At 42.8% G+C, this 57,671-nt stretch carries 55 protein-coding genes (1 of these 55 running past the window's edge); 27 read left to right on the forward strand and 28 right to left on the reverse strand.

Annotation, left to right across the window (positions count from 1 at the left end; all coding sequences use genetic code 11):
• Positions 1 to 10: 10 nt before the first annotated feature.
• Entirely contained in the window at positions 11 to 850 is an 840-nt protein-coding gene (locus DPG01_RS07710) for an SDR family NAD(P)-dependent oxidoreductase (protein ID WP_086210322.1), read from the reverse strand.
• A 201-nt stretch (positions 851 to 1,051) separates the two neighbouring features.
• On the opposite strand from DPG01_RS07710, the gene DPG01_RS07715 reads away from it, so the two are divergent.
• From DPG01_RS07715 to phoR, 3 genes are all read left to right on the forward strand, one after another.
• Complete coding sequence (locus tag DPG01_RS07715) at positions 1,052 to 1,750, forward strand: TetR/AcrR family transcriptional regulator (RefSeq protein WP_086210323.1); 699 nt, start codon at positions 1,052 to 1,054, stop codon at positions 1,748 to 1,750.
• A 214-nt stretch (positions 1,751 to 1,964) separates the two neighbouring features.
• Positions 1,965 to 2,675, forward strand: a complete 711-nt coding sequence (gene phoB, locus DPG01_RS07720) for a phosphate regulon transcriptional regulator PhoB (RefSeq protein WP_086210324.1) — start codon at positions 1,965 to 1,967, stop codon at positions 2,673 to 2,675.
• A gap of 9 nt (positions 2,676 to 2,684) precedes the next feature.
• Positions 2,685 to 4,043: a phosphate regulon sensor histidine kinase PhoR gene (gene phoR, locus DPG01_RS07725; protein WP_110974691.1), complete on the forward strand. Its 1,359-nt coding sequence runs from the start codon at positions 2,685 to 2,687 to the stop codon at positions 4,041 to 4,043.
• Positions 4,044 to 4,138: 95 nt separating this feature from the next.
• On the opposite strand, the gene asd is transcribed toward phoR, so the two are convergent.
• The 5 genes from asd to DPG01_RS07750 form a co-directional block, all read right to left on the reverse strand.
• Positions 4,139 to 4,990 (reverse strand): archaetidylserine decarboxylase, encoded by an 852-nt coding sequence (gene asd / locus DPG01_RS07730; protein ID WP_110974692.1) that lies wholly within the window; start codon positions 4,988 to 4,990, stop codon positions 4,139 to 4,141.
• Positions 4,987 to 5,835, reverse strand: a complete 849-nt coding sequence (locus DPG01_RS07735; RefSeq protein WP_110974693.1) for a sulfurtransferase — start codon at positions 5,833 to 5,835, stop codon at positions 4,987 to 4,989. Before DPG01_RS07735 ends, asd begins: the two co-directional genes overlap by 4 nt.
• Before the next feature lie 171 nt (positions 5,836 to 6,006).
• A complete protein-coding gene (pncB, locus tag DPG01_RS07740; RefSeq protein WP_086210328.1) occupies positions 6,007 to 7,209 on the reverse strand; it encodes a nicotinate phosphoribosyltransferase in 1,203 nt (400 codons plus the stop codon).
• A gap of 116 nt (positions 7,210 to 7,325) precedes the next feature.
• Positions 7,326 to 7,820, reverse strand: coding sequence for an ankyrin repeat domain-containing protein (locus tag DPG01_RS07745; protein ID WP_110974694.1), 495 nt, complete (start codon positions 7,818 to 7,820; stop codon positions 7,326 to 7,328).
• Between the two features lie 142 nt (positions 7,821 to 7,962).
• Positions 7,963 to 9,483, reverse strand: a complete 1,521-nt coding sequence (locus DPG01_RS07750) for a catalase (protein WP_110974695.1) — start codon at positions 9,481 to 9,483, stop codon at positions 7,963 to 7,965.
• 231 nt (positions 9,484 to 9,714) lie between these two features.
• On the opposite strand from DPG01_RS07750, the gene dtd reads away from it, so the two are divergent.
• Complete coding sequence (gene dtd, locus DPG01_RS07755) at positions 9,715 to 10,155, forward strand: D-aminoacyl-tRNA deacylase (RefSeq protein WP_086210331.1); 441 nt, start codon at positions 9,715 to 9,717, stop codon at positions 10,153 to 10,155.
• 47 nt (positions 10,156 to 10,202) lie between these two features.
• Here the strand turns inward: dtd and DPG01_RS07760 are convergent, their stop codons facing one another.
• The 4 genes from DPG01_RS07760 to serB all read right to left on the reverse strand — a co-directional run bounded on the left by DPG01_RS07760 (position 10,203) and on the right by serB (position 13,376).
• Positions 10,203 to 10,715: a hypothetical protein gene (locus DPG01_RS07760; RefSeq protein ID WP_086210384.1), complete on the reverse strand. Its 513-nt coding sequence runs from the start codon at positions 10,713 to 10,715 to the stop codon at positions 10,203 to 10,205.
• A gap of 64 nt (positions 10,716 to 10,779) precedes the next feature.
• A complete protein-coding gene (locus DPG01_RS07765; protein WP_004691804.1) occupies positions 10,780 to 11,259 on the reverse strand; it encodes an SCP2 sterol-binding domain-containing protein in 480 nt (159 codons plus the stop codon).
• 150 nt (positions 11,260 to 11,409) lie between these two features.
• Positions 11,410 to 11,745, reverse strand: a complete 336-nt coding sequence (gene aciT, locus DPG01_RS07770; RefSeq protein ID WP_004691806.1) for a ciprofloxacin tolerance protein AciT — start codon at positions 11,743 to 11,745, stop codon at positions 11,410 to 11,412.
• A gap of 410 nt (positions 11,746 to 12,155) precedes the next feature.
• Complete coding sequence (gene serB / locus DPG01_RS07775; protein ID WP_086210332.1) at positions 12,156 to 13,376, reverse strand: phosphoserine phosphatase SerB; 1,221 nt, start codon at positions 13,374 to 13,376, stop codon at positions 12,156 to 12,158.
• 77 nt (positions 13,377 to 13,453) lie between these two features.
• Between serB and DPG01_RS07780 the strand changes: the two genes are divergently transcribed.
• Positions 13,454 to 14,707: a hypothetical protein gene (locus tag DPG01_RS07780; RefSeq protein ID WP_086210333.1), complete on the forward strand. Its 1,254-nt coding sequence runs from the start codon at positions 13,454 to 13,456 to the stop codon at positions 14,705 to 14,707.
• Between the two features lie 57 nt (positions 14,708 to 14,764).
• Here DPG01_RS07780 and ppk1 read toward each other — a convergent pair whose 3' ends face one another.
• From ppk1 to mhpT, 4 genes are all read right to left on the reverse strand, one after another.
• Positions 14,765 to 16,828 carry a polyphosphate kinase 1 gene (gene ppk1 / locus DPG01_RS07785; RefSeq protein ID WP_110974696.1) on the reverse strand — a complete coding sequence of 688 codons (2,064 nt, stop codon included), beginning with the start codon at positions 16,826 to 16,828 and terminating at the stop codon, positions 14,765 to 14,767.
• Positions 16,829 to 16,948: 120 nt separating this feature from the next.
• Entirely contained in the window at positions 16,949 to 17,950 is a 1,002-nt protein-coding gene (locus DPG01_RS07790; protein WP_110974697.1) for a bile acid:sodium symporter family protein, read from the reverse strand.
• A gap of 61 nt (positions 17,951 to 18,011) precedes the next feature.
• A complete protein-coding gene (gene pncA, locus DPG01_RS07795; protein ID WP_110974698.1) occupies positions 18,012 to 18,656 on the reverse strand; it encodes a bifunctional nicotinamidase/pyrazinamidase in 645 nt (214 codons plus the stop codon).
• Between the two features lie 210 nt (positions 18,657 to 18,866).
• A complete protein-coding gene (mhpT, locus tag DPG01_RS07800) occupies positions 18,867 to 20,072 on the reverse strand; it encodes a 3-(3-hydroxy-phenyl)propionate transporter MhpT (RefSeq protein ID WP_110974699.1) in 1,206 nt (401 codons plus the stop codon).
• A gap of 712 nt (positions 20,073 to 20,784) precedes the next feature.
• Between mhpT and dapA the strand changes: the two genes are divergently transcribed.
• From dapA to DPG01_RS07835, 7 genes are all read left to right on the forward strand, one after another.
• A complete protein-coding gene (dapA, locus tag DPG01_RS07805) occupies positions 20,785 to 21,684 on the forward strand; it encodes a 4-hydroxy-tetrahydrodipicolinate synthase (RefSeq protein ID WP_086210338.1) in 900 nt (299 codons plus the stop codon).
• 13 nt (positions 21,685 to 21,697) lie between these two features.
• On the forward strand, positions 21,698 to 22,306 hold the full coding sequence (locus DPG01_RS07810) for a lipoprotein-34 precursor (NlpB) (RefSeq protein WP_110974700.1): 609 nt from the start codon (positions 21,698 to 21,700) through the stop codon (positions 22,304 to 22,306).
• A gap of 36 nt (positions 22,307 to 22,342) precedes the next feature.
• Entirely contained in the window at positions 22,343 to 23,062 is a 720-nt protein-coding gene (gene purC, locus DPG01_RS07815; protein ID WP_004691818.1) for a phosphoribosylaminoimidazolesuccinocarboxamide synthase, read from the forward strand.
• Between the two features lie 420 nt (positions 23,063 to 23,482).
• The gene (locus tag DPG01_RS07820; RefSeq protein ID WP_086210340.1) at positions 23,483 to 24,268 is read left to right on the forward strand and encodes an ABC transporter substrate-binding protein; all 786 of its coding nucleotides are present in this window, start codon (positions 23,483 to 23,485) and stop codon (positions 24,266 to 24,268) included.
• A gap of 84 nt (positions 24,269 to 24,352) precedes the next feature.
• Positions 24,353 to 25,042 (forward strand): ABC transporter permease, encoded by a 690-nt coding sequence (locus tag DPG01_RS07825; protein ID WP_086210341.1) that lies wholly within the window; start codon positions 24,353 to 24,355, stop codon positions 25,040 to 25,042.
• Positions 25,039 to 25,752, forward strand: a complete 714-nt coding sequence (locus tag DPG01_RS07830; protein WP_086210342.1) for an ABC transporter permease — start codon at positions 25,039 to 25,041, stop codon at positions 25,750 to 25,752. Before DPG01_RS07825 ends, DPG01_RS07830 begins: the two co-directional genes overlap by 4 nt.
• An 8-nt stretch (positions 25,753 to 25,760) precedes the next feature.
• A complete protein-coding gene (locus DPG01_RS07835; RefSeq protein ID WP_110974701.1) occupies positions 25,761 to 26,537 on the forward strand; it encodes an ABC transporter ATP-binding protein in 777 nt (258 codons plus the stop codon).
• 612 nt (positions 26,538 to 27,149) lie between these two features.
• Here the strand turns inward: DPG01_RS07835 and DPG01_RS07840 are convergent.
• The gene (locus tag DPG01_RS07840) at positions 27,150 to 27,608 is read right to left on the reverse strand and encodes an Lrp/AsnC family transcriptional regulator (RefSeq protein ID WP_110974702.1); all 459 of its coding nucleotides are present in this window, start codon (positions 27,606 to 27,608) and stop codon (positions 27,150 to 27,152) included.
• Positions 27,609 to 27,701: 93 nt separating this feature from the next.
• On the opposite strand from DPG01_RS07840, the gene DPG01_RS07845 reads away from it, so the two are divergent.
• The gene (locus tag DPG01_RS07845) at positions 27,702 to 28,319 is read left to right on the forward strand and encodes a LysE family translocator (protein WP_110974703.1); all 618 of its coding nucleotides are present in this window, start codon (positions 27,702 to 27,704) and stop codon (positions 28,317 to 28,319) included.
• Between the two features lie 83 nt (positions 28,320 to 28,402).
• Here the strand turns inward: DPG01_RS07845 and DPG01_RS07850 are convergent, their stop codons facing one another.
• A complete protein-coding gene (locus DPG01_RS07850; RefSeq protein ID WP_110974704.1) occupies positions 28,403 to 29,677 on the reverse strand; it encodes a replication-associated recombination protein A in 1,275 nt (424 codons plus the stop codon).
• Between the two features lie 98 nt (positions 29,678 to 29,775).
• Complete coding sequence (locus DPG01_RS07855; protein WP_110974705.1) at positions 29,776 to 30,228, reverse strand: YcgN family cysteine cluster protein; 453 nt, start codon at positions 30,226 to 30,228, stop codon at positions 29,776 to 29,778.
• 201 nt (positions 30,229 to 30,429) lie between these two features.
• Between DPG01_RS07855 and DPG01_RS07860 the strand changes: the two genes are divergently transcribed.
• From DPG01_RS07860 to ahr, 8 genes are all read left to right on the forward strand, one after another.
• Positions 30,430 to 30,588 (forward strand): DUF1328 domain-containing protein, encoded by a 159-nt coding sequence (locus DPG01_RS07860; protein ID WP_004647174.1) that lies wholly within the window; start codon positions 30,430 to 30,432, stop codon positions 30,586 to 30,588.
• 170 nt (positions 30,589 to 30,758) lie between these two features.
• Positions 30,759 to 31,499, forward strand: coding sequence for a dienelactone hydrolase family protein (locus DPG01_RS07865; RefSeq protein WP_110974706.1), 741 nt, complete (start codon positions 30,759 to 30,761; stop codon positions 31,497 to 31,499).
• A 73-nt stretch (positions 31,500 to 31,572) separates the two neighbouring features.
• Positions 31,573 to 31,935: an HIT family protein gene (locus tag DPG01_RS07870; protein WP_086210349.1), complete on the forward strand. Its 363-nt coding sequence runs from the start codon at positions 31,573 to 31,575 to the stop codon at positions 31,933 to 31,935.
• A gap of 106 nt (positions 31,936 to 32,041) precedes the next feature.
• Positions 32,042 to 33,076 (forward strand): A/G-specific adenine glycosylase, encoded by a 1,035-nt coding sequence (mutY, locus tag DPG01_RS07875; protein WP_110974707.1) that lies wholly within the window; start codon positions 32,042 to 32,044, stop codon positions 33,074 to 33,076.
• A gap of 99 nt (positions 33,077 to 33,175) precedes the next feature.
• Complete coding sequence (locus DPG01_RS07880) at positions 33,176 to 33,718, forward strand: M23 family metallopeptidase (protein WP_171327374.1); 543 nt, start codon at positions 33,176 to 33,178, stop codon at positions 33,716 to 33,718.
• Between the two features lie 15 nt (positions 33,719 to 33,733).
• Positions 33,734 to 33,979, forward strand: coding sequence for a hypothetical protein (locus DPG01_RS07885; protein WP_110974709.1), 246 nt, complete (start codon positions 33,734 to 33,736; stop codon positions 33,977 to 33,979).
• Positions 33,980 to 34,000: 21 nt separating this feature from the next.
• A complete protein-coding gene (locus DPG01_RS07890; protein WP_086210352.1) occupies positions 34,001 to 34,555 on the forward strand; it encodes a DNA-3-methyladenine glycosylase I in 555 nt (184 codons plus the stop codon).
• Positions 34,556 to 34,588: 33 nt separating this feature from the next.
• Positions 34,589 to 35,611: an NADPH-dependent aldehyde reductase Ahr gene (gene ahr / locus DPG01_RS07895; RefSeq protein WP_086210353.1), complete on the forward strand. Its 1,023-nt coding sequence runs from the start codon at positions 34,589 to 34,591 to the stop codon at positions 35,609 to 35,611.
• A 28-nt stretch (positions 35,612 to 35,639) separates the two neighbouring features.
• Here the strand turns inward: ahr and DPG01_RS07900 are convergent, their stop codons facing one another.
• Positions 35,640 to 37,091, reverse strand: coding sequence for a PLP-dependent aminotransferase family protein (locus DPG01_RS07900; RefSeq protein ID WP_110974710.1), 1,452 nt, complete (start codon positions 37,089 to 37,091; stop codon positions 35,640 to 35,642).
• A 99-nt stretch (positions 37,092 to 37,190) separates the two neighbouring features.
• On the opposite strand from DPG01_RS07900, the gene DPG01_RS07905 reads away from it, so the two are divergent.
• Positions 37,191 to 37,595, forward strand: a complete 405-nt coding sequence (locus DPG01_RS07905; protein ID WP_110974711.1) for a hypothetical protein — start codon at positions 37,191 to 37,193, stop codon at positions 37,593 to 37,595.
• A gap of 51 nt (positions 37,596 to 37,646) precedes the next feature.
• Here the strand turns inward: DPG01_RS07905 and DPG01_RS07910 are convergent, their stop codons facing one another.
• Complete coding sequence (locus DPG01_RS07910; protein WP_110974712.1) at positions 37,647 to 38,294, reverse strand: START domain-containing protein; 648 nt, start codon at positions 38,292 to 38,294, stop codon at positions 37,647 to 37,649.
• 57 nt (positions 38,295 to 38,351) lie between these two features.
• On the reverse strand, positions 38,352 to 39,173 hold the full coding sequence (dapB, locus tag DPG01_RS07915) for a 4-hydroxy-tetrahydrodipicolinate reductase (RefSeq protein ID WP_086210357.1): 822 nt from the start codon (positions 39,171 to 39,173) through the stop codon (positions 38,352 to 38,354).
• Positions 39,174 to 39,370: 197 nt separating this feature from the next.
• Between dapB and DPG01_RS07920 the strand changes: the two genes are divergently transcribed.
• Entirely contained in the window at positions 39,371 to 39,607 is a 237-nt protein-coding gene (locus DPG01_RS07920; protein ID WP_110974713.1) for a hypothetical protein, read from the forward strand.
• A gap of 63 nt (positions 39,608 to 39,670) precedes the next feature.
• Here DPG01_RS07920 and dnaJ read toward each other — a convergent pair whose 3' ends face one another.
• From dnaJ to DPG01_RS07940, 4 genes are all read right to left on the reverse strand, one after another.
• Positions 39,671 to 40,789 carry a molecular chaperone DnaJ gene (gene dnaJ, locus DPG01_RS07925; RefSeq protein ID WP_110974714.1) on the reverse strand — a complete coding sequence of 373 codons (1,119 nt, stop codon included), beginning with the start codon at positions 40,787 to 40,789 and terminating at the stop codon, positions 39,671 to 39,673.
• A gap of 105 nt (positions 40,790 to 40,894) precedes the next feature.
• Entirely contained in the window at positions 40,895 to 41,272 is a 378-nt protein-coding gene (locus DPG01_RS07930) for a hypothetical protein (RefSeq protein WP_086210360.1), read from the reverse strand.
• 130 nt (positions 41,273 to 41,402) lie between these two features.
• Positions 41,403 to 44,540 (reverse strand): efflux RND transporter permease subunit, encoded by a 3,138-nt coding sequence (locus DPG01_RS07935; protein WP_086210361.1) that lies wholly within the window; start codon positions 44,538 to 44,540, stop codon positions 41,403 to 41,405.
• A gap of 2 nt (positions 44,541 to 44,542) precedes the next feature.
• Positions 44,543 to 45,643: an efflux RND transporter periplasmic adaptor subunit gene (locus DPG01_RS07940; protein WP_086210386.1), complete on the reverse strand. Its 1,101-nt coding sequence runs from the start codon at positions 45,641 to 45,643 to the stop codon at positions 44,543 to 44,545.
• 151 nt (positions 45,644 to 45,794) lie between these two features.
• On the opposite strand from DPG01_RS07940, the gene DPG01_RS07945 reads away from it, so the two are divergent.
• The 4 genes from DPG01_RS07945 (at position 45,795) to DPG01_RS07960 (ending at position 51,979) form a co-directional block, all read left to right on the forward strand.
• Positions 45,795 to 46,436 carry a TetR/AcrR family transcriptional regulator gene (locus tag DPG01_RS07945; RefSeq protein WP_086210362.1) on the forward strand — a complete coding sequence of 214 codons (642 nt, stop codon included), beginning with the start codon at positions 45,795 to 45,797 and terminating at the stop codon, positions 46,434 to 46,436.
• Positions 46,437 to 46,627: 191 nt separating this feature from the next.
• Positions 46,628 to 49,312: a phosphoenolpyruvate carboxylase gene (gene ppc, locus DPG01_RS07950; protein WP_110974715.1), complete on the forward strand. Its 2,685-nt coding sequence runs from the start codon at positions 46,628 to 46,630 to the stop codon at positions 49,310 to 49,312.
• Between the two features lie 299 nt (positions 49,313 to 49,611).
• Positions 49,612 to 50,913: a solute carrier family 23 protein gene (locus tag DPG01_RS07955; RefSeq protein ID WP_110974716.1), complete on the forward strand. Its 1,302-nt coding sequence runs from the start codon at positions 49,612 to 49,614 to the stop codon at positions 50,911 to 50,913.
• Positions 50,914 to 51,073: 160 nt separating this feature from the next.
• Positions 51,074 to 51,979, forward strand: a complete 906-nt coding sequence (locus DPG01_RS07960) for a LysR family transcriptional regulator (protein WP_110974717.1) — start codon at positions 51,074 to 51,076, stop codon at positions 51,977 to 51,979.
• On the opposite strand, the gene DPG01_RS07965 is transcribed toward DPG01_RS07960, so the two are convergent.
• From DPG01_RS07965 to ilvD, 4 genes are all read right to left on the reverse strand, one after another.
• Entirely contained in the window at positions 51,976 to 52,713 is a 738-nt protein-coding gene (locus tag DPG01_RS07965; protein ID WP_086210366.1) for a sulfite exporter TauE/SafE family protein, read from the reverse strand. The genes DPG01_RS07960 and DPG01_RS07965 overlap by 4 nt on opposite strands.
• A 160-nt stretch (positions 52,714 to 52,873) precedes the next feature.
• A complete protein-coding gene (locus DPG01_RS07970; RefSeq protein ID WP_110974718.1) occupies positions 52,874 to 54,976 on the reverse strand; it encodes a TonB-dependent siderophore receptor in 2,103 nt (700 codons plus the stop codon).
• 323 nt (positions 54,977 to 55,299) lie between these two features.
• Entirely contained in the window at positions 55,300 to 56,598 is a 1,299-nt protein-coding gene (locus DPG01_RS07975) for a hypothetical protein (RefSeq protein ID WP_110974719.1), read from the reverse strand.
• Positions 56,599 to 56,669: 71 nt separating this feature from the next.
• Positions 56,670 to 57,671 carry the 3' portion of a dihydroxy-acid dehydratase gene (gene ilvD, locus DPG01_RS07980; RefSeq protein WP_110974720.1) on the reverse strand. It continues 684 nt past the right edge of the window, so 1,002 of the gene's 1,686 nt are visible here — the last part of the coding sequence; the start codon falls outside the window, past its right edge; the stop codon is at positions 56,670 to 56,672.

Below are 57,671 nucleotides of genomic sequence, written 5' to 3' on the forward strand. Positions count from 1 at the left end.
TATCACGATATTAAGACTTTCTTTGGCTTAATTTGGTCGCAAAAGCGGTCACTTTTTGGTAGCCCGTCGGTAAAATACGCTGGATCAAATCTAGCGTTTTCGCATCATTGCCAATCAATAAACGGCGTTTATCTTTTTGTACGGCCTCTAAAATCTGACGTGCCGCTTCTTCTGGTGGGCAGCGTAGTAGTTTATTGAAAGTCTGTGCAGACTTGTCTGGGTTCATTCCGATGCTACGCAAGCTGTCATTCACTTTGGCAGCATTGGCAATATTGGTTCGAATCCCGCCTGGATGCACACACAAAGCACTCACACCAGAGTTTTCCATGTCCAGCTCTTGGCGTAGCGACTCGGTAAAACCACGTACTGCAAATTTAGTTGCATTGTAGGCAGACTGGGTCGGTTGAGCAGTCAAACCAAACAAGCTTGAAATATTGATGATATGTCCATCGCCTGTTTTCTTAATAAACGGCAGAAATTCTTTGGTACCGTAGACCACCCCCCAGAAGTTGATCCCTACAATCCATTCTAGCTCTTCATAGGATGCCCCTTCTACCGTTGAACCCAGAGCCACCCCTGCATTATTAAAAATCATATTCACTGAACCATGATTCTGTACCGTTTCTTCAGCCCATGCTTTCATCGCCAAACGGTCAGAGACATCTAATTTTTTCGTGGTAACCCGTACATTGCTACCTTGCAGTAATTCAACTGTTTTCGCCAGACCCTGTTCATTGACATCACTCAACGACACATGACAGCCCGCCTTGGCCAATAAAAGTGCCAATTGTTGTCCAATACCCGACCCTGCACCTGTAATTGCTGCGACTTTATTCTTAAAATTCTTCATGAGATTTTGCTTATCCTTTATCTTTGTACATCGACTGTAGATGCTTTTTTTATAATTGACAATATAAATTGTCATAAATTTGATAGCTAAAAGTGTCAAGTCAATGAAAACCCAATAAAGATCTTTGCTTACGCATAGGTACAGACCTTGTTTATTGTTAAACTACAGCAAATCTTGGCTTTAATAGGGCGATGAAACCTGATGACTGCATCTGAACAAATACAACAAAACAGCGATCACAATAAAACCAAAGAACGCCAATTCAAAGGCTTATCACTTTCTGAGCGTAAACAGCTACGTCGTGAAAAACTGATTGAAGCAGGGATCGAAGCCTATGGTACTCACGGTTTTTTTGCTGTAACAGTGAAAGATATTTGTAATGAAGCCAAACTCACCGAACGTTATTTTTATGAATCGTTTAAAAAAAGTGAGCAACTGTTTCAAACCATTTTTTTAAAACTAATTGATGAGTTACAGCACAACGTCATGCAAGCCATCATGCAAGCCTCATCTGATCCACATAAAATGATTGATGCTGGACTACGTGCTTTGCTCACCACACTAAAAGACAATCCCCGCATGGCACGGATTATTTATATTGACGCGATGTTGGTCCAAGAATTACATAATCAAGCCACCATTCATGAAACCATGACCCGTTTTGACCGAATGATTCAAGCCTTTGTAATGCTGATGATGCCGCAAATTAACCGTTCTGAACGTGAAATTTCACTGGTTGCGACAGGCTTGAATGGTTATGTGACTCAAATTGCAATCCGCTGGGTGGTCAGTGGCTTTAAACAATCCTTTGAAGAGGTTCTATCTTCAAGCCGTATTGTGTTTATTTCACTCTTAGAAACCTTTTCAGACCCCAATACACGTGCAAAACTAGATATCTAAGACGCTCAATTTGGATTCCATCTGCACTTTTAAATAAATTTTAGATTAAACTTCCATTAATTTTTTAATCAAATATGACGATTTTTTGTCACATTTTTTTGCAAATTTAATCAATCGTCTGTTTTTTGCAATGATACTGTCATAATTAATCTTTGTAATAAGCCTGTCATAAAATTAAAACGGCCTGCCGTTACCTACAATAGGATATTGCGTTGTGAAAGATGACTACATTTTAATCGTCGATGATGAACTTCCCATTCGAGAAATGATTCACACCTCGTTGGATATGGCAGGCTTTCAATGCTTACAAGCAGAAGATGCAAAACAAGCCCACCAAATGATTGTGGATCAGCGTCCTGCATTGATCTTACTCGACTGGATGATGCCTGGCGGGGTCAGCGGTGTAGATCTATGCCGCCGCCTGAAACGTGATGAAAATCTCTCTGAAATTCCAGTGATTATGCTCACGGCGCGTGGTGAAGAAGACCATAAAGTACAAGGTCTGGATGCTGGCGCAGATGACTACATGACCAAACCGTTTTCGACCCGTGAATTAGTTTCACGAATTAAAGCAGTTCTACGTCGTGCCAATGCCCTCAGTGGTGAAAAATCAATTGATGCCAATGGCTTAATCTTAGACCCTGTCAGCCAACGAGTGAGTTTCGGTGACCATATTCTAGATATGGGACCAACAGAATACCGTTTATTGGCGTTCTTTATGACCCATCCTGAGCGTGCTTATACCCGTGCTCAACTTCTTGACCAAGTTTGGGGTGGAAACGTGTATATTGAAGACCGTACCATTGACGTACATATTCGTCGTTTACGTAAAGTGCTTGAGCCTTATGCTGCTGATCGCTTTGTACAAACAGTGCGTGGTACAGGTTATAGATTCTCTACACGTGCGGATATCGCTCTAGGTTAATTTTCTTTTATGTATGAACCCTACCCAGTCCCAGAACTTGCACGCGAACATAAAAAAACGCGATACAGCAGTTTATGGGGCTTTGCCAAACAGGACTTACGTCTGCTTGCCTTTTTCTTGCTGATTGCGAGCTTGATTGGCTTTGGTGTTGGTTATTTTTGGACGTGTATCGCGGTTGCCTTTGCCGTTTTTTTTATTCTGCAAATGCGCTCTTTGTATTTGGTCAATGACTGGATTTCTAACCGTCCCTATGAAGTTCCACCCAACTTGGGGGGCATTTGGGGAGCACTATTGTTCAATGTCTACCGTGCCCAACGCCAAGAACGAATCGTACAGGCGGAAATGGTCGGACTGATTGATCGAGCACAGTCATCCTTGGTCGCTTTACAAGAAGCAGTGGTACTGGTCGATGACATGCAACAAATTGAATGGTGGAACCCTGCCGCAGAGCGTTTATTGGGCATTGAACAAAATGATCGTGGCCGCAATATTTTGACTTTATTACGCCAACCGAATTTTGTGGATTATTACAATAATATTGATGCTGCACCAGACGGCTTAAAAATGAAGTCATCCAGCTTTGATGAACATTATGTTCAGGTCAAAATGACTCGATTTGGGGGTGAAAGTCGCTTACTGGTCGCCTATGACGTGACCCGCATGCACAATCTTGAACAAATGCGTAAAGACTTTGTCGATAACATTTCGCATGAACTACGCACACCGCTGACGGTACTTAGTGGTTACATTGAGACTTTTACAGACCAAGAAGACCTCAACCCACGTTGGAAGCGGGCTTTTGACCAAATGCAAGCCCAAGCCAAACGTATGAATGCCTTGGTGAATGATTTACTGTTATTGTCACGCTTAGAAAACGACAAGCAGATCGCAAAAAATCAAATCATTGATATGCCTAGTTTGATGAACCAACTCTATGATGATGCACATGCCTATAATATTGATTATGGTCATACGCTGAATCTTGACATTGACAGTCACTGCGACTTGATCGGTTCTGATATGGAGTTGGCCAGTGCGTTTAGTAACCTGATTACCAATGCCATCAAATACACACCAAAAGGTGGAACCGTGACCATGGGCTGGCACGACAATGGTGAACAAGCTTATTTCACGGTGGAAGATACAGGTATCGGTATTGATCCCAAACATATACCACGTTTAACCGAACGTTTTTATCGGGTCGACAGTGCACGTAGTCGACAAACGGGTGGCACAGGTTTAGGACTCGCAATTGTGAAACACGTGTTGATGCAGCACCAAGCACATTTAGAGATTGAATCTAAAGAAAACCAAGGCTCTATTTTTAAAGTGATTTTCCCCAAAGAACGCACCTATACTCCTGAATAAGCCTTTCTTCAAAAGTATGAAAAAAGCACCGATATCGGTGCTTTTTTGTCACTCATCTTCCGTTTAACAAAGACAGAGACCGAGAGCTGAAACGATTAAAGCGTGTGTCCCATCGCTTCACCCATCACCACAGTCGAGTTGGCTTTAAAGACTGCATCCCACGTCATTTTGTCTTTTTCAAACAGTACCACAGCGGTTGAACCCAAATAGAAGCGACCCAGTTCAGCACCTTTATCCAAGAACAGCTGATGCTGATTTAACTCTAAACGGCCCGTAGGTTTCACCTTGCCAGTTGCAACGGTTTCAATCCCCGCCACAATCATGGCACCGACTAAAACCACGGCCATACGACCGATTTCTGTATCAAATAAACAGACCATACGTTCATTGCGGGCAAACAAGCCTGGAATATTTTCAGCAGTCGTTTGATTGACCGAGAACAATTCACCCGGTACATACAACGTTTCCGTCAATGTGCCTGCAAATGGCATATGCACACGATGATAATCTTTAGGTGATAAATATACTGTTGCAAACTGACCATTTTTAAACGGTTCAGCCAACTGCGGATCCGCAATCAAATTATCAACAGTAAACTTCTGCCCTTTGGCTTGGAAAATATCACCTTCTACAATTGGACCCAGTTGCGAAATAGCCCCGTCGGCAGGCGACACAATGCTGGTCACATCAGTATCAATATCACGCACACCCTCTTTTAATGCACGGGTAAAAAACTCATTAAAAGATTTGAACTTCAGTGCATTGCTTTGCTCCGCAATCGACATATCAATGCCGTACTGCGCTTTAAAAGCCGTGATGACTGCATTTTTCACAATCGGGTTTTCACTGGCTGCAACTTTACCCACGACACGTGATAATTGATGTTGCGGTACAACACGTTGTGCCTGAATGAAAATTTGTTTTTTTAAGCGTGATGTGAGGCTCAAGACGGCATCTCTCCGGTAATGATAGGACTGTCGAGGCGGTTGCCCCATTCACTCCACGCACCGTCATACGCCTGAATATTCCAACCCAATAAACGACCTAAAATATAAGCCAGTCCTGAACGGTGATGTGACTGACAATACACCACCACAGGTTCATTTAAGTTAAAACCCAATTGCTCTAAGCGTTGCTGCGTGCGTTCTAAAGGGTGCAATCTTAAATGATTTTCACGGTTAAGTGCAGTACTCCATTCAAAATGTAATGCATTTGGAATGTGACCACCGCGTCGCGCTGCAAGGCGGAGACCCGTATATTCATCTTCTGTTCGGCAGTCCCAGAGTTGGACCTGACTACTTTGAACTTTGTCCAATAACTCAGTATATTCAATTCGATACTGCTGTATTTTGGCTTGATCGACCTGTACCAAAGTACTAACAGATTCAAACTGCTCCACCTCAGACGTCGTTGGCAATCCTGCCGCAAGCCATGCATGAATTCCACCATTCAGCAGGCTGGTATTTTCAAAACCTAAGCAGTGTAAATTCCAAATCAAACGCCCAGCCCAAGCACCACCTTCATCATCGTAAACCACCACATGATGCTCGGGTGAAATATTCAGATAAGAAATCAGTTCTCGTAGCCCCTCAGCATCGGGTAGTAAACCCGTAGCCTGTTCGTCTTGGCGTACTAAAAATTTTGGCTTTAAATGCAAAGCATGTGGAATATGCAACTGGTCATAGACCGAGGCGCGACTTAAATCTACGATGCGTAGTTTTTCATTGCCTAAATGCGGAACCAACTGTTCTGCTTCTATCAGTAAGCCAAAATTAAAGGCAGAATGTGTCATATTATTTCGTATATTTTCAGGTCATGCTTTGATCTTAGCACAACTCATTTTTACAATTATTCTGATTTTTTGCATTCCTTTAGCAGAATTATAGATATCTCTATTTGTCTCATTTAAAAAGCGTAATGCCAAAATGAATTCTGGCATTACAAACACTGGAGTTATATAAACTTATACCTCAGTAATCTCAAAAATTTGACGTAAATAGGCCAAAAAAGTATCGTTATCAGTCATGGTCTTACCTGGACTATCAGAAATTTTCGCAACCGACTGACCATTACATTCAACTAGTTTAAGCACAATATTTAATGGCGTTTGCCCCATGTCATTGGTCAAATTGGTGCCTATCCCGAAACTCACTTGAAAACGGTCTTTGAAATAGTTGTGTAAATCCCACGCTTTCTCTAAATTCAGTCCATCACTAAAGGTCAGCATTTTGGTTTTACTGTCAATTTTCAGCTTTTTATAGTGAGCATAGGCCTTATCGCCCCATTCATACGGGTCGCCACTATCATGACGCAAGCCATCGAACAGTTTGGCAAAGTACAGATCAAAATCACGCAGGAATGCATCCATCCCCACCACATCCGTCAAAGCAATGCCTAAATCACCGCGGTACTCTTGTACCCACGTTTCCAGTGCTGATTTTTGGAAATTACGTAAACGTACATCCAACGCTTGGAAGGCTTGTAGGAATTCATGCGCCATGGTGCCAATCGGGGTAAGACCTAATTGCTTCGCAATTAAGACGTTACTGGTACCACGGAAAATATGTGGTGCAGCTTGATTAAAGACTTCAATCACATGTTTTTGCCACGCCAGACTATAGCGTCGACGTGTACCAAAATCAGAAACTAAAAATGGGGGATCATTTGGGGTTTGCGATGTTTCATAGTGTTTTAATAAGGCCACTTTAGCTTGTAGTCGACGTTCGCCCTCAGCCATGACCTCATCTGTCCGAATACGACGGAAATACAACTCATTGACGATGGCAAGCACAAAGATTTCAAACATCATGGCTTGAACCATCGGCCCTTCAATCCGAATATCTAAACGACCTTGGTGATCAATACTGGCCACAATAAAACGACGTTTGAGTTGAAACAACTCTAAATAATCGACAAAGTCACTTTTGATAAAGCGCAAACCGCGTAGATATTGCAGTTCATCGTCTTGAAAACGCAGTTGGCAAAGCAAATCTAATTGGTGATTTAAATCATCCAGAATGTCGACCAAAGGATAAACCGTGTCATCCAAATTACGGCAACGAAACTGGTACACACTATGTGCTTGAGGGAACTTATGCAGTACCACCTGTAGCATCGTAAATTTGTACAGATCAGTATCTAATAAGGATTGGATGATGGCAGACATATCATTTTCGGTTTTTAGCAACTTATTGCATTAAAGCACATTTTTTTAAACTGCATAGCCATGTTTTAGTAATTCACTAGCGCTATTCGACCAAGGTTCAAAGTGAAATGTGCTTTTTACTCTTGTTGAGACTCTGTTTCTATCCATTTTTCCAGCTGTTGTTCTTGACCAATCACTTTTGCAAATTCTCGTACTGTTTTTTGACCTGTCTGTTTGGCCTGTACATCACAATCAACTTGGCGTAGCTGATTGGCAATCGACCATTCCAACTTAAATATTGCCCCCATAAGAGCCGTATTACCTTTGTGATCGCGTAAACATCGGTCAGCACCATGTGTTAATAACAGCGTTACGACATCTTGATGACCATAATAACTGGCGATCATGAGCCCAGTAAAACCTGCGTGGTTTTTCTGATTGACTGGAAAACCATACTTTAAAAATTCACTCATCACATCTTGATTGCCAGTTCGAGCTGCAGCAAAAAATAGATCTATTAAAGCTTGTTGCGATTGCGCTAAGGATGCTGTCGAAGTCGTTTGTTCTGCATAGACAACCGAAGTACTTAGACTGAGCACTGCAACCATTAAACCGTTAAATAGAAATTTCATGACATATCTTCCACTGTTTAGCGGTTAAAAATACAATGCCTGTAAAACTCGCCCTAGGGTTGCAGGAAAGGTTCTGAGTTTTACAGGACTTTTGGGAGGTGACGTCCTCGCCCTAGTCACCAATTTTGTTCAGACGTGTCCATTAGTCTTGTAGCAATGCTGCTTTAGCTTCTACTTGCTTAAGATTTCCTTTGGTTGCCACAGTTAAACGTCTGCCATAATCTGCATCCGCTTTATAAAAATATGACAACATCAGATTTTTGGTTTCTGGATCTTTGACTTGACCTAAGTCGGCCGCAAGGTTCCGAATCAAATCATTTTTTTCCTGTGTTGAATAAGAGCGGTATAACTCACCAGCTTGTTTAAAAGGCTGTTCTTTTTGAATCGCCTGTTGCAACACTTTTTCACCCAGAGGTGTATTCACAGCCTTGGCATGTAATACCGCGGACTTAGGCTCGGCACGACTGGGTTCATAGTTCACATCAGAATCACGATGCGACATATTCATCGCGCCTTCCTGATTGTTATTTTGGACAGCGACAAGCGGACGGTTGACAGGAATTTGTTGATGGTTTGCTCCCAAACGATACATTTGCGTATCTGAATAAGAGAAAATGCGACCTTGCAACAAACGGTCTTCTGATGGTTCGATACCTGGGATTAAATTTCCTGGTGCAAAAGCTGATTGTTCCGTTTCATTAAAGAAGTTCTTTGGCATGCGATTCAGCGTCAATGTTCCAACTTTGAATTCTGGAACTAAATGAGTTGGCCAAATTTTAGTTGCATCCAATGGATTAAAATCAAAATTATTTAAGTCTTTAGGATCAATCACTTGAATATACAAGTCCCATTTCGGGAAATGACCTGCATTGATATTGTTATACAAATCATTGGTTAAATGGTTGAAGTCCTTCGCCTGCATTGCAGCCGTTTCTTCCAGATTCATACCTTTTACCCCCTGCTTCGTACGGAAATTAAATTTCACGTACTTATATTCACCTTTAGCGTTATAAAGCTTAAAGGCATGTACCCCAAAACCATCCAGATTACGGTAGCTCACAGGTGTACCCAAATTTGAGTAAACATAGGTCAACATGTTGACTGACCAAGGTTGGCTTTGTAGAAAGTCGAATACGCGATTGGCATCTTGTACATTTGACACAGGACTTGGCTTCATGGCATGAATGAAGTCTGGAAATTTGATGGCATCACGAATAAAAAACACAGGAAGATTATTTCCCACTAAATCCCAATTGCCCTCTTGTGTGTAAAATTTCAAGCCAAAACCATGTGGATCACGTAAAGTTTCTGGTGAACCTTTCGGATGAATGACGGTAGAAAAGCGTAAAAATACAGGGGTTTTAGTGCCTCCCTTAAACATGGAAGCCACGGTTAAATCGGATAAATCTTTGCTTGCAACAAACTCACCATAGGCCCCTGTACCACGCGCATGTACGACTCGCTCAGGAATACGCTCTCGGCCAAAGCGTTGCAGTTTTTGAACGAGTTGAACATCTTGCAGTAAAGTCGGTCCGTATTCGCCCGCAGTTATTGAGTTCTGATTGTCTCCGACTGGTGCACCATTATCTTTGGTTAATGTCGCTGCTTGTGTAACACCCGTCGCAGTTGCCAACATTGCAACTAACAAAGAAAACTTAAACATCGTTTCTATCTCACTAAAATTCCTACCTTTCCTGCGTCAGCCAAGATACAAAAATTACACAAATTGTTAAAACGGATAATTTTCATAAATTTAATCGGTTTATGGAATAGTGTGATCTTTATTCGCTATTCTTCAGTCATTTATGTGCAAAATATGCTTGATGATCTGCTCAGGCAATATAGGTTTGCTACAATTCCACTTTGCATAATCAAGCGATAGATCAAATCAATCATGCGAGCCTTATTACAACGTGTTCTCGAAGCCAAAGTGGTCGTCAATGGTGAAACCACTGGCGAAATTCAACACGGTATCTTGGTTTTCTTAGGTATAGGAAAAGATGATACCTTCGAAAAAGGGAAGAAACTGGTCGATAAGATCTTAAAATATCGTTTCTTCGATGACGAACAAGGTAAAATGGGTTGGAACGTGAGTCAGGCAGGTGGTGGAATCTTACTGGTCTCTCAGTTTACCTTGATGGCGCAGACGCAAAAGGGCTTGCGTCCTGACTTTGGACCCGCTATGCCACCAAATGATGCCCAAGCCTTATATGAACAATTGGTTGACTATGCCAAGGCCCAGTTTGAAACTGTACAGACAGGTATTTTCGCCGCCGATATGAAAGTACATTTGGTCAATGATGGCCCTGTGACTTTTAATTTAGAAGTCGAATAAAAAAGCAACGTATCAAAAAGCCCTCAGTTGAGGGCTTTTTGATAGGATTAAATTTGCTTGATGAATTGTGCTCGCGCCAACATATCCTTAGGTACTTCATCAATGAGCATAACGGTAAGATTTTGATTGTTTTGCATCTTGTTACTTTCAGTATTAGAAATCTCTAAAAGTGTATTCACATCATTAGGGCTTAAGCTATACATAGCACCAGTAGCAGGATCAACAATCAAAAAGCCGACTAATCCACCAAAAACGATATTAGCTATATACCAACCATTCATTTTTGCAGTGACATGTACGGTTTTCTGTTGATAGCCTTCTTTTGAAAATGTAACGTCATAACTTGCGGGTTTAAAATACCCATTACCACGTTTAAGAGTGACCGTTGCAGGGGTTGAGCCTGTATGAATTTTCTCACCCAGTTTATTTGTGATCACAATATTTGCTGTGTCAGGAACTGACTTAAATGTCAGTGTCTGCGTTGAGCCAGACATAATACTCGCACAACCTGTTAGTGCTAAAGATGCTGTCATTAATGTTGCAGTTAAAAAAGTTTTCATAAAAAAATTACCCCCATAATTTGGGGGCAATCATATTGATAAATATATTATTTTTCAATAAAACTTACTTACCCGTTTTTTCTTTTAAAAACGCACGAGCGGCTTTAATTTTTGCTTTCACAGGCTTTGGTAGCTTTGGCGGAACCAATTTTGCAACTTGGTTAAACCAAACCAAGAGACCAAAATCACCTTCCATTTTAATGCTGCCGTTTTGCATGCCAGTCATAAATGCGGTTGGATCACCTTTGATTAAAGTTTTCACACCCTGCTCACTGTCCGCAAACTGTAAAATAAAATCGGCTTTTTCAGCATCACCTGAAACCGTATCAATCTGTCCATTATTGACAATAATTTGGCGGGCCATACCCAAATCCGTACCAATCTGAATACGGAACTGACGCTCATGAACCAATTCAATAAATTTTGGGCTAGTGCGTGCCAGTTGTTTCATACGCAGTGCCAGACCTGTAACCATTAAATCCAGCGGATCCGTGCTGACATCAACCAATGGAAGTTTAACCACAGGAATTGAAGATAGTTTCATGACATGTAAGCCTATTGTAATTGTTGATAAATTGACTGTTTCCAATCCTACCACAAGTTGCCATTTTTACTGCTAGGCTTTGTATAACAATCATGTAAGAACGTAAAAAAGATGCCCTAGGCATCTTTTTGTACGGTATGTACTTATGACTTAGCGGCTAGAACATTGCTGTTGGTCATCTTCATATACAGGTGTATGTTCAATACAACGGCGCTGCGCCAATGCACGTTCTGCACGACGGTCTTCACGTAGAAGTAACATCGTCACAATAAGCATCGCTGAAGTTAAAGCAGTTAAGTAGCTATAAGTGATTGGCATTTCAAAGACTGCTTGCACACCTAGGCGAATGACTTCCAGTATTCCCCAAAACACCATACCCGCCACCATAAAACTCAACCAGCGACGATAAGGCGAAAAGAAAACAGCAATCAACGCAGCGGCGACTAAACTCAAGCCAACGATGGTAGCTAAATTCGCTGTTACCATAAAAACCTCCGTCTAAGATCAGTTCAAGCGATCTATACACTGCGCTGAACCCATCCCCTATACCGTTTAAAATTAATGGATTGTGTAGCTTTCAAACTCTATGCATGCATTATGAGCAGTTTTGAAAAGAAAAAAAGGCTTGTATTTTTAGAATGCGACATACCTTGTCGCCATATTATATTGTCATTACATTTTTTTAGATTTGAACTTTTCCAAAACAAAGACACGCTCGGTCTTGGCGTGTCATTACAAAATAAAACCCTTAATTTCAGCAGTTAAAAATATTTTTTTCGATTCTGTTGATCGTTGTTTTTATCAACATTTTTCACTGACCACTCATCGCTTTTTGCTTAAATTTGCAACAAAAAAACGCAGCTCAAGGGCTGCGTTTTTTATCCTCACAAATGCTTTTAGGCACGATTCAAATCTTTATCATGCACGCCCAATAAATACAGAACACCATCTAAACCAACACTTGAAATGGCTTGATTCGCGTTTTGTCTTACCAATGGTTTCGCTCGGAATGCGACCCCTAAACCCGCAATCGACAGCATCGGTAAATCGTTTGCACCATCGCCTACAGCAATGGCTTGTTCAAGCGAAATCCCCATCTTTTCAGCTAATTCACGCAGCAATAATGCTTTACGTGCACCATCGACAATGTGGCCTTTCACTTCACCTGTCACTACGCCATTTTCAACATCTAGGATATTGGCATGCACTTCATCAATGCCCAATTTCGCTTGTAAATACTCAGCAAAGTACTGGAACCCACCCGACAAAATCGCGGTACGGTAACCTAATGCTTTTAAAGTTGAGATTAAACGTTCCGCACCCTCTGTAACGGTCAAGCGCTCCGCAATCTTAGGTAGAACAGAAGCATCCATTCCTTTGAGCAGTGCGACACGTGCACGGAAACTTTGTTGGAAGTCCAACTCACCCTGCATGGCACGTTCTGTAATTTCAGCTACTTGTGCGCCGACACCTGCTTCAATAGCTAACTCATCAATCACTTCTTGCTCGATTAAGGTCGAGTCCATATCAAAACAGACCAAACGACGGTTACGGCGGTAGGCATTGTCTTCTTGAACCGCGACATCGACATTCAACTCATGTGATAAGCGTAAGCAAGCCGCACGCATCGCTGCAGCATCCAGCATTTGTCCGCTTAAACCAAATTGGACACAAGCGCGCTTTGGCCCATCCAATTCGCCATTTAAGACTGGACGACCTGACAAACGGGTCACAGTTTCAATGTTGAAACCTTGGTTGGACACAATATTTGTAACTGCTTGTAAGTGTGCAGCCTCAAGCTCTGGCGCCAAAGCCGTGACTATATAGCGCGTCCGTCCACCTTCGCTCACCCACTGGTCGTATTCAGTTGTAGTGATTGGTTTAAAACGTACAGTTAAACCAATATCATGTGCTAAAATTAGAATTTCTTTCATCGCCAAAGCCGTTGCGGTTTGGTCATCTGAAGAAACAACTATACCCAAGGTCAATTGGTTATGAATAACTGCTTGTCCAACATCTAAAATTTGTAGTGAATGAGTGGACAATACCTGCATTAATCGAGTGAACTGATTAGGCTGGTCTGGTCCTAAAAATGAAATAAGAATGATTTCTCGCATGAATTGACTCGGGTCTGAGCTACGACTATTGTTAGAATCATAATCGAAATTGAATATATTTTCTTTGGAAGTTTACGTTGAATGCGCCTAGACAAGGGCTATTTGCTAGCCTATTAATTGTAAGTTTTGCTTTACATACCTTTTTATTGGTATTGGCAACGACTCATCAACTGAATGAAAACCGTGCCAGCCAAGGTCAACTGATGACCTCTCAATTGGTGACAGACAGTCTTACAGAACTGGAACCTGCCAACACGGTTTCTCTCGCGCTTTTGGTGGATCGCTATGCGACCAACCCAAGCGTAGCTTCCATTCGTATATTGGATGCCAATAATCAAGTGCTGGCAACTGGTGGTCAGGTACGAACACGAGATGGTGAAGTGTTTGTTCGTGATGCGCTACAAAACGAAAAGAAAGTGGGTAGTATCGAGATCACACTCATCAAACCAAGTATGGGTGAAATTCTACGGACGCAATGGTTAGCAATTTTATTGTCTTTGGCGATTCATGGTTTACTGTGGTTGGCTTATCGTGCGATTGCTCGCCCAAGCCGTACTGAATACTTAGCACGGATCAATAATGAATCTCGCTTAAAACACGAAATTCAAGTGTTAACGCAAACACTAGAACAAGAAAAACATCATGCTGCGGTCGCGATTGCTCAAGCACAGCAACAACTCAAAACGAGTGCTAAGCCGAAAGAGCAAAAACCTGTGATCGTGGACAACCATTCGGTCGCACTCAATATTCAATTCTATGACCCAAAACAATTGATGGACTCAGTCAATACCACGGTCTCAATTCCGTATTTTAACTTGTGCCAAATTTTTCTGAATAAAAGTACAGAGCTTTGCTTAAAGCACTTTAAATTAAACAGCTCAGACGTCAGCACACATCAGTCATTTAATGAGCATGGTGCAACCCTCACCATGTCGACCGACACGCCGAATGCCGTGCCATGTCTCATGATGATTAGCAGTGTGTTCCAGCTATTGTCTGACGTTTTATATAAACGTTACCGCGAAGAAAAGCGCTTTGTTTTGCAAACACGTTGTGGTATTTCAACTGCAGTTGATGCAATGCAACTGTCTGCCACTCAAGCATCTGAACGTTTAGTGCAACAACTATCTGCCAAAGAAAGTGCGGTGCATTTAAGCAATGAATTATTGAAAGACATTTCCGAAAGCTATCAATTGATCAATTTACCGAATCCAACCAATGTCTTGACCCGTCATGCCTTTATGGTCAATGGTATGGGTTCAGAGTCTGCCGAATTGGCACAAACTTTAAGAACTGAAATTCTAAAAGCAAAACAATCTAAAGCCTCTTAATTAAGCCCGAGCAGAAAAAAAGCCTGACACATGTCAGGCTTTTTTTCTCTGTCGAACTCAAATTTTCAGTTGCTTTTGGGCAACCAAATGTTGCTGTGCACTATAGCGCTGCTCTGGATCAGTACAGGCTACTTTAAGCCAATGACCATCGGCTTGTAGCTCCCAAGCATTTAAACAATCATTCAGGTAGCTTATTAGCCCATCTTTATAAATTTGTTTTTTCAAAGTACGATCTAATATTGGAAAGCAGGTTTCCACACGTGAAAATAAGTTGCGTCCCATCCAGTCTGCACTGGCACAGTACAGCTTTTTCTCACCGCCATGTTCAAAAAAGTAAACTCGCGTATGCTCAAGAAAACGACCCACGATCGAACGTACACGGATATTCTCAGACATACCCTGGACCTGTGGAATCAAACAGCAGATCGAACGAATAATCAGATCAACCCGCACCCCAGCTTGTGACGCACGATACAACGCAGCAATCAGTTGCGGTTCAGTTAAAGCATTAACCTTAATGATAATACGTGCGGCCTGACCAGCTTGTGCAAACTCAATTTCTTGCTCAATCAGCTTTAACAGTTCACTGTGTAAAGTAAAAGGTGCATGTAATAATGCCTTCAACTTGGCCATCTTACCCATCCCCGTCAGTTCTTGAAACATGCGGTGAACGTCTTCACAAATATCAGGCTGTGTAGTCATCAGCCCATAGTCGGTATACATACGGGCATTACCCGCATGATAATTGCCTGTGCCTAGATGAGCATAGCGAATCAACTGAGCATTTTCACGGCGTACAATCAAAATCATTTTGGCATGCGTTTTATAGCCCACAATGCCATACACCACCACCGCGCCCGCCTCCTGCAAAATATTGGCCACAGTAATATTCGATTCTTCATCAAAACGCGCACGTAACTCAATCACTGCCGTGACTTCCTTGCCATTTCGTGCTGCCTCTGCCAAGACCTGTACAATTTCAGAGTCGGGCCCACTGCGGTAAAGGGTTTGTTTAATCGCTAGTACATTTGGATCTTTCGCAGCTTCTTTTAATAAGCCAATTACAGGCTGAAAAGAATCAAACGGATGATGCAACAATACATCCTGTGCTTTTAAAGTATCAAAGGTACTTTTTTGTTTACGCAAAACTTTCGGAATAACGGGAATAAAAACGGGATGTTTCAATTCAGGTCGATCACAACTGGTACTAAGACGTGAAAGATTGATCGGCCCATCAATGCGATAAAGCTCCTGCTCAGTTAAATCAAACTCCTTGAGCAGATAATCAATCACCGCTTCGGGACAGTCATCTTCAATTTCTAAACGCACCGCGCGCCCAAAGCGACGTGAAGACAATTCATCTTTTAGCGCAACCGCCAAATCGTCAACATCTTCCGACAAAATCAAATCGGCATTACGCGTCACACGAAAGGCATAACAGCCTGTAGCTTTCATACCTGGGAACAAATCGCTGATGTGTTGCTGAATCATCGCAGTTAAGAAAATCTGCGTGTCTACACTGCCTGAAACTGCTTTGGGCATCGAAATCAGGCGAGGCAAAGAACGTGGCGCAGGAACAATTGCCATCTCAATGCTTCGCCCAAAAGCATCCTTACCTTGTAAACTCACAATGAAATTCAGACTTTTATTCACGAGACGAGGAAAAGGATGGGAAGGATCTAGACTGATCGGGGTTAAAACAGGTTGGATTTCTTTGGCAAAATATTCTGCAATCCACGTTTTATGTTTTTCTAAGATGTCTTGGAACTGAAGGAATTGAATACCGTGAGCCTGTAACTCGGGTAGAATCGAATGATTGAGCGTTTCGAATTGTTTTTGAACCGCAGTATGAATAGATTGAGACAGGTCTTGTAGTACTACTTCTGTGGGGAGCGCATCAGGGGTTCTGGCAATGGCATTCATATCGCGTTGTTTCATCAAACCCGCAATACGAATCTCAAAAAACTCATCCAAATTACGTGAAAAAATAATTAAAAAATTTAAGCGTTCTAGCACAGGCAAACTCAAATCTAATGCTTGTGCTAAAACCCGCTGATGAAACTCAAATAACGATAGCTCTCGGTTGAAATACGTCACCGATGAATGCTGAAAATTATCCATACCCTCTCAATGCTGTTTAAAACAGTCTGTTATGAAGTGTTTGGCAGGGATGTTAGGCAGTCTTTATGACAGTTTAGTTACAATCACAGCCCAAATAGAAAGTTCATCCTGACTTTATGCTTAAAGCTTGAACAGCGTACAGTATTTAAACCAAAATATGTTCTTTTTCACTTTTTTTTTATTGAGCATTGAGTCTGCTTTTGTTGCCCAATAGCTGGCTAAAATAGGTCCTGAAATGTTGTGCCATAAACTAAAGATGGCGCTGGGGAGCGCTGTAATTGGAGAAGCAGCAAAATGCACAGCCGCCAAAGCCACGCCGAGACCTGAATTTTGCATACCCACCTCAATCGAAACCGCTTTACAGTCGGCATGTGGCAAGTGAAATAACTGTGCAGCCCCATACCCCAGTAAATAGCCAATAGCATTATGCAAGATGACTACAGCTAAAATCAGTAAGCCCGATTCTAAAATTTGTGCTTTTGAGCCACCAATAATCGCTGCCACAATCAACACAATTGCGACCACTGAAATTAAAGGCATGACTGAAATATAGCTTTCAACTTTATGTTTCAGTACAGCACGTACCACTAGCCCCAAAACAATAGGAAACAACACCACCTGTAAAATTGAACTCAGCATCGACCATGCATTTATATCAATCCACTGACTGGCCAGCAGATAGAAAATCGCGGGAGTCAGTACAGGTGCTAATAAAGTCGATACTGTGGTACATGCAACAGACAATGCTGTATTGCCTTTCGCCATGTAAGTAATGACATTAGATGCCGTCCCTCCTGGGCAACAACCCACTAAAATGACTCCTATGGCAATTTCAGCGGGTAAGCGGAACAACACACATAACATATAAGCCACACTTGGCATCACCACAAACTGGGCAGCCACCCCAATCGCAACTGCTTTCGGACTCTGCATCACACTTTTAAAGTCGTTCAACGTCATGGTCATGCCCATACCAAACATGATCAAGCCCAACATCCACATGATATAAGCTTTCATCCAGACAAAGGTTTCAGGACTCAAGAGTGCTATCCCTGCAAATAATACGACCCACAAAGCAAAGGTTTTTTGAATCCAAGTGGTAAATCTTAAAAAAGTGCCCATGACCTTTCCCTACAGCATGTCTTATGATTTCTATGTTGATAATTACAGAGTCCCGATTGGATCAATGCATCCTTTGTGCATATTGTTGTGCAATGTCTTTGCAATAGAGACGTTTTACGCCTTGCGCCAGCATGTCTTGCCATGCATGCTGTAAAGATCCCTGTAAGTCGATACCTTTGGTGGCATCTGCAATGACATAAGTTTGAAAACCGAGTTGCGCAGCATCTATTGCGGTCCACGCAACGCAAAAGTCTGTTGCAATCCCAGCAATAAATACCGTATCAATCCCACGCTCTCTTAAATAGCCTGCGAGTCCGGTTTGAGTCTTGTGATCCGCTTCTAAAAAAGCAGAATAACTATCAATGTGTGCATGACATCCTTTCCGGATGATCAACTGCGCTTTGGCAAGGTCAAGATCAGGGTGTAATTCAGCATCCTGCGTGCCTTGTACACAGTGGCGTGGCCACAGCACTTGTGTGCCATAGTCCAATTCAATGGTTTGAAAAGCTTGCTTTTCAGGATGATTCTCTGCGAAAGAAATATGATTTTCTGGATGCCAATCTTGGGTGAGTACAATATTGTCAAAATAAGCGCCCAACTGATTAATTTTAGGAATGATTTGATCTGCTCCTGCCACCGCTAGATTTCCGCCGGGGGTAAAACCATTTTGTACATCCACCACAATCAGTGCCATATTCTTCTGCATTCTTCTCTGTCCTTTTTGTTCTGTGCTCGAAGGCCAAGCTTAGCTTCATTTATAAAACAGTATTCATCCTCGCGGGTCAAAATTAAATGACTGTAGCCTTGAGTGCAATGGATATTGAAGCAAATCAGCAAGTACGCTACGCAGCATTGTCATTTTGATGAAAAAAAACCTGCTTCTAGCAGGCTATTTTCCAACTCATGCTTATGGATGTCATACGCCCTTCATACGACGGGTCAGTAACAACATCATCACCGCTGAAATCACAATACATGGAATCGCTGCTGAAATGACTCCTGCTGCACCGAAACCTGCGTTTAGTAATGCTCCAGCAATTGCAGGCCCTAGCATTGCGCCAATCCGCCCTACGGCAGAAGCGACGCCAATACCTGTGCCACGTACTTCAGTTGGGTAGACAATTCCACCAAAAGCATACAATACGCCCTGACAGCCAATCACAAAAGCACCAACCAATGCTGCGGCCAAATACATTTGATTCAGTGAAGAAGCCGCATTTAATGCCAATAATCCCGCCAAGATGCCGCCATACATCAGTACGATGACATAAGCTTTCTTCCAGCGGTCTGTCAGCATCCCTAAAATCACGGTCCCCACTGTCGCACTTAGCATAAAGTAGAACTGCGCCGTTGCACCTTCCTTACGTGAAAAGCCTAACTCAGTAAACAGTGATGGCAACCAACTGAGCATGATGTACACCACCATCAGGGTGAAAAAGTAGCTCACCCAAATAAATAAGGTTCTAAATAAATTATCCGCGTTCAACAGCTCTTTAAACGCGGCTTGAGGTGCAGCCTCAGTGGCAGATTCTGGGTTTTGGGTCTTTAAAAATTCCTTCGACTCAGGCAACAACCACATCATCACAGGAATGACAATAATCGGTAATAAACCACCCAAATAGAAAATATTCTTCCAGTTGGCACCAAACTCAGTACTTGCAACCAATGAAAGAATGGCAGCACCCACAGGCATACCGCAGTACATCAATCCAACAGCACGACCGCGGTTTTGTAGTGAAACTGCCTCAGAGGCTAAGGTAATTAAAATCGGCATCGCCGCACCAAGACCAGCACCTGCCAAGAACCGCACCAGCAATAAACTATTAAAGCTGTTGACCCACACCGTACAGAGTGTAAAGACCGCAAAAATAGCCACTGAACCAATCAACACTTTTTTACGGCCAATTCGGTCAGCAAAACGCCCGCCCACCAGTGCACCGGGCAATAGACCCAGAATCCCTGCACTAAAAAACACCCCCAACTGTGAACTATCCAAACCGAAATATTCACGAATGCCTGCGGCTGCAATACCTGCTGCTTGAATATCCAGCCCTTCGATGACTGCAATTAAGAAGCAAATCGCAACCGTGACAATTGCATGTTGCCTATCTGATTTTTGCATTGGAAAATCCTTGTTCAATCAGCGTTCCAAAAACGCCATCATCTATGAGCAAGGTCGGAGAAATAACTATCAAAAGGTGGAATGAAATCATACAAATGGCTAAAATTAGTGGATTAGTCCTGTATTAACATCCGTTCAGATATAGTCTTAAAAACAATAAAAATAAGGAAAAAATTTAGACTAAAATGCTGAAAATAGGCATATCACCGATTTAATAAAAGCAAGTTTCCCCCTTTTAGTGATAGCTGAAATGAATGATTAGACTGCCTTTTAGCAATGATTCTTTTGTAGCAAACAGATTTGCAGAAATCACATTTACATCTTGTATGAGTTTTAAAAGGTCTTAAATTCTGACTTTTATACACGGAATATCAGGTTTGATAGACTTTTAAGCCTCTTTTTCATCTAAAAAACCACTTTTCGATGGCCCCAAACGACTCACGTCTGCCTTGCGAAATACTATTTTCAGGTTCTGGATGAAAAGCATGTTCTTTGTGCAGCATTTAAACAGGCTTTATTTTTGTAGCAAAAGATAAAGTTTTTATACACTTTGACTAAATCATATTGTTCTTCATGTTGTGTTCGTTCATAATTTGCATAAGCATTATTCAATGCATCAGCGCTTTGAAAATGCTATAAATTAAAATACGTACCCATCCAATCTTATGTTTTTCTGGCCTAACTGGATGGACAAATAGGATATTTTTTTAAAATGACTCAGCAAGCACAGACCATCCAAGGCTCAATTGTCGCAATCGTCACCCCTATGTTTGAAGATGGCAGCGTAGATTGGAAGGGTCTAGAGAAGCTCGTTGAGTGGCACATCGCACAAGGCACAAATAGCATTGTTGCTGTCGGTACAACGGGTGAAGCGTCTACTCTAAGCATGAAAGAACATACACAAGTGATCAAAGAAATCATTCGTGTAGCAAACAAACGCATCCCGATTATTGCGGGTACTGGTGCGAACTCAACTCGCGAAGCCATTGAGTTGACCAAGGAAGCCAAAGCACTGGGTGCAGATGCTGCCCTTCTTGTTACCCCGTATTATAATAAACCGACTCAAGAAGGCTTATACCAACATTATAAAGCCATTGCAGAAGCGGTTGACCTGCCTCAGATCCTTTATAACGTTCCAGGCCGTACTGGCGTTGATATGACAAATGAAACCGTTATTCGTTTGGCAGATATCCCACAAATTGTAGGCATTAAAGATGCCACAGGCGATGTTGCTCGTGGTCAAGCTCTGCTTGAGGGTCTTGCTGGCAAAGATATGACTGTGTATTCAGGCGACGATGCAACAGCCTACCAACTGATCTTGTCAGGTGCTCAAGGTAATATTTCTGTGACTGCAAACGTTGCACCAAAACAAATGAGTGATGTTTGTGCAGCAGCACTTGCAGGTGAAGCTGAAAAGGCAGAAAGCTTAAATACTCAAGTTGCAAATCTACACGAAATTCTATTTTGCGAATCGAACCCAATTCCTGTGAAATGGGCACTTCATGAAATGGAGTTAATCGAAACGGGTATTCGTTTACCATTAACACCACTTGCAGAACAATATCGCACACCGCTCCGTGAAGCACTCACAAAAGCGGGTGTCATTCAATAAAGAGCACATTAATATGCAATTACGTTTAGGTCTTACCCTCGCACTTTCAGTCGTCAGTTTAGCGGGTTGTAGTTCTCTTGCAGTCAATAACGGTAGTTTGGACTATAAAGAAACAGCAAGCTTGGAACCTCTTAAATACCCTGAAGGCTCAATGGTTCGACCTGCAACGCCGTTGTATCCAGCTCCAACGGTTGAGGCACTTGCTTTAGAACACGCACCAGTACTTGAAAACAAGCGTGGTAACCGTTTCGCAATGCCTCGCCCAGAATCAACTCAAATTACCAACCAAACAGAATCAACTGAAACCGTAGCTGTAGCCGTAGGTCGCCCTCAATTGATTATTGACGGAAATAAGAATCCGCTGCTCAAAGTTGAAGGAAATTCTGCTACAATTTGGCAATACACACTTGCCACCCTCAGCAGTCTCAACCATCAAATCGTTGGCCAAGGCAAAAATGGTTATGAAGCAACCATTAAGGTCGATCAACAGACCTATGTGTTAAGACTAACCGCTGTCGGTACAAGCAATAACCTTGCAGTGTTCAATGCCGATAACAGTTTTGCAGCGCCTGAAAAAGCCACAGAATTGTTAACTCAGATTTACCAAAATTGGCCAGCCTAGTCGTACTAGGCATTTTTTTTTGAAAAAGGTTCCCTCATGTTAAAACAAACCTTGCTCTATACTGGTAAAGCGAAATCTGTCTATGAAACAGACAGTGCAGACCACCTGATTTTAGTCTTTCGTGACGATGCTTCGGCATTCAATGGTGAAAAGATCGAACAACTAGATCGAAAAGGTAAGGTGAACAACCGTTTTAACGCCTTTATCATGGATAAATTGGCTGCGGCTGGCATTGAGACTCACTTTGAAAAACTTCTTTCACCAACAGAAGTTTTAGTGAAAAAACTCAGCATGATCCCTGTTGAATGTGTGATTCGTAACTATGCAGCAGGTTCTTTATGCCGTCGCTTAGGTGTAGAAGAAGGCAAGGAATTAACTCCGCCGACTTTTGAATTATTCTTCAAAGATGATGCTCTTGGCGACCCAATGGTGAATGAGTCTCAAGCGATTGCTTTAGGTTGGGCAACTGCTGAGCAACTTGAGCAAATGAAAGTCCTCACTTACCAAGTGAACGAAGTGCTTAAAAACTTATTTGACCAAGGTGGCATGCTACTTGTGGACTTCAAACTTGAGTTTGGTGTATTCCACGACCGTATTGTTCTTGGTGATGAGTTCTCTCCAGACGGCTGCCGTCTATGGGACAAAGAAACCAAGAAAAAACTCGACAAAGACCGTTTCCGTCAAGGTTTAGGTGGTGTGGTTGAAGCGTACGAAGAAGTTGCTGCACGTTTAGGTATCGACCTTTCTGATATCTAATCTATTACAGATTCAAAAAAACCGAGCTTAAACGCTCGGTTTTTTGTTTAAACTTCATCTAGAGTCTGCTCGTTTTCAAACCACGTTTCGCTCAGAATACACTTTGTGGAACATCGAAATTTGCTAAAAAATCAACAACGCTGTACGTCATAGCGCACAAGACTTCAGGTATATTTCAGCTATGTATCAGATATGTTTTTGCATATGATAAAAACTTATGAACAGGACGTTCTTTAGATAAAAATTTTCCAACCGAAACAGTACGCTTATTTCCTCCTATCTCATGGCGAAAGATCAACTCATCACCAACGATCGGAAAATTGGTATAAATATTGCTTTTATTCAAAAGTAATCAGTAGGATAAGTTCTATCTTCGTCTTATTTTTTAGATTTGATTTTTTACGGATGGCTATATTTACAATGAAAAACTGGCAAAAGAAATTACTCCTTTCGACCACATTCGTACTCACTGCGTTGAGCGGCTCTGTTCAAGCCAAAGAATGGAAAACTATTCGTTTTGGTACAGAATCCGCATACGCTCCTTTTGAATATAAAACCCCTGACAATAAGCTGGTCGGTTTTGACATCGACTTGGGAAATGCTATTTGCGCCAAATTAAAAGCCAAATGTGTTTGGGTAGAAAACTCCTTTGATGGAATGATTCCTGCCCTCAAAGCCAAGAAATTTGATGGAATTTTATCATCCATGACCGTGACGGCTGATCGTTCAAAACAAATCGCGTTTAGTAATAAAATTTATAATACTCCAACCCGCATGGTCGCGAAAAAAGGCTCTCCTTTACTTCCGACACCCGCTTCTTTGAAAGGAAAACGTGTAGGTGTGCAACAAGGGACCATCCAAGAAAGTTATGCAAAAGCTTATTGGGCACCTAAAGGTGTGAATGTGGTTCCTTATCCAAACCAAGATGTGCTTTATCAAGACATGGTTTCTGGGCGTCTAGATGCAACATTACAAGATGCAATTATGGTTGATGGTGGTTTCCTGAAATCAGCAAAAGGTAAAGGCTTTGCTTTTGCAGGCAATAATGTGGTCGATGCCAAAACACTCGGTGTAGGGGCTGCCATCGGCTTACGTAAAGAAGACGTCGATCTGAAAAAGAATATTGATAAGGCTTTAGCTGAAATTATTGCCGACGGCACCTATAAAAAACTCGAGAAAAAATACTTCTCCTTCAGCATTTATTAACCTATAAAGTGTCGGTTCAATACCGACACTTTTTATATATAGCTGATTTACAAAATATTATATTTTTACTCGGAGAAACTGAGTATGTTTTTGTCTGGCTATGGTCCCGTATTACTCAGTGGCACTTGGATGACCATTCAGCTTGCATTGTTATCCCTTGTACTTTCGATCATGATTGGATTGTTTGGTGCAAGTGCCAAACTCTCCCATATTAAAATCATACGCTATGTTGCGACTGTTTATACCACACTCATTCGTAGTGTTCCCGATCTGGTGATCATGTTGTTGTTATTCTATAGCCTGCAACTTGGACTGAACTCCATTACCGAATCTTTGCAGATGGAGCAAATTGATATCAATCCCTTCGTGGCGGGGGTGATTACTTTGGCATTTATTTATGGGGCCTATTTTACTGAAACCTTTCGTGGTGCATTTCAAGCCGTCCCCAAAGGTCAACTTGAAGCCGCATATGCCTACGGCATGACCCCATTTCAAGTTTTCAGGCGTGTCCTCTTTCCACAAATGATGCGTTTTGCCTTACCAGGCATTGGTAACAACTGGCAAGTCCTCATCAAAGCCACCGCTTTGGTGTCCTTAATTGGTTTGACCGACATTGTCAAAATTACCCAAGATGCAGGTCGAAGCAGCATGCAAGTGTTCTATTTTAGTATCGTTGCGGCAGTCATTTATTTGGCCATCACCACCCTTTCAAATTTAATACTCATGTGGCTGGAACGTCGTTATTCTGCTGGTGTGAAAAAGGGACAATTATGATTGAGATTATTCAACAATATTGGCAGTCCTACCTGTGGACCGATGGTTTTCAAATGACTGGCGTTGCCATGACCGCATGGTTGTTGGTGCTTTCTATTGCAATTGGCTTTGTTTTAGCTGTACCTCTATCGGTTGCCCGCGTATCAGAAAATCCTTTTTTACGTCTTCCTGTTTGGTTTTACACCTATGTATTTCGTGGTACACCCCTCTATGTACAACTGCTGATTATTTACACGGGAATTTATAGCCTTGAATTTGTCCATGCCCATGAACGGCTCGATGAATTCTTTAGAGAAGGGCTTAATTGCACCATTTTAGCGTTTGCACTCAATACAGCGGCTTATACCACTGAGATTTTTGCTGGCGCAATACGTTCAATTCCCTACGGTGAAATTGAGGCAGCAAAAGCCTTTGGAATGTCGCCGTGGAAACGCTATACCCGCATTATTATTCCGTCTATGCTACGCCGAGCACTGCCTTTTTATGGCAATGAAGTCATTTTGATGCTGCATGCAACCACCATTGCCTTCACTGCAACCGTGCCTGATATTCTCAAAATTGCACGAGATGTCAATGCTGCCACTTATGCCACTTTTGACGCCTTTGGCATTGCCGCTGTGCTATATGCCTGTCTGGCATTTATCCTCATTTGGATCTTTCGTAAATTGGAACAACGCTGGCTGGCGTTTTTAAAACCATCGAATCATTAGGAGAAAAAATGGAAAATTCAGCAAAACTGGTGATTCGAGATCTTTGTAAAAGCTTTGGCGATCATGAAGTCTTAAAAGGGGTTTCACTTGAGGCACATGCAGGCGATGTGATTAGTATTATTGGTTCCTCGGGTTCAGGTAAAAGCACCTTTCTTCGCTGCATCAATTTTCTAGAGCAGCCAAGCCAAGGTAGCATTGAACTCAATGGTGAGCAGTTAGAGACGAGCTTGGATAAAAATGGCAATCTCAAAGCCACAAATCCCAAACAGCTACAAAAAATGCGCACCCAACTGATGATGGTGTTTCAACATTTCAACTTATGGTCACATATGACGGTATTAGAAAACATCGTTGAAGGGCCCATTCATGTTTTAGGTTTAAAACGGAGTGAAGCGGAAGAACGGGCTCGTAAATATTTAAGAAAAGTTGGGCTCGCAGAAAGTGTAGAAACAAAATATCCCTCTTTTCTATCTGGTGGACAGCAACAGCGTGTCGCGATTGCTCGTGCCTTGGCAATGGAGCCTGAGGTGATGTTGTTTGATGAACCAACCAGTGCTTTGGACCCTGAGCTGGTAGGTGAGGTGTTGAAAGTGATGCAAAGTTTGGCTGAAGAAGGCCGAACCATGATTGTGGTCACTCATGAAATGGGCTTCGCACGCCATGTGTCCAATCATGTCATTTTCTTAGATCAAGGCAAAATTGAAGAACAAGGTGATCCAAAAGAAGTTTTGATTCACCCCAAAAGTGACCGCCTCAAACAGTTTTTAGAAGGTAACTTTAAATAATTGAATAACCCTCAAAACCCTGATTCAAGAAAAACCCGTTTTAAACAGAATGCCAGTCAGTTCCGAAACTGACCGGCATTTTCTTTTTAAACTCTAGATCTTATTTAATACTGGTTAATGTCATCCACCACCCGAAAAAAAATAAAAACATTGCTTTTATCTGTGGTGCAAGACGAAGTCGTCAGCATTAAAAATGGACTGCTTTTACAGCAAAAGTTGTTTTACATATATAAATTGAACAAGTTCTGTGGTCGGGCACATCGCATCGCAAGATTTTTTCTTACAAACCTCGCTTCATCAGAAACAAAACAAAGACCGAAAATTTAACTTAAAAACGCTAAGGCTCAGCAAAAAGGAGCTAAAAATTTAAGGAAATGAATACGGAGCGTATTTACTGGCTGACATTTTCTTTTTAATCGGGCCATTTTATTACAACTCTAAACCAACACTTTCAACTTGGCGCATATATAGGGCCGATAGCTAACGTTTTATCGCGGTACACTCAAACTGACAAGAATACTTCAACATCAACGCACGACTGAAAGGGTTTAACTCGCGAATAGCGATTCATGTTAAAAACCTCGCTAGAACATTCGGTGTCCTATTGACACGTTATATATTTGCATACTGATTTTTAGTGGTTTCCATCACTAAAAAACTGGTGATGGAGGTAATACAAGGAATCGTCCCCAAAACATCCGTATGGAACTTTTTATACGCTTTAATATCTGCCACTTCTACTCTAAGTAAATACTCAACCGAGCCCGTAATGGTATGACACTCGGTCACTTCATCCGCAGCAGAAATCACATCCTCAAACTGAACCAAACTTTCTTTTGAGTGACAAGACAACCCGATAGTCACATAAACCGTTAAACCAATCCCCAAAAGCGAACGGTCAATCACCGCTTTATATCCGCGAATAATGCCTATTTTTTCTAGTTCTTGCACGCGTCGTAAACAGGCCGAGGCTGACAAACCCACGCGTTCTGCCAGTTTAATATTGGTTAAATGTGCATCGCGTTCAAGCTCACACAATATCTTTCGGTCTAAGCGGTCTAATTCAATCATTTATTGCATAAAATTCATTTTTAAAGATCAATATACAATCAAATTGTGCTAGATCAACAATAAAATAATATTTATTTTGACCTTTCAGCCATTATGAATATGTCTCTCTTTGCACCTTATCTGCTGTTTTGTATTGTTATGACAAGCACACCTGGCCCTAATAATGCACTGGTCATACTGTCTGGTGCACGATTTGGAATATATAAAACTGTACCGCTCATTCTTGGCATTGCCTTTGGGGTTGCCGTACAACTCTTCACCATTGGCATCGGATTGAACCAAATTTTCCTTACTCTGCCTCAGCTTCAATTTATTTTAGGTTTTATTGGTTTTATGTATATTCTTTGGCTTGCATGGAAAATTGCATCTAGTGGGCCACTCAACATCGAATTAGAGCAGAAACCCTCCATGGGCTTCCTGCAAGGTGCGTTATTTCAGTGGGTCAATCCCAAAGCATGGATCATCTCTATCAGCACAGTCTCGACTTATTTTGCTTTAAATCCTCCTGTCAGCGAGATCATTTATGCCGCCCTGATTTTAATGTTGGTTTCGATTCCCTGCGTTGGCATTTGGGCGGTGAGTGGACTTTTCTTACGTCAGCACCTCATCAAACCTCAGTTTGCTTTTATCTTTAATATCACGATGGCAATTGCCTTGCTGGTCTCTGTTTTACCTACTGCATTACGATTGATGAGTAGTTTAACGCCATGAGCATATAAAAATCCCTACACATGGCTACAACGCATACATAAACCACTCCAACAAAAAAGCCCGATCTTTCAATCGGGCTATATTTACTGTTGTTGCTGCTGTTGTTGCCAACGTCGCTGTTGTAAGCGCTCTCCTTCAACCTCACGCTTATTGCGTGCTGACTCATATAGCTTGGTGCCTTTCAGTTCAGGTGGTAAATACTCTTGCATCACAAAATGCTCTGGATAGTTGTGTGGATACAAGTAGTCGACACCATAGCCCTGCTCTTGCATCAACTTAGTTGGTGCATTTCTTAAATGCAACGGCACAGGTAAATTTGCCGTTTTTTCAGCCAAATCTAAGGCTTTATTGATTGCAAGATATGTACTATTACTTTTTGCACTGGTCGCCAAATACACCGCACACTGCCCTAAAATAATTCGGCACTCTGGCATACCCACAGCTTGAACAGAGCGGAAGCATTCGCCCGCCAGAAGTAAAGCATTCGGATTTGAGTTGCCAATATCCTCAGAGGCAGCAATCAACATACGACGTGCAATAAAAACGGGATCTTCTCCGCCTTTGAGCATGCGTGCCATCCAATATAAAGTAGCATCAGGGTCACTGCCACGAATCGACTTGATAAAAGCCGACACCAGATCATAGTGCTGCTCACCCGATTTGTCATAACGGGCAATATTTTGCTGTGCAACTTTGACCACCATTGCATTGGTCACGATATTTTCAACGTCTGGCTCGAAAGTTCCTGCAATCAACTCAATAAGATTCAAAGCTTTACGTGCATCACCTGCGGCAAATTGCACCAAAGCTTCAAATTCTTCGATCTGAATGTAGCGCTCTTTTAAAAATTTGTCGTTCTTAATCGCTTGTAATAATAAAGTTTGAATCGCATCAGCATCGAGTGCATTTAAGGTATAGACCTGACAACGTGACAGTAGCGCGCTGTTCACTTCAAAAGATGGATTTTCTGTGGTGGCGCCAATGAGGGTAATTTTGCCTTTCTCCACAGCATTCAGTAGCGCGTCTTGCTGTGATTTGTTAAAACGATGAATTTCGTCAATAAACACCACGGGTGGCATTAAGTCCCCGCCATCGGCAATGATCTCACGGAGTTCTTTGACCCCCGTATTGAGTGCAGATAGACTGACAAACGGTCGGTCGATCGCTTGTGCCAACAGTAAAGCAATCGTGGTTTTCCCCACCCCAGGTGGTCCCCAAAAAATAATAGATGGCAAATGTCCTTGATCAATCATTTGACGGAGCGGTGCCTGCTCACCCAATAAGTGATCCTGCCCAATAATTTCAGACAAATCACGCGGGCGTAAACGTTCAGGCAGTGGAATATTGCTATCGGACATAGGACTAAGACTTAAATGCGTTCATCGAATGCTTATGTTATGGCAAATTCAGGTAAATGACACAAGCTTTTCATGCAATTTCACGCCGCTTTTCTCCGCTAGCGAACCCAACGCACAATATAGTCTTCGATCTCTTCTTGATTGATCTCATCTTCAGAAATACAGCGTCCCGCCGCAGACTTTTTGGCTTTTAGAATGCTCTCACGTGAACCCGTGTTCAGATAGTGCCATCTGGGTAAATTTTTACCTTCATGTAAACGACGATAGGCACAGCTCGGTGGTAACCAATGAATCGTGTCTAAAAGTTCGGGGGTGAGCTGGATACAATCGGGTACATGCTGCTTGCGGTTGGGGTAATCACGACAACTGGCCGTTTGGCAATCCAACAGCTTACAAGACACTTTGGTATAGGCGACTTCCTGACTTTCCTCATCTTCAAGTTTCACCAAACAACACAGACCACAACCATCACACAGCGCCTCCCACTCTGCTGGATGTAACTCAGCAAGGGTATAATGCTTCCAAAACTCTGGGCGTAATTCGTGTGCCATGGGGGCTGCCAATAAACTCAATGACCTATTATAACCGATCATCAGCTTAGTTTTTAGCGTCAAATCATTTTCAAGATTTACATCATATTCATAAACTTAAAATAAAAACAGAACATTTTTTAAACAAAAGCAACACAGTGAGTTTGAAGGATCTTTTTATACTCAATAAGTAATCAATAAAAACATCCATGGAGAAGAGCTATGTTTCGTTGGGCGATTATTTTTGCAGTGATTGCACTGATTGCAAGTTTACTTGGCTTTGGTGGTGTCGCAGGTTTATCGAAAGACTTTGCAATTATTTTATTAGTGATTGCAGTCATACTTGCTATTGTCGGCTTCTTGTCCCGTGGCAAAGTATAGGGAGCTTAAATGCTTCACTGACAAAAAAGAAGGAATGATTTCCTTCTTTTTTTCGTTATGGCATTTAAAAAATAATTTCTCACATTTCTTCTATAAATCAGGCTGTTTTTCAAATCCTTGTAAAAGTTTTTATGCTTTAATCAGAACATATTATCTAACAGGATTTGAGCATGACGATCAGTATTCAAACTCGGGAAATTCAATATAACACAGCAGATGGACAACGCTTAGTCGGTTATTTTGCAGCACCCAATGGCCAAACACCCCATGCAGGAATCATTGTTGCACCCGAATGGTGGGGTCGAAATGAATATACTGAACAACGTGCTCGCGAACTAGCTGAACATGGTTATGCTGCTCTGGCGATTGATATGTACGGCGACAAAAAAGTCACCACTGATGCCAAGCAAGCCTATGAATGGATGATGCAAACTTTTGCCGATGCAGACACCATCGTCAACCGTGCTCAAGCAGGTTTAGATACGCTTGCAGCCCAGCCTGAAGTGAATGCCGATCAACTGGCGGCCATTGGTTTTTGTTATGGCGGTAAAGTGGTTTTAGACTTGGCACGTTCTGGTGCTCCACTCAAAGCTGTCGCAACCTTCCATGCAACTTTGGCACCGAAAGCCCCTGCGGTCGAAGGTCAAATTCAAGGTGAAATTTTAGTTTTACATGGTGAGTTAGACAGCATGGTCACCTTGGATGATGTTGCAAGCTTCCGTGAAGAAATGCATGCAGCGAAAGTAAATCATGAAGTCATTATTTTTGAAGATGCGAAGCATGGCTTTAGTAATCCGTTAGCCGATGAACGTGCCAAAGCCAATGGTGTAGACTTGGGCTATAACCCTGAAGCAGAAAGACAGGGTCTTGAAGCAATGTATGACTTGCTAGAACGCAATCTCAGTGCTTAACTAGAGACGAGCAAGCAAATATCACTTGCTCATATCCAGTAGGATAGATAATTAGATTTTAGAGGAGATAACAATGACTGAGACCCAATGCCAATATTGTAATTTTGATGAATTTGATGTGCTTGATAAAAACGAGTTTGGGGTGATTTTACCCGAACCCAATGCGCTCTCTAAAGGTCATTGCGTCATTATCCCTCTACGCCATATCAGTTCATTCTTTGATATCACTGACAAAGAGCGTAAGAGCTTAATGTCTTTGTTAGAACTGGCACGTAATGAACTCCAATTGCGCCATCAACCTTCAGGTTTCCATATTGGGTTTAATGATGGTGAAATATTTGGAAATGTGTCTGAACACCTACATATTCATATTATTCCACGCTATAAAGACCAAGAGCTCAAACTCGATGCACGCTGGGGCATGACACACGACTAAATGCTCATTCGATCAATGGCGCTTCGGCGCCATTTTTTATGGGCAAAATACATGCGTATAAAAGACATTCCGTTATACTAAGTCGAATTTTTTGTTTGTGCTTCAGATGTCTCCTTTCTCTTTTTCAGATGCGTTACTGACTTGGTTCGATGTTCATGGTCGACATGACCTACCATGGCAAGTGGCCGATGACCCCTACAAAGTTTGGGTGTCTGAAATTATGCTACAACAGACCCAAGTCAAAACCGTACTGCAATATTTCGAGCGTTTTATCGAACGCTTCCCAACGGTTGAAACTTTAGGGACAGCATCATGGGATGAGGTCGCACCTTACTGGGCAGGTCTCGGCTACTACGCACGCGCGCGTAATCTGCATAAAGCGGCTAGTATTGTGGCACGCCATGGTGCTTTTCCTCAAACCTTGGAAGGATGGATTGAGCTGCCCGGTATTGGACCCTCTACCGCAGGGGCACTGATGTCTTTGGGTTTACGTCAGTACGGCGTCATTATGGATGGTAATGTAAAGCGCGTTCTCGCACGTTTCTTTGCTATTGATGACGACCTGAGTAAACCCGCGCATGAGCGTAGCATGTGGCAACTGGCTGACGAACTTTGCCCAAATGAACGTAACCATGACTACACCCAAGCCATCATGGATTTGGGGGCAACCGTCTGTACACCGAAAAAACCGTTGTGCCTCTACTGTCCCATGCAGCAACACTGTAAGGCCCATGCACAAGGGCTAGAAACGGAATTACCCTTTAAAAAACCCAAAAAAGCTGTCCCAATAAAGTCGGCTCAAGTATTGGTGCTGCGTCATCACAATCAATGGCTGTGGCAACAACGCCCCAATAGTGGACTGTGGGGCGGTTTATGGTGTTTACCTATTTTTGAAAACTGTGATGCACTCACGCAACTGTGCCAAAGTTTAGGGCTTAAAGGAGCTACACAACGCGCCGAAATTTCACATAGTTTTACTCACTTCACTTGGCAACTGGAAGCACTTTGTTTTGAGGTCGATGCCGATCAACTCGAACATTTAAGTATTGAACTGGCAGGCATGTGGTTCGATGTACAAAATGTCACAGAAATGGGCATCCCAACCGCCATGAAAAAATTGATCTCAGCAATTCAACTGTGACATAGTGATGTCATCAATTTGATTGATGATAAAACTTAAAATTAGCTCACTTTAAAATGAGATCACAGAGATAAGAAAGGATTGTTCGTGCGTTATTGTTTGCCTCGCATTTCTGCCATTAGCAGTCTAAGTATTCTTCTCCTTTTACTTGCTGCTTGTCGTACCACCCCCCCTGTGCCCAGCGGTAGCCAATTACCCGCAGCTCAAGTTCAGCAGCTTAAAAATATGCGTTTAGCCCAACAATTCCCGGTACCAGTTCAGGGCATCAAACGTCATGCGCTCAAAGACACTTGGGGTGCCTCACGCAGCAGTGGGCGAACGCATGAAGGCATCGACATTTTGGCACCAAAGGGAACCAAAGTTTTTTCCGCCACAGAAGGCCTAGTCGCGGACTTACGTAATAACAATTTGGGTGGTAAAGTGGTTTGGATTATGGGACCCGCTGGCACATGGCATTATTATGCTCACCTTGATGATCATAAACGTGGTTTAAAGGTCGGAGACTATGTTAAAAAAGGCGATGTGATTGGCTATGTTGGCAACACAGGCAATGCACGATACACCGCCCCACATTTACATTATGGACTGTATTTACAAGGCAAAGGTCGTGGTGCAGTAAATCCCTATCCTTATTTACGTTAACTTTAGGAATTTTTCATGTCAGAAGCGTTGATCAACCGTCTGGTCGAATTTGCTGAATCAGGCAATCAACAAAAAATTATCTTGGCAGGACAAAGCCACCAAGGCTGGATCATGGAAATTACTGAAGATGCACTCTTAATCAGCACTGGATTTGCAGAAAAGACCGGAAAAGATGTTTGGATTAACTTCTCCGAGCTCAAACACGCCCAATTATTTTATTGGGATAATCAACTCGATCAATGGGCAACGTTTACCCTATAAATAAAAAAGGAGCATTTCCAGATGACCACTCAACGCTGCGGATGGTGCTCCTCAGACCCGCTCTACATCGACTACCATGATCATGAGTGGGGTAAACCACTACATGATGAAAAGCAGCTCTTTGCGATGCTCTGCCTCGAAGGTCAACAAGCGGGGCTGTCATGGATTACCGTCCTGAAAAAACGTGAACACTATCATCGCCATTTTTTCCAGCATTCCATCGAGCAAATTGCAAGTTTTAGCGAAGCAGACTTAGCCACTAAAGTCCAAGACGCAGGGCTAATCCGGCATATCGGAAAACTCACTGCGATTCGTGACAATGCGATTGCATGGGTTGCACTGAAACAACAAGGCATCAACCCTGTGGAATGGCTCTGGAACTTTGTCGAGCAACATGCCATCCACAATGATGTTCCTGACTACCGCACAGCACCTGCACAAACACCTCAAAGCCAAAGCATGTCAAAAGCACTGAAAAAACAGGGCTTCAAGTTTGTTGGCCCGACCACCTGTTATGCCTTTATGCAAGCGGTCGGCATGGTCAATGATCATGAAAATGGCTGTCATTTTAAATAAAACCATCTCAAACGATAAATAAGGACACCGAATATGACTGACAACACCATTCGTGCCTATGCGGCGATGCAAGCAGGCGAGGCCTTACAACCCTATCAATTCGATGCAGGCGAACTGCAAGCACATCAAGTTGAAGTGCAGGTGGAATATTGTGGACTGTGTCATTCTGATGTTTCGGTCATCAATAATGACTGGAATTCATCGGTCTACCCTGTGGTTGCAGGCCATGAAATTATTGGTACTATCATTCGCTTAGGCTCAGAGGCCAAAGGCTTAAAACTGGGGCAACGCGTAGGTATCGGTTGGACCGCTGAAAGTTGTCAACACTGTGACCCATGCGTGTCGGGGCAGCAGGTGCTCTGTACAGGCGGTTCAACAGCAACCATCGTAGGGCATGCAGGTGGTTTTGCCAACAAAGTTCGGGCAGGTTGGCAGTGGATTATTCCCTTACCTGAAGATCTGGACCCTGAGTCAGCAGGGCCTTTGCTGTGTGGCGGGATTACTGTTTTTGATCCAATTTTAAAGCACCAAATTCAAGCTATTCACCATGTTGGTGTGATTGGCATTGGTGGGCTTGGCCATATGGCGATTAAGCTTCTGAAAGGATGGGGCTGTGAAATTACGGCATTTACGTCCAATTTAGACAAAGCTGAAGAGCTCAAGGCTATGGGGGCAGACCATGTCGTAAATAGCCGAGATGTGGATGCACTTAAAGCACAAAGAGGCAAATTCGATCTGTTGCTCAGTACGGTGAATGTCACGCTCAATTGGCAAGCATATTTAGCCACACTTGCTCCGAATGGTACGGTACATATGTTGGGACTGCCCTTAGAACCGATGCAAATTTCTGCGGGTAGTCTAATTGGTGGAGCCAAATCTATCACAGGTTCACCGACAGGATCTCCTGCGGCATTACGCCAACTCCTCAAGTTCGCTGCACGTAAAAATATTGCGCCACAAATTGAACTGTATCCCATGTCGCAGTTAAATGAAGCGCTGGAACGTTTACATTCAGGACAAGCACGTTATCGTATTGTCCTCAAAGCCGACTTTTAAACGATGAGCGCCTCAAAAGAGGCGCTTTTTAGACCGCTTGTTTAACCCCTACCGAACGATTAATTTCCGCTTTGACCCAATCGGCCAACAAGCTAACGGCCTCCCGAATATCTACCGAAAGTTCATGTCCAGCATTGAGACGGATACAGTTTTTATAACGCTGCCCTTCTCCAAAAACCTCTCCGGGCACAATATTGATACCATGTTGTTGCGCAAAATAGTACATGTCTAAACCATCAATACTTTCGGGAAGTTGTAGCCATAGCGCATATCCTCCCAAGGGCTGATTGATCCGTAACTCTACCCCGTCAAAGGCATGCATGATCATGTGTCGATATTGTTCAACTTGCTGTTTCAAAATCGGTTTAAGCTGCTGTAAATGTTCGCGATAGGCACGGCTATAAATCAGGTCAGCCAGTGCCAACTGCAAAGGTGTATTCACGGTGATATTTTGCATCAGCAAAGTAGCCTTCAAATGCGCTAAGCGCTGCGGAATACAGAACCAACCTACCCGATACGCAGTTGAAAGTGACTTGGAAACCGAACCACAGAAAATCACATAACCCTGCTGATCCCAATATTTAATCGGCAACGGACGACTCGAGCTGAAGCTACACTCACCATAAATATCATCTTCAATTACATAGCATTGATAACGTGCCGCCAGTTGTGCAATTTTTTCTTTTTCTGCATTGCTTAGGCAAAACCCCAAGGGATTTTGATAATTGGCCGTAAGTAAGCATGCTTTTGCGCCTGAACTTTGCATGACTTGCTCTAAACGTTCCAAATCAAAACCTTGAGTATCGGCTGGAATTTCAATGATTTTTCGCTTTAAGCCAGCCAACATTTGCAGCTGACCATTAAAATTCGGTGTTGGGACAATCACGCTGTCCCCTTCTTGGCTTAAGTTTTGAATGATTACCGACAATGCAGGCATACAGCCATTGCTGATGTAAATATCATCCTGCGAAATGTAAAAACCATCTTCAGCCCAATGCTCCGACAAAGCTTGTCTTAGGCGAATATGACCTTGCTTATCACTATATAAAAAGTCTTCAGGTTGGCTATGCTTTAGTGCACGTTGGATTGAACGGCGGAGTGCCTCTACAGGCACATGTTTAGGCGAAAGCTGAATAGCACCCAAATGAATGAGACGACTGTTAATAGAAGACTGTTGAATTTCAAGTTGCAGTTCTAAATTTGAGATCTCACGCTCTTGGGACTGAAAGTCTGGATGCTGTGGCACAGGAATAGAGGGACTGGATTTTTTCTGATAGCTGACAAAATAGCCTGATTTATTTTTTACATGAATATAGCCCTGCGATTCGAGCAGTTCATAACAACTTTTGGCAGTATTTAGACTGACCTTTTGTAAAGTTGCAAACTGTCGCAAAGACAGCAATTTCTGTCCTGCGGGTAATTCCGCATTTTGAATTTTCTCAAGTAACTGCGTCGCCAAGCTCTGATACTGAAAAGCCATGCATCTGTACCTATTTTTTTAAATTTTATGTATCTGTATCCATTATGCGCACAGAATTATGCTCCTGTCATCCGTCAACGAACGTCAATAGGTGCCTTTATGAAAAAAATAATGATCTCTTTATTTTGTGTATTGAATTTATCTGCATGCCAACCGCAAAAGGTTTCACAGCAAGTACAGCAACAGCACTTTATTTGTAAAGCGCTCATTGAAGGGTTTCTCAAAACACAGAACTTAAATGACTACCAATTTTTAAATTTACAGCCGAGCTTGACGGAAACAGCAACACGGCGAACCTATGAATATCGGTTGAACGATGAACGACAAATGCAGATAAATTTACCCAACAAGAAACATTTAGAATTTCAATGTGATCAAAGCAGTGCCAAACATTTCACAATCTCACTTGCTGGTGAAGGGCATGTCATGCTGAGTTTAATGCACCTAGATTTACCTCAGGCGTCGACTTTACAGCAACTGACTGCTTACCAACAGCCTGAATAAAACCACCATCAAAATCAATTGCCTGTACCGCAGTGCAGGCTTTCAGCAGTTCTAACGTAAAGCCACAGGTAACTGCACAGGCAGATCACGTTGTTCCTGCAATTGCTTTTTCATTTTCTGTAGCATTTGATAAGGCTGCTGTTGGACGAACATGTTCACTATACTCAGTGGAATCGAGCCTTCAGGATTGGCATAACCCGAAGTGGAAACTCTCACTTTGTTTGGTCCGAGTTTTTGGAAAGTCCAATCGCCTTCATAGTAGTTTAAGCGTACATAGTCTGGATTTTTCAGAATATTTTTATCAATGGCTTTGTTTTTAATACTTATCACCCCCTGACTGTCCTTGATCATTTTGCCTTGCACCACCAAGTCGCGATCTTTTAAAGGAAAAGGAAAGTCGAGCACCATATACAACTGGAATTCACCTTTTTTATCATCGCGGGACAAAACTTTGACACTGCCCATATAAGGTACCCATTTCACTGCGTGGTCTACATCCAAAATCAGTGAAACGGCTTTTTCAATCGGCACATCAAACGTGGTTTCAGCCTTATATAAAAAAACGGGGTTTTGTGCATTTTGATAAGTCCAAACTTTAATATTATTTTTATGAATACTCAGTTTGGCTTGATCCATAGGCTTGGCTTGTGCTGTGCTCATTAAGGCAACAACACAAGCCATATACATGACTTTTTTCATTCTATTCTTCGTCTTATTTTCGTTTTTATCTTGTTTTTATTACGAATGAAACTGGTTTTATACTTGGATATCGTTAAAACCTAACACATCTTTCATATCATATTTACCTGCTTCACGCCCGATGACCCAAGCCGCAGCACGTACTGCACCTGAAGCAAAGTTCATTCGGTTGGTCGCTTTATGGGTAATTTCAACACGCTCGCCATCGGCAATAAACATCGCGGTATGTTCACCGACAATATCGCCACCACGAATAGTTTGGAAGCCAATGCTTTGACGCTCACGAGGCCCTGTATGACCTTCACGGCAGTATACTGCATCCGTTTTCAAGTCACGCCCTAAAGCTCCAGCAATCGCTTCACCCATCATCAGCGCTGTGCCTGATGGCGCATCGACTTTATGACGGTGATGTGCTTCAATCACTTCAATATCCACGGTGTCACCAAAGACTTTAGAAGCCAATTCCAACAGTTTAATCGAAACGTTGACACCCACAGAATAATTGGCTGCATACACCACAGGTGTTTGAGTCGCAGAGTCATCCAAATAGGCTTTTTGTTCGTCATTCATGCCAGTAGTACCAATCACAATGGCTACACCCGCTTCACGACAAATTTTTAAATGCTGAACCGTCGCTACTGGTGCAGTGAAATCAATCACCACATCACACTCTTTCACTACCGCTTCTAGGCTACCCACCACCTTCACCCCAAGGCTACCAATTCCTGCAAGCTCACCTGCATCTGCACCAATCAATGAACTTTCAGGACGTTCAACGGCTGCAGCCAATTGATAGCCTGCTTCGTTTACCGCTTGAATAAGGATGCGACCCATACGACCGCCTGCACCCAAGACACCAATGCGTGGAGCTGCTGACATAATATATTCCTAATGTAGCTTCAAAATTGTTCTTACTATAGCAAAACTCATTGCCCAGACTAAGTTTTGTTAGCCATTTTCATCGAAAAAATCGCTTTATTTTCAAACATCATTTCTCGTCATTTTCACAAATTTGCAATCAATATTACGCAGACTAGGTTCGCGTTAAAAAACAACTTTAAAATGAGGAAAATAGAATGAAAGCAAAGGTACTTTTTCTAGCGATCGCGTTTGGGGGCTGTCTGGCAAATGTTCAGGCTGAACCTGCTGTTCAAGCAGGCGACACTTTGGAAAGTTTGTCACAAGTCAAAATTAGCACCAGTACACACCCAAAGGTCAATACTGAACAACAAGCACCATCTGTTGCACCTGTTGAAGAGACCGTCTCTGTAGATCAGATTGATCAACCTGAACTTCCAACAGAAGTGCAGTAACATAAAAAAAGCGGGAAAATTTTCCCGCTCTTTTCAATCTTATTTAACCGATATGACGTTTTATTAGTCAAACAGACGGTCAAAGAAAGACTTTTTCTTCGGTGATGATTTGTGATCATCTCCATCCAGAGTTTCTTGCAACTCTTTTAACAACTCTCGTTGACGTGCTGTTAAGTTGACTGGCGTTTCGATCACGATACGGCAGAGTAAGTCACCTTGCATACTGGTACGTACAGGTTTAACCCCTTTACCACGTAAACGGAACATTTTACCCGTTTGTGTACCTTCAGGAATTTTCAAACTCACGCGACCTTCGAGTGTCGGGATTTCAATTTCTTTACCCAAAGCAGCATCGGCAATGCTTACAGGCACATCCATATACAGGTCTGCACCATCTCGTTGGAAGATTTCGTGTTCACGCACGACCACTTCTACGTACAAGTCACCTGACTGACCGTCACGAATCGCTTCACCTTTACCCGTTAAACGAACGCGGTCGCCATTGTCGACACCCGCAGGAATCGTCACTTCAAGGGTTTGTTGACGGTCTTTAACACCTGAACCATGACAAGTATTACATGGGTTTTTAATGATCTTGCCCTGACCACGACAAGTGCTACAAGTCTGCTGTACAGAGAAGAAACCTTGTTGCATGCGAACCTGACCTGCACCATGACAGGTTTTACAGGTTTCAACATCATTCGGGTTTTTAGAACCTTTGCCATCACACGTTTCACACGGTGCTGGTGCAGTAAAAGTAATGGTTTTCTTCACTCCTTTTACTGCTTCTTCCAAGGTCAGTTCCATTACATAACGTAAGTCAGAACCACGGCGCGCACGCTGTTGACCACGACCACTGCCACCACCAAATGCGCCACCGAAAATGTCACCGAATTGACTGAAAATGTCTTCTGCGCTGAAACCACCACCGAAGCCACCGCCGCCGCCCATACCACCTTCAAAGGCTTGATGCCCCATACGGTCATACATGCTGCGCTTTTCGCTATCCGACAAAATTTCATAAGCTTCAGCAGCTTCTTTGAACTTCTCTTCAGCTTCGGCATTATCAGGGTTACGATCTGGATGATATTTCATCGCCAACTTACGGTAGGCTTTTTTAATTTCATCATCACTAGCGGTTTTAGCAACACCTAAAACCTCATAATAATCACGTTTAGCCATGTCTGGCGATGCTCCTCACGGAATTTATTTAATACTGGGCTGTGGTCTGAAATTGGGGGTCAAACCAAGTTTTACAAGGGGATGTTTGAAAAAAAATCAGTATGTTTAGAAAACAGCCTTATTTTTCAAAAATTTAGAGAAGCCTTTAAACCATGCATTTAAAAGAAAAAGAAATGCAATACAGCTAAAAACGACACCTGCAACAGTACATGCGGTGACCCACAATGCGCTGTCCCAAGTGAAAAACATGAGCGGAATAAACCACAATGCTGCAAACAAAGCCAAGATGCTATAAATCACAATATTACGCATCACCCAAAGGGCTTGGGCTTGTAACCAGACCTCAGCGTGATCAATCTGCGTGACTTTCCGTGCATACCAATATGAAAATGCGCCACTAATCACAGTAAACAAAGCTAAAAACATGAAGACATAAGAAATCGCTATAGAGCGGCGATACTTGGTAATATTGTCTTGCATCATGCGTTTAACCCCATTTGCTACATCGTTCGTTTTGTAATGTGTAGCAAAAACTGCTTTATAAAAATGCCATAAATTTCAGGTGCTACTATATTGAAATTTTCAATGTTTCGCACCTGATATTGGCATAAATTTACAGCTTATGGCTAATTTTTTTTACTTTAAACCACTGCGCATACAAGGCAGGTAAAAAGAACAGGGTTAATAGCGTCGCTACAATCAATCCACCCATAATCGCAACAGCCATGGGACCAAAGAAAATACTTCTGGACAGTGGAATCATGGCAAGGACAGCCGCCAATGCCGTCAGCACAATCGGACGACAGCGTCGCACGGTTGCATCAATGATCGCATCCCATGTTTCATGCCCTGCTTGAATGTCTTGCTCAATCTGATCAATCAAGATCAACGAGTTACGCATAATCATCCCCGACAGGGCAATAGTGCCTAACATTGCAACAAAACCAAAGGGTTTATTGAACAGCAGCAAGAATAGCACCACACCAATTAAGCCTAAAGGTGCGGTAAGCAGTACAATTGTCGCACGCGACATACTGCGCAGTTGAATCATCAGCAAGGTCATGACCACGGCTAAGAACAAAGGCATGCCCGCTGCAACCGATTTACCACCACGTGCAGACTCTTCCACGGTACCACCCACTTCAACCAAATAACCATTTGGCAATTCTGCACGCAGCTGATCCATCTGTTCAGCCATTTCATCCACTACAGTGGCAGGCTGTAATTTGGTTCGAATATCTGCACGCACCGTAATGGTCGGTAAGCGGTTACGGTGCCAGATCAATCCATCTTCAAAACCATAATTAATTTTCGCAATTTGCGCGAGTGGCACTGTGCCACCACTTGAGGTTGGAATAGCCAGACTGGAAAGGGACTCTACTTCAGCCCGTTCCGCTTGGTCTCCGCGTAAGCGAATCTCAATCAGTTCTCGCTTTTCACGGTATTGGTTAATCGTGGCACCCGAAATAGAACTGTTCAAGAAATTGGCTAAATCTAAACTAGACACCCCCATTTGGCGGGCACGGTCTTGATCAATCTCTAAGCTAATCACCTTACTTGGCTCACCCCAGTCAAGGTGTACATTCGTTGTGTTCGGGTTTGTGCCAATGAGCGCAGCTACTTTGTCCGCCCATGCACGAACCTGTGTCAAATCTTCACCTGATACTCGATACTGGATTGGATAACCAACAGGTGGCCCATTTTCAAGCAGAGAAACGCGAGTACGAACATCTGGCAGTAACTGACGGATTTGTGTGTCTAAAGACTTGCGAATTTCATTTCGATCATCCAATGAAGAGGCCAAAACCACAAACTGTGCAAAACTTGCCTGTGGCAGTTGCTGATCGAGCGGTAAATAAAAGCGCGGTGAACCTGTGCCCACATAAGCCACATAGTTATCAATCCCCTTTTGCTTCGATAGGAACTGTTCGACCTTTTTCACTGCATTTTCAGTTGCGGTTAAAGATGCACCTTCCTCGAGTTTTAAATCGACCAAAATTTCTGCGCGATTCGAAGGCGGGAAGAATTGTTGTGGTACCAATTTAAACATGAGCACCGAGAGCACAAAGATCCCAACCGTTGTCGCAATGACCGTTTTTCGATAAGTCACACACAGATTGACCCAACGACGAAAACCTTGATAGAACTTGGTTTGATAGGGATCATGCTGCTCACCAGGATGATGCACCGTTGACTGTGGCTCAGGCTGCTTGCGCAATCGTGCCCACAACCGGCTATACCACGGTGCTTTTTGGATGAGATCCTTATTGAAATCAGGCAATAATTTGTCGCCCAAATAAGGTACAAACAATACAGCCGCAAACCACGACACAATTAAAGCAATGGTCACCACTTGGAAAATAGAACGCGTGTATTCACCTGTACTTGAGGCTGCTGTTGCAATTGGCAAAAAGCCCGCAGCGGTAATCAATGTTCCCGTCAGCATTGGGAAGGCCGTGGTTCGCCACGCATGCCCCGCGGCTTGTAGCCGACTATAGCCCTGCTCCATTTTAATGGCCATCATTTCGACTGCAATAATGGCATCATCAACCAACAGTCCCAGTGCTAAAATCAAAGCCCCCAACGAAATTTTATGCAAGCCGACATCAAAAATATTCATGCCTGCAAAGGTCATCGCCAAGACCAGTGGAATGGAGAATGCCACCACCAGCCCAGTACGGAAACCCAGTGAAAAGAAACTCACTAGCAGGACAATAATGACCGCTTCTGCAAGCACTTTCATAAATTCGTTGACACTGCGCTTCACCGCAACGGGCTGATCTGAAACTTTTTTCAACTCCATACCAAGGGGTAAGGTTTTTTGCAGATTAGAAAACTCAGTCTCTAGGTTTTTACCCAAAGCCAAGATGTCGCCACCTTTGCGCATCGAGACCGCAATTCCGATACCATTTTCGCCCATAAAACGCATACGGGGTTGAGCTGGCTCACTAAAGCCTCGATAGACATCAGCAACGTCACTAAGCTGGATGGTTTTTCCATTGACCAAGAGTGGCATACGTTGCAGTTCTGCAACGCTTTTAATCTGCCCTGTGACTCTCAGTTGAATGCGGTCAGACTTCGTTTCAAAGAAACCTGCACTGGCCATGGTATTTTGCTGTTGCAACGCTTGTTGAATAGCTGTGACGGGAATACCTAACTGCGCAGCTTTGGTGTTGGAAATTTCAATCCAAATTTTTTGGTCTTGTAAACCAACAAGGTTCACCTTAGCCACATCTTTGACACGTTGTAGTTGTAACTGCAAACGATCGGCGTATTCTTTCATCACCGCGTAGTCAAAGTCTTTACCAGTCAATACATAGATATTACCGAAAGTATCACCAAACTCATCGTTAAAGAAAGGACCCTGAACACCATCTGGGAGTTCATGCTTAATATCATTGACTTTTTTACGAACATCATACCAAACATCAGGTATTTCACTCGAGCGCATGGCATCACGTGCTACAAAAGTGACCATGGACTCGCCAGGTCGTGAATACGCCATAATACGTTCGTATTTACCCGTGGTCATCAGTTCTTTTTCAATACGATCTGTGACTTGTTCCGATACCTCACGCGCAGTTGCACCAGGCCAGTATGTCTGCACTACCATGACTTTAAAGGTAAAAGGCGGGTCTTCACTTTGAGCAAGTTTGGAATAAGACACCACCCCAATGATCCCGAGTAACAACATAAAATAGAGGATCAAACCTTTATTTTTAAGTGCCCATTCGGACAGGTTGTAGTTCATGCTTAACTCCCTGCCGCAATCTGGACCGCTTTGTTATCACGGCTAATCGGTTTAATTTTCTGTTTTTCACGTAGTAAATGGACTCCGCCCACCACCACATAGTCTTTTGGCTGTAACCCTGAGCGAATAGTGACCGTATCGCGACCATACTCGCCAACAACCACAGGCACCTTACGAATACTGTTATCGCTGTTTACCACCCAGACATAGGCATTTTTCCCACTCGCTGAAACACTGGCTAACGGCACACTCAGCACATTACTCTCGGTGGAGCTAAAGAATACACGTGCACTTTGCCCCAACTGAATCGCATTTTGCCCTTCACGCAGCGCCACTTTGACACTAAAGGTTCGGGACTGATCGGCGGCAGGGGAAATTTCACGTACATAGGCTGCAAAACGCTGATCGGGCTGAGACCATAGCGTAACGACGGCATCCTGTCCCACTGTAATTTTAGGAATAGCTTGTTCAGGGACACCGATCACGACTTCGCGATCACCAGAAATCGCCAGTTGAAAAGCGGGCTGTCCTGCTGAAATCACTTGCCCAATTTCAATATTTCGCTCGGTAATCACGCCATTTTTATTGGCAATCAGTTGGTTATAGCTGGTTTGGTTTTGTGTAACATTAAAATTGGCTTGGGCTTGTTTTAAGCTCGACAGTGCTGCTTTATATTGATTTTCAACGCTGTCGTACTGTGAACGACTGACCGCATTACTGGGTAATAATTGCTTAAAACGGTTAAGTTCATCCTGTGCATTTTTCTCAGCCGCTTGTGCACTCTCGAGTTGGGCTTTGGCAGAATTTAACTGTAACTGAGCATCTTGCACATCTAAGCGTGCTAAGACTTGTCCAACTTTGACTTGATCCCCCACATCGACCAATCGCTCTGTAACTTGCCCCCCAACACGAAACGACAATGCTGTTTGTTGGCGGGCTTGTACTTCACCCGCATAACTTTTTTGTTCTAAATGTGTGGTATTCGGTTGGCTCACCATAACTAGAGGGATGGGTTCTGATTCAGCCGTGTCTTTGCTGCATCCCCACAAGGTGATACTACATACCACCATCATACTTGCCACAAGGGTCTGAATTCTGCTCATTGAAGTCTGCTCTTCTTCCAAAATCACCTGCTCATCAGGCACAATATCCAGATGCAACATGGTTGTTTTTTAATTAATATACTGCATAGTACACTAATTAAAGATACACTAAGATGTAAATGACTTTTTGAACTTTTTTTTAGGATCACTTGTGCAAGCTTCAGCAGGACGTCCAAAGGATTTAGAAAAACGGCAACGGATTTTGAATGTTGCACGTCAGTTGTTTTTACAACATGGTTATCATGGCTCCAGTATGGATCAGATTGCCAAAGAAGCCCATGTCACTAAACTGACGGTATATAATCATTTTCAGGATAAAGCCAACCTGTTTAGTTGTGCGATTGAAGAAACCTGTGAAAAGCTGATGCTGGGTCGTTCATTTCAATTGCAATGTGCAGAAGACTTCCAACCTATGCTCAAACAAATCTGTACGCTGTCGATGTATATTATTAACCTGCCCGAAGCAATTAAACTGGAACATTTGTTATTACAACTAGCGGCAGAGCAAAATCCTCTTTTACATAACTTCTATAAAGCATCCCATCTTAAAATGCAGACTATTTGGGAGCAATTTTTTCATCAGGCCCAAACACTAGGCGTACTTCAGTTTGAACAAGTCAATGATGCCATCACCTTATTAATGTCTTTGCTCTTTGGTTATCGTCATCAAGAAATGCTATTGGGGATGAACGAGGTTCCTAGTGCAGAACAATGTGAACAAATCATTCAAGAAGCGATCAGCATTTTTTTATTCAGATACCCGATACAAAAACACGAAAAGCAAATAGAGTGACTTTGAATTTTTTAATAACAAATTCAGTGATTTGTTACTTATTCATGTGATTGACTCAATAGAGAGCAGCAATATAAGTCTTTCATTTGTTTCTAAATTCAGCAATTAATCCCCTACTTTTGTCTGCCCCTACTTGGATTGTCACCGAATCGGGGTATAGTCAAATTAAGAACAACGAGGGAATAATAATCATGATTCAACAAATTGATGCTCCACTACGTGAAGATGTCCGATTACTCGGCAACTTGTTGGGTGAAACCCTCAAGGAGCATGCTGGACAAGATTTGTTTAATCAGGTCGAGCAAATTCGTGCCTTATCCAAAGGTGCTCGCGACGGACAAGTTGAAGCTGAAAAACAGCTCGAACAACTTTTTTTAAGTCTTGAAGATGATGAAATTCTCCCACTGACTCGTGCTTTTACTCACTTTTTGAATTTTGCCAACATTGCTGAACAATATCACGTTGTACGTAGCCGTCGTCAAAGCGAATTTGATGTAAACACCCCGTCTCCCAATCCGCTCGACCACCTCTTTGAAAAATTCAAGAATAATGACATTCCCACTGATACGCTATTTCAGCAAATCTGTGATTTGAATATTGAATTGGTGCTGACTGCTCATCCAACAGAAGTCAGTCGCCGAACCCTGATCCAAAAATATGATGGTATCAATAACGCTCTCTTTAAAATGGATCAGCAGAAACTCACCCCACGTGAGCGCCAAACAGTTCTTGAAGACTTAAAACAATTGATCTGTTCGGCATGGCAGACCGATGAAATCCGTCAACATCGCCCAACCCCTGTGGATGAGGCAAAATGGGGCTTCACCACCATTGAGCAAACCTTATGGAATGCAGTACCGAAGTTCATGCGTGAACTGGACGACATGGTGATTGAGCACTGTGGGCAACGTCTGCCCCTCCATGTTGCACCTGTTCGTTTCGCTTCATGGATGGGCGGTGACCGTGACGGTAACCCAAATGTAACCCACAATATTACTCAAGAAGTCCTGTGGCTATCCCGTTGGAAAGCGGCTGATCTGTACTTACGTGACATTGAAGATTTACGTTGGGAACTCTCGATTCAAAGCTGTAGCGATGAACTGCGTCAAGCCTTGGGTCAAGACCATCCTGAACCCTACCGTGAATATTTACGCGATACTCGCGAACGGCTAAAAGCTACGCGCCATTGGTTAGCAGAAAAACTGCGCGGTGCCGATGCCGATGACAGCCGTGTCATTAAAGCTAAAGATGAACTGCTACAGCCTTTACTACTGTGTTATCGCTCTTTAATTGCCAGCAATCTACCTGAAATTGCCAATGGGAAACTGCTCGATTTTATCCATCGGGTGAACTGTTTCGGGATTGAACTACTGAAATTGGACATTCGCCAAGAGTCAGGACGGCATCGCCAAGCGATTTCCGCGATTACTGAATATCTAGGTCTGGGTAATTTTGAAACGTGGACTGAACAAGCGCGCCAAAACTTTTTATTGCAGGAACTACAAAGCAAACGTCCGCTGTTGCCGAAACATTTAAATGAGCCTGCACAAAGCTTAATTGAACAACCCGAAGTACAAGAAGTGTTTGCCACCATGCGCACTTTGGCAGCGCAGCCTCAAGAAAGTTTAGGTGCCTACATTATTTCGATGGCGGAGTACCCAAGTGATGTACTGGCGGTACTACTTTTGCAAAAAGAAGCCGGGATCCAACATCCGCTGCGTGTGGTGCCTTTGTTTGAAACATTAAAAGACTTAGATGGTGCCGCAAGCACGATGAATACCCTATTCAATATGCATTGGTATAAACAGCATATTCAGGGCAAGCATGAAGTGATGATTGGCTATTCGGACTCGGCAAAAGATGCAGGCTTTATGTCGGCCAATTGGGCACAGTACCGTGCGCAAGAAGAATTAACCGCGGTTGCAAAAAAGCATGGCGTACAACTGACCCTCTTTCACGGTCGTGGCGGTTCCATCAGTCGTGGCGGTGCACCAACACAACAAGCCCTGTTTTCACAGCCACCCGGCTCAATTTCAGGTGCCATCCGAGTCACTGAACAAGGCGAAATGATTCGCTTCAAGTTTGGCCTAGAAGGTATTGCGCTACAAAACTTAGAGATTTATACCGCTGCTACTTTAGAAGCCACTTTACTTCCACCACCTGTTCCTAAACCTGAGTGGCGCGAGTTGATGCACAGCATGACTGATTTGTCGGTGCAGGTGTATCGCCAAACCGTGCGAGAAAACCCGCACTTCGTCAAGTATTTACGCACAGTCACCCCAGAGCTAGAGCTACAAATGTTGCCGCTTGGCTCACGTCCGGCAAAACGTAAAGTCAGTGGTGGCATTGAGTCTTTACGTGCCATTCCGTGGGTGTTTGCGTGGACACAGATTCGTTTGATGCTACCAGCTTGGCTCGGTACAGGCGCTGCAATTAACCAAGTGATTGATCAAGGGCATAAAGCGACCTTGGATGAAATGCTGGCGACATGGCCTTATTTCCAGACCCTGATTGATATGTTGGAAATGGTGCTCTCAAAATCGGATGGTCATGTGGCGCTGTATTATGAATCACACCTGACCAACGATGAAGATTTGAAAGTGCTTGGGGAACATCTGCGTCAACGTTTAAAATATGCAGTGCAAACCCTGTTAGCACTTAAAGGTGAATCAAAACTACTGAGCAGTAACGAAGTTTTAGACCAGTCCATGCGTGTACGTAAGCCGTATTTATTGCCGCTACATTTGCTTCAGGCAGAGTTAATGAAACGTCGTCGCCGTTACTTAGAAAGTAGCCAAGAAACCAATACACCTGTAGACCATGCTCTGATGGTCAGTATTGCAGGCATTGCGGCTGGATTACGAAATACTGGTTAAAATTTTAAGCCTGTTTAATTTACAGCACATCACTATGGTGTGCTTTTTTATTGACCGCATGGTCAAACCTGTTAAAAAAATTTATCAATCTAATCATAATTATTTATGAATAAATAATTGGCAAAAATTACCAATTAAGCCTTGATTTATCGTTATTTTTAAAAATTAAAACTTTTACCATGCGGTAAAAAGTTCTGAAAAGTCATAAGATTAGTTTGAACAATTTTTTGTATCACTGATTAAATCTTCTAAAAAACAAGAGTATGATGTGCACAATTTATCTTTAGAGTGCTCAAAAAATGTCCAATTGGTTCCCCAAATGGCGCCCGTACGAAGGCAACATAGATGCACGCCCTGTTGGTACAAGTGAATATCTTCCAGCTTCACAAAGTGCAATTTTAGGTGTTCAGCATGCCTTTGCTATGTTTGGTGCAACAGTTCTTGCACCATTCTTAATGGGTTTCGATCCTAATCTTGCCATCTTAATGTCAGGGATTTGTACCATCTTGTTCTTTATTATGACGGGTGGTCGTGTTCCAAGTTATTTGGGTTCAAGTTTTGCCTTTATTGGCGTGGTGATCGCTGCAACGGGCTATACTGCATCGGGCACAGGCGCACTCAATCCAAATTTAGCCATGGCGGGTGGCGGGATCATCGCTTGTGGTCTACTTTATACATTGTTTGGCTTTATGGTTATGGCAACAGGTACCAAGTGGATTGAAAAACTGATGCCACCTGTAGTGACAGGTGCTGTAGTCATGATCATCGGTCTAAACCTTGCCCCTGTTACAGTCAAAGGCGTTGCTGGCAATACCTTTAATATGTGGATGGCACTGGTTACCGTGTTATGTATGGGCTCAATTGCAGTCTTTACTCGTGGCTTATTGCAACGCCTATTGTTATTAATTGGTCTGTTAATGTCTTATTTAGTCTACTTCATGGTGACCAATGTCATGGGCTATGGCACAGCGATTAATTTTGCCCCGATTCAACAAGCCGCTTGGTTTGGTTTGCCGACTTTCCATGCACCTGAATTTAATGCCAATGCCATGATGATCATTGCACCGATTGCTTTGATATTGGTGGCGGAAAACTTAGGTCACATTAAAGCTGTAAGTGCGATGACAGGTGAAAATCTTGATCCACAGATTGGTAAAGCATTTGTTGCTGATGGTATTGCAACGACTTTAGCAGGTGGTGTAGGTGCTCCTGGCATGACCACCTATGGTGAAAACATCGGGGTCATGGCAGTCACACGAGTTTATTCGACCATCATTTTTGCCATCGCAGGCGTATTTGCCATTTTCTTGGGTCTGTCCCCAAAGTTTGGTGCGATTATCCATACCATTCCGACTGCAATTTTAACCGGTGCGTCGATTGTGGTCTTTGGCTTGATTACCATCGCGGGTGCAAAAATCTGGATTGAAAACAAAGTCGATTTCTCACAGAACAAAAACCTGATGGTGGCTGCGGTAACCATCATTTTAGGTACGGGTGATTTTGCCTTACAAGTTGGCAGTATTAACTTGGGCGGTATTGGTACTGCAACCTTTGCAGCTTTGTTCCTCAACTGGTTCTTCAGCTTAGGGCAAAAAGATTAATCGGCCTTATTTTTGAGTATTCGTTTTTGATCGCAGCCTTCGGGCTGCTTTTTTTTGGTCGGATGCGCTACCTTCTATTTCATATGCCACTCTGCTAAAGGGATGTCTCAAAACGCAAAAAGGACTAAGATAAAGCAACATTTTCCGCGTTGACCCTGCCATGCGCCTTGATTTTTTTGATCTGCAATTGTTTATCAATATCCTGAGTACAGGCAGTCTCACCAAAGGTGCAGAACGTTCCGCCATTTCTTTACAGGCAGCCAGTGAGCGGATTAAAAAATTAGAACAGCATTTTGAAGTCAGTTTATTTACCCGCCATGCAACAGGGGTAAAAGCGACCCTTGCTGGACAAACTTTTGCTGAACATGCACAACATTTGCTACAACAGCAGCAACAATTACAACAGGCCATGTTGCCCTTTGCCCACAGTACAATGAGTAACATTATTCTGTGGTGCAACTCATCAGCGCAAAGTGAATACTTACCCCATTTATTGCCACAGTATTTGATGGAAAATCCAAAACTTCATATCGAATTAAAGGAAGCTGAAACCAATGACATTATTCAGGCCCTCAGCATAGGCACGGCGAAGTTGGGACTGATTTCCAGTTTTTTCGATGCAGGACAACTTGAAACCCAAGAATTTGCTGACGATCCGTTGGTGCTGATCTGTCCGAATCAGCATACACTTGCCACTGTGGTTCAACTGGAACTGGGTGAATTAGTGCAACATCCTTTTGTAGGCCTCATGCCATACCATTCCCTACAACAGTCAATCGAGGCTCAAGCCAAACGCTTAGGCTGTGAGATTCACTATCGGTTACGGGTCCCGAACTTTGCCGCAATCGCACAAGTCGTTGCCAATGGCGTCGGCATTGCCATTATTCCCAAACGGGCAGCACAGCGTTTAAACGTGCAGTATGACTTTCAGCAGATTGAACTACTAGGCAAATGGGCCAACCGCAAGTTGCTGCTAGCGACACGGTATTTTGATCAGCTCCCCGCAGATTACCAATGCTTTAGTCAATTCCTCTTGAGCCAACATGATCAACTCATTGCGCATTAAAGCCAGCCCAATTGATGTAAAACCATATAACTGCCAAATAGCACTAAGCCCACAAAAAACACCTTACGAAAGGCTTGCTCAGGGATGCGGTAGCGAATTTTAGTGCCCAACCACATTCCGAGCAATGCAGGCAGTAGTGCGATCAACGACAATTGATAGTCAATTGGGGTATCTTCAACAGGATTCAGATGTAAATATGCAGCTAGACACAAAGTTGAAACGGTAAAGGCAAGGCCAAGCGATTGTACCAAATCATCCCGCTTTAAATGCAAAGACTGCAAATACGGCACCACAGGAATCACCACCACCCCTGTCGCGACTGTCAAAGCACCACCCAAATAGCCCATGATCGGCGATAGATATTTTTCATAGGGGGCTAAGTTGGGCATGTTTTTGGCAAACAAACCATATAGACCATAAATGGCCAGCATTCCGCCCAACAACGCTTCACTTTGAAATTCGCCATGTCCGAGCGTAGGAAAAACACTCCAAACTGAACCGATGATCATGCCCACCAACAAGGGCCAAAAGCGCTGTAGCAGTCGCAGTACACGCCCTTCTGCGAACAATTGCCAAACGTTCGTGACCATTGAAGGGATTATGAGCAAAGTTGCCGCTTGAAATGGGCTAATCACCAAAGATAAAAGTCCCATCGACACGGCGGGCAAGCCCAATCCAATGGTGCCTTTAATCATACCTGCGACAGCAAAAACAAAAATAACAAAAGCAAGCATGACGATTCTCTCTAAACTCTTAGTGCCATGCTATAAAATTTGAATGCGGGGTCATATCACTGTTTTTAGAAGTAAGCCTCAATCAAAGATTGAGGCTTACTGGAAAGCATGCTCTGGACTCAACTGTTATTGAATCCAAATGTGATGGCTGTGATTCTGCTTAGTATTTGAAATTTAGGCTGAAGCGGAAAGTACGTGGATCGCCCCAGCTCACCAATTGTGCATTTGGCGTGGTTCCAACTAAATACTCTTTATCAAACAGGTTTTTTACGCTGAATTTTGCGCCCCAATTTTTCGCTTCATAACCTGCACTGACGTCGTAGAGTGTATAACTCGATAACGGTACATAATAGGTATCTCTTTGTGCTGTACGCTCGCCCTGATAAGTTGCAGCTGCACCAACATTCCAGCCCTGTTGATCACCACCAAAGAAATATTGAGTTGATAAAGAGGCCGCATTTTTAGGCACATGGTTAATTCGCTTGCCAATATCACTGCTGGTTTCACTTTCAGTGATTTTGGCTGTAGGAATATAACTATAGGTTGCGGTCAGGTTCCATTGATCAGTCAAAGCCGCGGATAATTCAGTTTCAAAGCCCTTGGTCTTTTGTTCACCAATTTGTACATAATAAGTATTTGTTGGATCTGGCTCTGTAACATTCTGACGGGTTAAATCATAATAAGCCACATAACCTTGCAGTCTTTGACTCAACCCCTGAAACTTCACACCAACTTCATATTGCTCCCCTTCTTCAGGGTTTAAAAGTGAACTATCTTTACCTGCATCACTCACAGGAAAGAAAGAGGTTGCATAACTCACGTAAGGGGCAAACATATCATTAATCTGATACATCAAAGATGCATTACCCGTAAAGGCATTATCTGAATTTTTCAACAACTTATTCTTGAAGATATCTTCAACTTCGACCTGTGTCCAGTCATGACGACCTGATAAGCCCAAGATCCAATGATCATCAATTTTAAAATTATTACGTAGATATACACCCATATATTGGGTGTCGGTAATTTGGTGAGCAATTGTTGTTGTTGCTTTTGGAATTGCAGTGTAAACAGGATTATTGGCATTAAAAGATGACAAACTATTGCGACGGCGTTCATAGTCACTACGCTCATGCATCATATCTAAACCAATCATTAAATCATATTGGGTTTTGCCCCAGTCGAAATGACGTGACACATTATTATCTAATGCAAAATTTACATCATCTTTAATCTGTCTTTCCACCGTCCGTTTGAAGGTTGGTAAAAAAGCGCCACTAGCTGCCAATACAGGATTATTATCTGCATCGGTTTTAGTGACTGCAAAATTTTGCTTAAAGGTCCAGCCATTATCAAAATAATGTGCATAGTTCGAACCTAAGCGCAAAACATCAACCGTATTGCTTAAATTCGGCGCGCCAAAAAACAAACTCTGTGAGTAATTTTTATAAGCACCATTACTATAAGGAATCCCTTGCTGACGAATAAAATCACGATGTTGATAGCTCGCTATCACAGACAACTCATCTTTTTCGCCTAAATCAAAATTATAAGAGGGCGCAATATAATAATTTTTATAATAAACATAATCTGTTGGATCATCCTGATCAGAGGCATGACCCACTACACGAAACGCACCCTTTTCGCTGTCATTTGGTGCATAGTTAATGTCAAATGTTCCATCAATCAAAGCATTACTACCATAGCTTGCACTGCCACGATAAGAAGTCTTTGCCTCAGGACGCTTAGTGGTTAAATTGACTAAACCACCTGGTAAGGCAAAGCCAAAACCTGTCGATGTTGGCCCTTTTACCACTTCGATCGACTGCAAGCCAGTGATGTCTTCTGAACGTAGGGCATTATCCGAAGTTTGAATACGCAAGCCATCGACATAAGTCTGCGCGCTGGAAACTTGTCCACGAATAATAAAGTCATCCCAGCCACGACGCCCATACTGTCCTGCAGTGACCCCTGCCACACCCTGCAAGGCTTCAGACAGTGTTTTCGCTTGTTTTTGTTCGAGTTGTTTTGCACTAATCACGCTGATTGATTGTGCTGTTTCAAAAAGTGGGGCATCTGAACGCAAAACAGCTGATGCCGTTTTTGCCGCATATGCGTCTTTCGCATCTTGTTTTTGAGCTTCAAATTGTAAAGTGGGCAAAACCTTCGATGATGTCGTTTCCTCTACCTCGCTCTGAGCAAAGGTCGGCGTGGTCATTACAGCAAGAATGGACAAACTCAGATAAGAAATATGAAAACGCATAGCATCAATCAACAAACAGAAAGAATCTCAATTATAATCATTTTCATTTGTAAACATATTAATTAATAGAATTTAACAATGATTTAAACTGTTAACACTCATTAAATTTATAAATAAGAATTCAAGTGCCTGAAAAATAATGATCCAGATTAAGCATGTTGCTTATATCGTAGGGGCTTGGCCTTCACACAGGTTAAACAAGCATGCCCTCAAGACAACTGAAAACGTTTTCAGCATTAGCAAACTAAGTATTTATTTTTAAGATAAATTTTATCATGCAGGTTCAAGCGCACTTTGAACCCAACTTAAACACAATAAACCATTTAACCTTGCTGTTCATCAGCACTATCTGCTTTGTACTGGTCTTCCAGTACGTTACTGAAAATACTTTCAATCATCCAAACCCGATACAGACTATTAAAGACATAGCTCTGACCATCAACACGCAGTTCAAGCACGGGAAAATCGGGTTGAGACTTCATTTCACACAAGATATCGTTTTCTTTGAGCTTGGTCTCTACATTGTCAACACTCAACGCTGTAATATCGAGCTCCTGCATTAACTGATCAAAATGTGCTTTATAAGATAAATCCTTACCTTGAGTCCAAACCGCTTTCAATATCCGATACATGGCATCAATACGTTGCTCTTCGGGCACACTATAAAATAACTGTGCCATCGCCAAAGTTGCCACTTGGGTCGGGCGACAAAACGGCGTGAACTGTACTTCTGTTCGCTTAGACAACCGCGTTGCCAAACTCCAGTCAAACCAGTCTCGACCATGATAACTCAGTGGGTAAACATTAAGCTGAATATTATAATAATCTGCCAGCTCTTCTTTGATATAAGCCAACAATAACCATGAAATCGGATCTTCAAGTGCAACGTATAAATCCAACTCAGGATCAAGTGCCTGAATTTCATTTAACTCTTCCGCATCACTAATCAAATGCTCACGCCAATCTATATGATTGATTAAGAAAATCGGATTATCGGTAAATAGTTTTTGTTGTTTTAAACGGCGGGTTAAACGTAGTAGATCATCAACAGCATGATATTGGCGGTCACCGAGTTGAAAGTAGCTCGCCAGTACCACATCATCATTAAAAATACGTTCTGGAAAGTTTTGCTCCTGATGATGACGACTGGCCATCGCATATAAAGTCCGCAGTTTGCCCTCTTGCTTTTGCCATAACATATGAAACACGTCTTCGAGCAAATACAAAAAGTCCTGCCCACGTAGTGGCGTAAGTCGCAAAATAGTTTCTGCTTGGCTTAATGCCTCTATACTGGGTTGCTCCGGGGTTTCATGAAAGCTAAAACGGTGCTGACGCGACAGAATTTTGGCATCATTTAAACAATAAGTCTGCCATTCCAATGCCGACATCTGATTTGGCGGTTCAGCAGCCTGACGAGAAATGACCACCGTCAATGGTTTTAGTTCATCCGCTAAAATTTCTTCAATTTGGGGTAACTGCTGAACGGCTAAATAGCTGTATACATCGTCGAGGCGTAAATGAATACTCAAGCCTTGTTCTGTAGATACGACCGTTTGACGAATCGGTTTTTGGTAAAACCAACGCGATCGAATCGGATCGAACCATCGACGCAACAGTGACATGAGCAAAGCCTCTACATTAAACCCTTGAAAGTACTACAAGGGTTTATATCAATTCACAGCAAAATGATCAATTAGACATCTAAATTTAGATCAGTTACCGCGCCTTTTTCTGCACCAGTGGTCAGTTTTGCAAACTTGGCCAAGGCCCCATAACGATAATTCGGCTGCGGTTTCACCCAAGCCGCTTGACGCGCAGCGATCTCATCTGCCGAAACATGCCACGTCATTTCGCGGGTTTCTGCATTAATCGAGATTTTATCGCCATTTTGCACCAAACCAATTGGCCCACCTTCATAGGCTTCTGGGGTTACATGACCAATGACAAAACCATGACTGCCACCAGAGAAACGACCATCCGTGATCAGTGCCACAGATTTACCGAGACCTTTACCAATAATCGCTGAGGTCGGTTTCAGCATTTCTGGCATGCCCGGCCCGCCTTTAGGCCCTTCTCCACGAATCACCACCACTTCACCCGCTTGGACTTCACCGTCTAAAATGCCACGCATCGCACCGATCTCACCTTCAAAGACACGCGCTGGCCCTTCAAAGTACAGGCCTTCTTTACCCGTGATTTTAGCCACAGCACCTGTTGGAGATAGGTTACCTTTAAGCACCACCAAGTGAGAGTCTTTTTTAATAGGCGCGTCGAAGGGTAAAATAATCTGCTGACCTTCAGGGTAATCTTCAACCTCCGCCAAATTTTCTGCCAAGGTCTTGCCCGTTACCGTTAAACATGAACCATCGAGCATGCCAGCATCCAGCATGCGTTTCATCAACGGTTGAATGCCCCCAATCGCAATCAGCTCAGACATCAAATATTTACCCGATGGACGCACATCTGCCACTACGGGAATATCTTGCCCGATACGGACAAAATCATCCAAACTCAGTTCAACCCCAGCAGTATGTGCCATTGCCAGTAAGTGCAGCACGCCATTGGTCGACCCCCCCAAGGCAATCAGCACTTTAATCGAGTTTTCAAATGCAGCTTTGGTCATGATATCGCGTGGTTTCAAATCTAAGCGCAGCAAATTCATCACCGCTTCACCTGCTTTTTGACAGTCAATCCG

Origin of the sequence: Acinetobacter sp. WCHAc060042 (assembly GCF_003231195.1) — a bacterium.
Classification (GTDB): Bacteria; Pseudomonadota; Gammaproteobacteria; order Pseudomonadales; family Moraxellaceae; genus Acinetobacter.

What these genes read in the sequence shown, in the direction of transcription:
- DPG01_RS07710 (WP_086210322.1), bottom strand. Translation starts at nt 850, where the DNA reads ATGAAGAATTTTAAGAATAAAGTCGCAGCAATTACAGGTGCAGGGTCG.
- DPG01_RS07715 (WP_086210323.1), top strand. Translation starts at nt 1,052, where the DNA reads ATGACTGCATCTGAACAAATACAACAAAACAGCGATCACAATAAAACC.
- phoR (WP_110974691.1), top strand. Translation starts at nt 2,685, where the DNA reads ATGTATGAACCCTACCCAGTCCCAGAACTTGCACGCGAACATAAAAAA.
- DPG01_RS07735 (WP_110974693.1), bottom strand. Translation starts at nt 5,835, where the DNA reads ATGACACATTCTGCCTTTAATTTTGGCTTACTGATAGAAGCAGAACAG.
- pncB (WP_086210328.1), bottom strand. Translation starts at nt 7,209, where the DNA reads ATGTCTGCCATCATCCAATCCTTATTAGATACTGATCTGTACAAATTT.
- DPG01_RS07745 (WP_110974694.1), bottom strand. Translation starts at nt 7,820, where the DNA reads ATGAAATTTCTATTTAACGGTTTAATGGTTGCAGTGCTCAGTCTAAGT.
- DPG01_RS07750 (WP_110974695.1), bottom strand. Translation starts at nt 9,483, where the DNA reads ATGTTTAAGTTTTCTTTGTTAGTTGCAATGTTGGCAACTGCGACGGGT.
- dtd (WP_086210331.1), top strand. Translation starts at nt 9,715, where the DNA reads ATGCGAGCCTTATTACAACGTGTTCTCGAAGCCAAAGTGGTCGTCAAT.
- DPG01_RS07760 (WP_086210384.1), bottom strand. Translation starts at nt 10,715, where the DNA reads ATGAAAACTTTTTTAACTGCAACATTAATGACAGCATCTTTAGCACTA.
- DPG01_RS07765 (WP_004691804.1), bottom strand. Translation starts at nt 11,259, where the DNA reads ATGAAACTATCTTCAATTCCTGTGGTTAAACTTCCATTGGTTGATGTC.
- aciT (WP_004691806.1), bottom strand. Translation starts at nt 11,745, where the DNA reads ATGGTAACAGCGAATTTAGCTACCATCGTTGGCTTGAGTTTAGTCGCC.
- serB (WP_086210332.1), bottom strand. Translation starts at nt 13,376, where the DNA reads ATGCGAGAAATCATTCTTATTTCATTTTTAGGACCAGACCAGCCTAAT.
- ppk1 (WP_110974696.1), bottom strand. Translation starts at nt 16,828, where the DNA reads ATGGATAATTTTCAGCATTCATCGGTGACGTATTTCAACCGAGAGCTA.
- DPG01_RS07790 (WP_110974697.1), bottom strand. Translation starts at nt 17,950, where the DNA reads ATGGGCACTTTTTTAAGATTTACCACTTGGATTCAAAAAACCTTTGCT.
- pncA (WP_110974698.1), bottom strand. Translation starts at nt 18,656, where the DNA reads ATGCAGAAGAATATGGCACTGATTGTGGTGGATGTACAAAATGGTTTT.
- mhpT (WP_110974699.1), bottom strand. Translation starts at nt 20,072, where the DNA reads ATGCAAAAATCAGATAGGCAACATGCAATTGTCACGGTTGCGATTTGC.
- dapA (WP_086210338.1), top strand. Translation starts at nt 20,785, where the DNA reads ATGACTCAGCAAGCACAGACCATCCAAGGCTCAATTGTCGCAATCGTC.
- DPG01_RS07810 (WP_110974700.1), top strand. Translation starts at nt 21,698, where the DNA reads ATGCAATTACGTTTAGGTCTTACCCTCGCACTTTCAGTCGTCAGTTTA.
- purC (WP_004691818.1), top strand. Translation starts at nt 22,343, where the DNA reads ATGTTAAAACAAACCTTGCTCTATACTGGTAAAGCGAAATCTGTCTAT.
- DPG01_RS07820 (WP_086210340.1), top strand. Translation starts at nt 23,483, where the DNA reads ATGAAAAACTGGCAAAAGAAATTACTCCTTTCGACCACATTCGTACTC.
- DPG01_RS07825 (WP_086210341.1), top strand. Translation starts at nt 24,353, where the DNA reads ATGTTTTTGTCTGGCTATGGTCCCGTATTACTCAGTGGCACTTGGATG.
- DPG01_RS07830 (WP_086210342.1), top strand. Translation starts at nt 25,039, where the DNA reads ATGATTGAGATTATTCAACAATATTGGCAGTCCTACCTGTGGACCGAT.
- DPG01_RS07835 (WP_110974701.1), top strand. Translation starts at nt 25,761, where the DNA reads ATGGAAAATTCAGCAAAACTGGTGATTCGAGATCTTTGTAAAAGCTTT.
- DPG01_RS07840 (WP_110974702.1), bottom strand. Translation starts at nt 27,608, where the DNA reads ATGATTGAATTAGACCGCTTAGACCGAAAGATATTGTGTGAGCTTGAA.
- DPG01_RS07845 (WP_110974703.1), top strand. Translation starts at nt 27,702, where the DNA reads ATGAATATGTCTCTCTTTGCACCTTATCTGCTGTTTTGTATTGTTATG.
- DPG01_RS07850 (WP_110974704.1), bottom strand. Translation starts at nt 29,677, where the DNA reads ATGTCCGATAGCAATATTCCACTGCCTGAACGTTTACGCCCGCGTGAT.
- DPG01_RS07855 (WP_110974705.1), bottom strand. Translation starts at nt 30,228, where the DNA reads ATGGCACACGAATTACGCCCAGAGTTTTGGAAGCATTATACCCTTGCT.
- DPG01_RS07860 (WP_004647174.1), top strand. Translation starts at nt 30,430, where the DNA reads ATGTTTCGTTGGGCGATTATTTTTGCAGTGATTGCACTGATTGCAAGT.
- DPG01_RS07865 (WP_110974706.1), top strand. Translation starts at nt 30,759, where the DNA reads ATGACGATCAGTATTCAAACTCGGGAAATTCAATATAACACAGCAGAT.
- DPG01_RS07870 (WP_086210349.1), top strand. Translation starts at nt 31,573, where the DNA reads ATGACTGAGACCCAATGCCAATATTGTAATTTTGATGAATTTGATGTG.
- mutY (WP_110974707.1), top strand. Translation starts at nt 32,042, where the DNA reads ATGTCTCCTTTCTCTTTTTCAGATGCGTTACTGACTTGGTTCGATGTT.
- DPG01_RS07885 (WP_110974709.1), top strand. Translation starts at nt 33,734, where the DNA reads ATGTCAGAAGCGTTGATCAACCGTCTGGTCGAATTTGCTGAATCAGGC.
- DPG01_RS07890 (WP_086210352.1), top strand. Translation starts at nt 34,001, where the DNA reads ATGACCACTCAACGCTGCGGATGGTGCTCCTCAGACCCGCTCTACATC.
- ahr (WP_086210353.1), top strand. Translation starts at nt 34,589, where the DNA reads ATGACTGACAACACCATTCGTGCCTATGCGGCGATGCAAGCAGGCGAG.
- DPG01_RS07900 (WP_110974710.1), bottom strand. Translation starts at nt 37,091, where the DNA reads ATGGCTTTTCAGTATCAGAGCTTGGCGACGCAGTTACTTGAGAAAATT.
- DPG01_RS07905 (WP_110974711.1), top strand. Translation starts at nt 37,191, where the DNA reads ATGAAAAAAATAATGATCTCTTTATTTTGTGTATTGAATTTATCTGCA.
- DPG01_RS07910 (WP_110974712.1), bottom strand. Translation starts at nt 38,294, where the DNA reads ATGAAAAAAGTCATGTATATGGCTTGTGTTGTTGCCTTAATGAGCACA.
- dapB (WP_086210357.1), bottom strand. Translation starts at nt 39,173, where the DNA reads ATGTCAGCAGCTCCACGCATTGGTGTCTTGGGTGCAGGCGGTCGTATG.
- DPG01_RS07920 (WP_110974713.1), top strand. Translation starts at nt 39,371, where the DNA reads ATGAAAGCAAAGGTACTTTTTCTAGCGATCGCGTTTGGGGGCTGTCTG.
- dnaJ (WP_110974714.1), bottom strand. Translation starts at nt 40,789, where the DNA reads ATGGCTAAACGTGATTATTATGAGGTTTTAGGTGTTGCTAAAACCGCT.
- DPG01_RS07930 (WP_086210360.1), bottom strand. Translation starts at nt 41,272, where the DNA reads ATGATGCAAGACAATATTACCAAGTATCGCCGCTCTATAGCGATTTCT.
- DPG01_RS07935 (WP_086210361.1), bottom strand. Translation starts at nt 44,540, where the DNA reads ATGAACTACAACCTGTCCGAATGGGCACTTAAAAATAAAGGTTTGATC.
- DPG01_RS07940 (WP_086210386.1), bottom strand. Translation starts at nt 45,643, where the DNA reads ATGAGCAGAATTCAGACCCTTGTGGCAAGTATGATGGTGGTATGTAGT.
- ppc (WP_110974715.1), top strand. Translation starts at nt 46,628, where the DNA reads ATGATTCAACAAATTGATGCTCCACTACGTGAAGATGTCCGATTACTC.
- DPG01_RS07955 (WP_110974716.1), top strand. Translation starts at nt 49,612, where the DNA reads ATGTCCAATTGGTTCCCCAAATGGCGCCCGTACGAAGGCAACATAGAT.
- DPG01_RS07960 (WP_110974717.1), top strand. Translation starts at nt 51,074, where the DNA reads ATGCGCCTTGATTTTTTTGATCTGCAATTGTTTATCAATATCCTGAGT.
- DPG01_RS07965 (WP_086210366.1), bottom strand. Translation starts at nt 52,713, where the DNA reads ATGCTTGCTTTTGTTATTTTTGTTTTTGCTGTCGCAGGTATGATTAAA.
- DPG01_RS07970 (WP_110974718.1), bottom strand. Translation starts at nt 54,976, where the DNA reads ATGCGTTTTCATATTTCTTATCTGAGTTTGTCCATTCTTGCTGTAATG.
- DPG01_RS07975 (WP_110974719.1), bottom strand. Translation starts at nt 56,598, where the DNA reads ATGTCACTGTTGCGTCGATGGTTCGATCCGATTCGATCGCGTTGGTTT.